The organism is Pseudoalteromonas sp. PS1M3, from assembly GCF_016865405.1.
Taxonomy (GTDB): Bacteria; Pseudomonadota; Gammaproteobacteria; order Enterobacterales; family Alteromonadaceae; genus Pseudoalteromonas; species Pseudoalteromonas marina.
In genome coordinates this window covers 1614801-1672471 of sequence record NZ_AP022624.1, presented here as the reverse complement: position 1 = coordinate 1672471, position 57671 = coordinate 1614801, and the positions used below count along the sequence as shown (strand labels likewise).

Genomic DNA, 57671 nt, shown 5'->3' with positions numbered 1-57671 from the left:
TTTAAACCTTGGGGATAGCCAGAACCATCATAATATTCATGATGATGTCGAACTATTTCTGCTAAATCTTTATAGATAGATACTTTAGAGAGAATTTCATAACTGGTTGTTACATGGTTTTTAATAATTTTATATTCTAAATCACTCAACTTCCCCGGCTTTAATAAAATAGAGTCTGGCGTAGATATTTTACCTATGTCATGTAGCATCGATGCTCTGTAAAGTAGCTCTTTTTTAATACTCGAAACATTTAGCTCTTCAGCAAGTAACATCGCATATTTTGCAACTCTTCGGGTGTGACCAGCGGTATAGCTATCTCGTTTCTCTATTATATCGACTAAATTAAAAACGCTTTCTTCATAATTTCTTAGTTTTTTACTTACTGCACTACTGGTTTTTTTATAGCCGTAAATGATTGCAGCTATACCTAATACCCAAATTATTCCTATGCTTCGAATCATACTCCATGCGTGTAAATACGCTTCTGAAAGGTATCGACTCATATTCACCGAAACAAAAACACCTCCGAAGTAACCATCTTTTTTCTCAAGTCCTACTAGCCTGCAAATTTGACAGTCTTGATCTACAGCTCTTGGCTCTACAGCTCTTAAAAAAGAGCTTTGACCTTTCTCATCAATAAAATAAGTTGTCTCGTTTCTATCGATTAAGACACCGACTAGTTTTTTTTGCCATTCATCTAAAAAGGTATTTTGGTTACTAACATTTGAATTTTCTTGTACAAAGACTAGAGAAACTTTTGGTTTCTCTATACCAAGTTCAATAGATACGACGCCACTATTAGATTCAAGTCCTTTTAAATCTAATTGTCTTGATAAGCTCATATTGTTAATTTGGTAGTCATTTATTAATAGTTTTATGGTCGCATCAATGTGATCAATTGCAGAAAAAGCATCATCTTTAGCATTTTTAACCGCACTTTTTTTTGATGATATGATTAAGTTTGCAGTTAACGTTGTAACAATAATTGTCCAGATCACCACAACGGTAAGTGCAACTTTCTTTAACGGTTTCATTTTAATAATCATGCTGCAACATCCAGTTCCAATAGCTTTAAGTAACCAAAGATAATGAATATTTGTGGACGCAAACAATTCCGTCATATGAACTAACAACTAGTAAATATTCATCTTCATATATAACCTCTCCTGCTTCATAAAGATGAACGCACTCCACGGCTTCTATATGTTTGGCATTCCAAAAAAGATTATTTAATTTAAGAATTAAACCGAAAAAACCAAAACTGCGAAGTTTGCTGTTAATGTCTAATGTTCGTTGCTTCCAATCTAGTATCCGCTCTCCTATATCTATTCGTGGAAAATATGAATAATCAGTTTGAGGTTTAGCATTTTTATAATGACATTCTACATCCGAAAGAAAGGTCTTGATCAAATTGACAGCTTCAATATGCATTTTGACCATTACAGTTGTGATAGATTCATTCTTTTGAATGGGAACACCAGATTGAAGAATCACATCCCCCCCATCTAACACATTAGTTAATTTATGAATTGATACGCCTGAATGTTCTGGATACTTTAATAAGTACGGCAGTGGAGTTGGCCCCCTGCCTTTTGGCAACATTGATGGGTGTATGTTAATCGCATATTTAACACCTGTTTCAGGTAATATATGCAGATACTCAGCTACTATGAACATTTCTACACCCATAGAAATCAAATGTTCAAGCTCTTCACTCATAGGCTTATTTTTGAATAAGGGAATTTGATGTGTTTCGCACAATTTTGATATAGCCGAAGACGTAAAATCGGGCGAGTTAATGTAAACTCTTTCAATTTCAAAGCCGTCCTTAATTAAATATTTTAAGCACGAAGAAAACATATTATTGCCAAAGTAAACTATTCTCATAATCCGAACCTCAACTCAAAAAAAAACGGTGTGATAATTATCAATAGGACCTAAAGTGACGTTAAACTCGTAAAAACCTGAGTACTTTTTCTTCTCTGTTTTTTTCACTTAAAAGTCCTATTCCATTCATTTAAAGGCTTAAACTAACCAGTCATCATGCCGTGTAGTTTTAAACAATTATCACTTATTATCTCTACTAGACGAGTGGGTATGCACAACCTTCCAGTTACCATTTATTTTGCGAAATAAGAATGTTTGAAATCCTTTTTTGTCGAATGTTTTGCCACTTTTATTCACTTTGCCCTTTATACGTGTGTCAGCAATTGCCCACGCAAAAGATTTATCATCGCCCTCAAAGTTAACTTCTATTTCACTAAAACTCAATTTTAAGTATTCCAAAGCATCCTTTTCAGGTTCAACATGATGTTCAACTAATGAGTTCAATCCTGCATTTTGCCCGCCACCTTCTATATATCGAGCACCTTTATAATCAAGAAAGTTCTTTCTAAATGGTGCTCCGTCTCCATTTTCCCAACCATACTTAATACTCGAAATGATATCGATTATTGCCTGTTTATCTTTGTTTATATGTTTTCCTCCCCCATGAGCAAAGCTAACAAAACTTGTGATAACTAAAATAGCTGCTGCAATATATTTGATCATTTTTTATCCTTTATTATTATTTTTTTAAGCTAGTGTGACCAATGGATATGGACTATTTTCCATTTTCCATTTTTTTTCATAAGTATCATACTTTCCATACCTTCACTTTTCACGTCTTTTCCTTGAAACTCTCCGGTTAACTTTGTTTTGGATATTGAGTAAGCTGTTTCCCCCATCTCCCTGACTTCATGTTCAAGTATTTCTACTTTAAGTTGAGCCAAATATTTCATGTCAGCCAGCATATGATGATTTGCATAATCATCTGCTGAGCGCTCTACTCTACCGCCCTCATATATAATGACATCATCAGCTAAAAAGCCGCGTGCTTTGCTCTTATCGCCACCCTGTATGGCTTGGTGAAATTGCATAACGACTTTACCTGCATCACTTGTTAATACGGGCAATTCACCACGTTTACTTGTATTATTTTTTTCGCTTGCATGAGCTATTGTAACATTGCTCATGGTTAAGAAAATTAACAAAGCCGCTGTTACTATTATTTGAATTATTTTCATTTTTATTCCTATCTTTAATAATTAATCTATTGCCGTTAGCACTTGATATTGCTCGGGTGTTAATGTAGGTAATCGTTTAATAAAAGCAACCATTGCCCATATTCTTTCATCACTGTGAGTTTTACCCCAAGCTGGCATCCCTGAAGCTTTTATGCCATGTTTAATCACCCAAAAATTCTTCCTTGCAAGCTCTTCATCAGTACCGTGTTGATGAGTTTCATGCGAAATACTTAAATTAGGTGGTTGAGGATACAGCCCAATGCTCATATCACTTTCTTCTAATCCAGGTTTTAGATGACAGCTTGAGCACATATATTCATAATCTGCTCCTCCCATTAACAACAACTCAGGACTTTCCAAATCAGGTACTTTGATATGTTGAGCCGATTTCTTTATGGATGCCTCCCTAGTTTCTTCAAGAAGCCAATAAACAATATCACTGTGAGGTTCATCAGCGGCTACATTCACTATCCCTGAATACATGACAGTAGCGGCACTAGCTCCTCCCAATAGCAATAATGTCAATAGAATTTTAAGAGCTTTCATAACAATTCCTTACTTATAAAGCCACTTAATTTGAGCTTCAACTAAGTGGCTTTTAATATTTAATTAATGGTTCTGGTGGTCATCACTATTAGCTTTTTTATTTTTCTTTTTTTCCATTTTACTGTGATCCATTTCTTTCATTTTGCTGTGATCCATTTCTTTCATTTTGCTGTGATCCATTTTCTCCATTGAAGATTTTGATTGCTTCATACACTTTTTCATCATTGCAACTGCAACAGGGTCTTTCATATCCATCTTGCTATGATCCATTTTGCTACAATCAGCTTTTTCTGCTTTTTTTGCATGCATTTTCGGATCATGAGCGGATGCATTCATTGATAAAGTAATTGCTGGTACTAATATCAAAGCGATTTTGCCTACAGTTTTAATAAAGTTAGTTTTCATGGTTTTCTCCTACGTTAGTGATTAAGGTTAATTTAAGTAAATTCATCGAATGCAATATTAGTTGCATCAACATTCTTAGTTTTCAAAAGATTTATCGTTGCTGACATCATATTCGGTGGGCCGCATAGATAAAATTCAACACCATCAATTTGACAAATTTTGTTAATATTTGATGTGAGTAAATCTTGAACATACCCCTTTGCTCCTGACCAGTTCTTATGCGGCCTAGACAAAACAGGGTAGTAAAAAAAGTTTGGATATTTTCTAGAAAGCCTGTAAAGCTCATCTTTATATAACAAGTCCTCCTCAGTTCTAGCACCATAGAAAAAATAGATACCTCTAGTTTCCTTTCTTTCTTTTTGGTAGAAGCACAATTGCTCTTCAATTAATGATTTCAATGGTGCCATTCCAGAGCCTGCTCCGATGAGCATCATTGTTTTATTACTTGAAGGTTTTGCATGAAAATCTTCAAATGGGCCAGCCGCTTCTATTGTTTGCCCTAGCCCCAAATTACATATATAGCTAGAACCTACACCGGGATATATACTTTTATTTGGAGCATTTTGAATTTTGACGGTAAACTTTAACTCGTTAGTACCAGCTTCAATCTGCCCATCACCATTAGCTAGAGAATAGCTTCGACTACAAGCTTGATGCTCATACTCTAAATACTCAATATCACGCCAATGGTATTTGAAAGCGTCAGGAAGACGCGCTGGTATAGATATTCCTTTAGCTGGTGGTATATAGAAACGAAGATGAGCACCTGCTTTGAATTTTAATTTCTCACCACCAAGCACTTTAAAACGCAACTCTTTTATATAGGGACTAATAAACTCACTATGCGTTAATTCAAGAAGGTATTTTTTGGCTTTAGTAACGTCAATTAATGTTAACCTCTTAGTTTCTGTTGCATCATGTTGACAAGCCAATCTGTAACCTTGTTGCAATTGTTCCTTTGTTAAAAGTACATGCTCTGCTGAAGTGACTTTAACACTGCTATCAAGACGTACTTTACATTGGCCACAAGTCCCGCCACCGCCACAGGTTGATGACAAAGCAATATCATGATCAATTAAACCATCAAGTAAGTTGGTATTAGTAGCTAAATCGAATTCCCCGATAGGCTCCAGATCTTTATCAAATAACGCCAAAGTTCGACTTTTTCTGCCAAAACGAATTTTGTATTGACCATTAAAGAGCAGCTCAATAGTCCAAATGAAGCCAGTTAAGGAAAAGAAAAGCGTGAAAAGAGAAAATAAAATGATTTGAACATTATTGAAGCTTCCTTCAGTGCCATAATCCATAAAGTGAAGCATAAAGAAAATATCAACAAACCGTTTATCATCATTACTATGTTTAATTATTCGACCAGAACCAGCATCAATATAAACGCTAGTTTGAATATAATCAGCATAGTTAACTTGCCACACTTCATTTTGCTCACGAGGTATATCTTCATATGGAGGTGATAATTTAACTGCATTTTTAATCACACCTTTACCATTGTAGGAAGATTGGGCCAGTTTTCTAACCATAGTTTCATCAATAACGACTGGCTCAGCGGTGTACGCATCAACCAAAGAGTAGTCATTGTCAAAATGGCTATATAAACCTTTATTATGAGTTAACAAATAGTAAGGGTGCTCTAATAGTGATATTTGTTTTAACGATACGACTTGTTTTGATTGAGATAAGACAAGCTGTGGTTCAACTAACCTATTAATATCAACTTGGGCAACAACGGGAGTTTGTTTATATTGATTTCCTGAAGCCTTTTGATGATCCATCAAATTAAAATATAAGCCTGTTCCTAACCATACTAGTAGTTGTAGGCCAACCAACAAGGATAGCCACTTATGTAGCTTTTTAAGGAACAACATTATCTAGCTACTCCCATACTTTTATCTAATGTATTTTTTGCTCTGTTTTTGAAAATAACAAAGTAACTCAATACACCACCAGTAATTGCCGCAAAAATAGAAAAAAGTGTGAACCAAAAAAGTAGTTTATTACTTGGATCTTCTTCTTCGTAATCCATGACATGCAAACTAAACATCAAATCAAAGATTCGCCAAAATTCATGTCGCTTACTGACAAGCTTTCCTGTTTGAGCTGAAACATATATCGACGGACTGCCAAAATCATCAAAGTTAACCCGCCAAGCAGGTAATGCTCGACGGCTTAATTCAAACGGTGGATTTTCTGTAATCAATTCAGACTCAAGGACCGCACCATCACCACTATAATAGTGTTTTGCAGCGCTAATAGCTACGACTTTGTTTAAGGGAGAAATCTTCTCCCCATTACTAGCATTTACAACATATTTTTCGTCATGCTCTGTAAAACGATAAACGGCTTGGTCTATAAAAACTTCTACGGCAATGTTTTTTGCGTCAGGATATTGCTTAGCTAATGCAGATAATGGGTAAGTAATTTCATCCACATTAACTTTAGCTTGGTGATTAACCGCCAAACTATCACCATGAATATAGTCAATATCAAAAATAACCATATAGGCACCTGATATCGACCAAATCAAAAACTGCAAGCCTAAAAACAACATCAACCACCGATGAAGTTTCCGGCTAACCTTCAACGTTTTCATGCTCTATGCCTTGCTCGAAACATTTTTAATCGATGACGAACGCCACAAATAAAATAATGCAGGTAGAACAAGTAAAGTTAAAATCACCGCACTTAGCATTCCACCAACCATAGGTGCTGCAATACGACTCATCACTTCAGAACCAGTACCTGTGCCATATAATATTGGCAATAAGCCAACGATTATAGCTGCTGCGGTCATCATGACAGGACGTACACGTAAGCCTGCACCATGTAACACCGCTTGAAGCACATCAGCCTTCGTTGTTGAAATATCCTTTGACTGATGATCATTAATCATTTCGTGATAAGCCTGATTCAAATAAACCAACATAATCACACCTATCTCAACAGCAACCCCCGCTAGCGCGATAAAACCAACACCTACAGCGACAGAGAAGTTGTAGCCTTGGATATACATCAACCAAATACTACCCACCATAGCCAAAGGTAGAGTTCCCATGATCATTGCCACTTCAATAACATTTCTGAAGTTCAGATAAAGTAGAATAATAATAATGAACAAGGTTAACGGCACTACATAAGTCAATTTAGCTTTGGCACGTTGCATATACTCATATTGACCAGCCCACGCAATTGAGTAGCCAGCAGGAAGTTTTAGCTTATCTTCAACAACCTTTTGTGCATCAACAACGTAACTACCAACATCCACACCTTCAATGTCTACAAATGCCCAACCATTTAATCTTGCATTTTCTGACTTTATTCCCGGAGGGCCGTCTTCAACGAGCACATTCGCAACATCGCCTAATGAGATCCTTTGCCCATTTGGTGTCACTATTGGTAGCAAAGATAATGTTTCAGGCGAATCACGATAGTCTTGTGGGTAACGTAAACTCACTGGATAGCGCTCTAAGCCTTCAACAGTTTTGGTGACATTCATACCACCAATGGCCGTAGCAACAACCTGCTGAATTTCGCTAATATTTAAACCATAACGGGCTGCTTTAGCGCGTTGTATATCAACTTTAACGTAACGCCCACCAGCTACACGCTCTGAATATACTGATGCTGTTCCAGGTACATCTTTCAAAATAACTTCTAATTGTTTACCGATGTCCTGAATTACCGATAAGTCAGGTCCTGCGACTTTAATACCAACAGGTGTCTTAATACCCGTAGCTAACATATCAATACGTGTTTTTATTGGCATCACCCACGCATTAGTTACCCCAGGGAGCTTAACTAAACCATCTAGCTCTTTTTTCAAACTCTCAGTAGTAACACCTTCTCGCCACTCTGAACGAGGCTTTAATTGAATAAAAGTTTCAATCATTGTTAAAGGCGCTGGATCAGTAGCAGTTTCCGCTCTACCTACTTTACCAAACACAGTTTTAACTTCTGGAACTGTTTTAATCAGCTTATCCGTTTGTTGTAACAGTTGACGTGCTTGCCCTATCGAAATACCAGGATAAGTTGTAGGCATATACATTAAGTCACCTTCATCAAGTGGAGGGATAAATTCACTACCAATCTTGTCAAGTGGATATATACCAATAGCAAGAACTGCCAATGCTGCTACTAAAGTTGTCTTTGGAAAACGTAATACCGTTTTTAGAGCAGGCATATAGATAAAGGTTAAAAAGCGATTCACCGGGTTTTTATGCTCAGGTAAAACCTTACCCCTTATAAAATACCCCATCAGTACAGGGACTAATGTAATCGCTAATGCCGCTGATGCTGCCATTGCATACGTTTTAGTAAAGGCAAGTGGAGCAAACATTCGCCCTTCTTGAGCTTCCAAGGTAAAAACAGGAACAAAACTCACCGTAATAATTAACAAGCTAAAGAATAGAGCAGGACCAACTTCACTGGCCGACTCCACTACTATTTTCCAGCGGTTTTCATTAGTTAACGGTGTTTTTTCCATGTGCTTGTGCATATTTTCTATCATTACAATAGCACCGTCGATCATGGCACCAATCGCAATTGCAATCCCTCCTAGCGACATAATATTCGCATTAAGACCTTGCATATGCATAACGATAAATGCCGTCAATATCCCTACAGGTAAACTCACAATGGCGACTAGTGACGAGCGGACATGAAATAAGAAAATGATACAAACTAGCGCCACAACGCCAAATTCTTCTAATAGCTTATAAGCTAAGTTATCAACAGCCCTTTCAATTAATGCAGAGCGATCATAAACAGGAACAATTTCAACCCCTTCAGGTAAACCTTTCTTCAGTTGCTCTAGCTTTTCTTTAACACCATTAATGACTTGCTGAGCATTTTCTCCAAAGCGCATAACAACGATACCACCAACAGTTTCTCCTTCACCGTTAAGCTCAGCGATACCTCGACGCATTTGTGGGCCAGTCCCAATATCTGCAACATCTTTTAGTAATAGAGGTGTGCCATTTTCATTTACTCCTAAAGGTATATTCTCTAAATCTTCAACACTTTTGAGATAACCAGTTGCTCTAACCATGTACTCGGCTTCTGCCATTTCAACAACAGATGCCCCGATCTCTTGGTTACCTTGCTTAATAGCCATTTGAATATGTGAAAGAGGGATCCCAAATGCTCTTAATTTTTCAGGATTAATTCTTACTTGGTATTGCTTAACCATACCGCCAAGTGCAGTAACTTCTGATACGCCAGGGACAGTTTGCAATTCATATTTTAAAAACCAATCTTGTAAACTGCGCAATTGACTTAAGTCTTGTTGACCCGTTTTATCAACTAAGGCGTATAAATATACCCAACCTACGCCTGTAGCATCAGGTCCTAATTGCGGTCGTGCATTGCTGGGTAAGCTAGGGGCTACTTGACTTAAATATTCAAGTACTCGCGAACGCGCCCAATACAAATCTGTATCTTCATCAAAGATGACATACACGTAAGAGTCACCAAAAAAAGAATAACCTCGAACAGTCACTGCGCCAGGAACTGACAGCATGGCAGTAGTCATCGGATAGGTAACCTGGTCTTCAACAACTTGTGGGGCTTGACCAGGGTAACTTGTTTTAATAATTACTTGCACATCAGATAAATCAGGCAGTGCATCAATAGGCGTTTTATTAACAGAATATAAACCAATGCCTACGAGTAAAAAGGTAGCGAGTAATACAAAAAATCGATTACCAACGGACCAACGTATTATAGAAGCAATCATAATAATCTAACTCCTATATTAGTGGTTTGAATGATCAACAACAGGTGCTTCTAATCTAGAAGTTTCACCCTGTTCATCACCTTGCCCTAGTGGGGCAATTTCAAAAATTACAAAATGTTCACCACGCACTTCAAAAGTAAACTTAACTTCCATCCCCTCAGAAAGTCCTTCAAGGCTAACATTGTGCCCTGTAATGAAATCTAAAGTAGCCGCAGGTCGTCCCCATTTTTCAATAGCAGTTCGACTAATGTTCACCATTCCATGATCGATCATTAACGAGTTAATTGTTCCAGTAACTGTCGCTGACGAGTCATCTGCCACTTCTTCAGTTACTTGGCTTGTATCACTTTCACTCATGTCGTCAGGAACATGGATGTTGCTAATTTTATAATCACCATTATCTTCTTTTGTCACTTCAACATGTAAACTCATCCCTTCACTAAGTAATGAGAAATCGACACTGTCCGATGCGATGAAATCCATCGTCATTTCTGGCCATTCCCATTCAGGTATCGCCTCATGAGCTAAAGTTAACATTTTATGATCTGCCATCATGCTCTCGATACTAGCTTGAACCCAAACAGAAGAAGGCATTGAAGCATCCGCTTCATCAACATCGCTATTCATTCGCTTGAAGTCTGAAGACTTACTCGATTCTGAATCTAATAAGAACTGTGCAGAACTAACAACTTTTTCCCCATCACGCACCCCTTCAAGTATCTCAACACTTTCGCTATCGTATCGACCTACAGATACTGCAACCGATTTAAAACTCCCCTCACCTAAGGCGAGAACAACTCTATCTTGGTTTCCTGTTCTAATAAGTGCTTCTTTAGGGATTAATAAAGCTTGTTCGTCACCTGTTGTGTGAATCGCAATTTGAGCAAACATATTTGGTTTGAATTCGCCTTCTTCATTTTTAAAACGAAGACGTACTTTCACAGTACGAGTTTTTGCATCTAGTGTTGGGTAAATATAATCAACTTTTCCTTGCCATGTTTTTCCTGGTAAGTAATCAAGAGTCATGGTTACTGGGGTGCCTGTTTTGACTTGACCCGCTTGGCGTTCAAAGACTTCAGCTTCAACCCACACTTCCGATAAATCACCAATTGACATTAAAGTAGAGCCAGGCTTAACAAAAAATCCTTCACGTATTTTTAAATTTTCCACCACGCCATTTTGTGGAGAATAAAAAGTAATTGTTTGCTGTACTTTCTTTGTTTTCTTAAGTTTTACTATTGATGATTTTGGAAGTTGTAATGCTGACAATCGATTTTCAGCAGCACTAATTAATCGGCTATTTTTACGATCTAATGCCAATAATAATTCTTCTTGGGCATTAACTAATTCTGGGGAATAAATTTCATAAAGGGGTTGCCCCTTCTTAACAGGATCTCCAATAGCCTTAACATATAGCTTTTCAATCCATCCTTGTACTCGTGGATGGATATGAACTAACTTATCTTCATCATAAGCAACATAACCGACTGTATTTATTTCAGTGTGCAATGATTTATAACTAACTATTGCTGTTCTTACACCGAGGTTATTTACAACATCAGGAGAGATACGAATTGTTCCGGGACCTTCATCAGGTCCTTTACCACCATCGTCGTAAACAGGTACTAAATCCATACCCATTGGTGACTTCCCTGGCTTATCTCTTTTGTAGTTCGCGTCCATTGGAGCTACCCAATAAAGCGGCTTCTTTTCAGCCGTTACAACAGAGCTTGCTTCCCCACTATTTGTCGGGGCCATAAAACTATAAACCCCAAATGTTAAAAAGCCACCGATAACCATGCCAATTACTATTGGCTTAATATTGTTGTTCATTATTCTTCTCCCGAAATAACAGTGAAACCACTATTATTTGATAAATTCATATTATTGTTACTAACGACAGGATCTATGCTGCCTATAAAAAGGTAATTAAGTTCTAGTAATAATTTCTGCTCTTCGACATTAAGCGTTAACTCATCTATTTCCGCATTTAATACAGCGATTCGTGAGCGAACTACTTCGGCAAAGTCACCATCATCATTGGTGTAGGCTGTTAGCGAAGCTTCAGCTTGATCATGGATTTGAGGCAGTAGCTTGTCTTTGTATAAGTTCTGTCTATCTTTCAATCGAAGTAAGCGCCCTTTTGCACTGGAGTATGATGCGAGCAATTTCCTCATCAATAATAATTTTTCAGTTTTTATAGCTTCTGTTTTTGAAATAGCTGACTTAACTTCTTTGTCCTGTCTATTGTCTGTAAAAAGCGGCAAGTCAAAAGTAACCCCTACAGAGAACAAGTCCGCTCGACTATTTCCCATTGGATCATCATCACGGTAACCATAACTAGCATTAACTCCCCACTCAGGTTTGTATTTTTGCTTTGCCAATTTAATTCCAGTTTTTGTTGATTTAATTTTCTTTTCAACTGCGACAAGTGAAGGGTGGTTAGCAATATACTTTGCCAGTTCACTAGGGCGTAACCAGCTATCTGTAAGAACTATATTGCTATTTACTAGGTCAATTTGAGGTAATTGCTTAGTCAAAACGATATTATGAAGGTTAAAATCATCGTCTACATAAGTTTCACTTTGAGAACTTTTCTCTATAGAAAACTCTGTTAACCATTGAGACAACATACCTTCAAAGCGGTTTTGTTGTTGTCCTAAGACATCTAAACGATCTTCTAATCTTGTAAGCTCCAATTGCGCTCTTACAATATCTTGCTGCCTTGTTTTACCTAAAGTAGACGAATAACTTGCTTCAGCAACATCCGCTAACTGTTCAAAAAGTGTTCTGTTTTTTTCAATTAAAGCAATACTTTCTTGAACTCTGTATGCATCCAACCAAAGGCTACCAACAGTAACAGCTACTTTGGACTCTCGATCTTTTCGTTGATACGGGAATGATTCACTTTCAATCTTGAGTTGTTCTCGTTTAATCAACAATGTATCCCCACGAGGAAACATTTGAGATATGCCAACTTTCGCTTGTGTCATTCCCTCTTGTCCAAAATCAAAGCCATCTGTAGGTAAATTGGCTAACCCTATAGATACTTTCGGATCTGGTAACGTGCCTACGGCTGTACTCATCGCTTCAATAGCATTTTGCTTATGAACATTTCCCGTTAACCATGGATCATTCTTCTGCGCAGACTTGATAGCTTTCTCAAAAGTTAAGGCTGAACTAGAAGTAATAGTAGGAATATCAGCAGAATTTGCAGTTAGCACTGTAAGAGCTAACATACCCGCACAGTATTTCACGCTTAAACTTCTGATATTTTTAAATTTATTCATTAAAACTGCTCCTCATAAGATTGAACGCTAGCATAGACCTCATAAGCGCCCCCTTTCTTAAGTAATAACACTTTATAAGGTTGAAATTTATCACCTACTTCCATACCGGGAGTTCCCGCTGGCATTGCAGGAACAGATAATCCAATAACATCGTCAGAGTGTTTTTCTTTTAAAAATTTATGAATAAATTTGGCAGGAACATGCCCTTCAAATGCATAACCATCTTTTGATATAGCGGTATGACAAGAACGGTATCGAGGCTCTATTCCTTTCTCTTCTTTAACCGCTGTAAAATTTTGATAATTATGGACTTTTGATTCGAACCCTTGCTCATTTATATGGCTAACCCATTTTTTGCAGCAACCACATGTAGGACTCTTATAAACCTCTAAAAGAATAGGATGAGGTTTAGCATTTTGTGTTTTAGATGAAGTCACTGAAACTTCTTCTTTTGAACAACTTGCAATAGCAATGACTAAAGTAAAGGCTGCAACAGCCTTTAACGTGAATTTTTTGGAAAACATAACCCCCCCAAAGGGATATCAATTAATATTTGAATTGATTAGGTTATTCTTGATTTTGCTTAAAAATACTTAAACGCAGAGATCAAAAAGCCTAATACAGATAATTTTCATATAAGTGAGCCAAATTTTAGGCACAATTATTCTGTATTTAGCTTAGTATTGGAGGTCTATATAGAGATGATGATGATTGACTTTGAGCCAAGTTTGAATATGAGAATATTTTTGATGATAAATCAATAAAGAGACTGTCACCTGTGTCTTTCATTAGTGTAGCGATACTTGAGCAACCCCCAGTAAAACAACTACAACTTTTCACACAACAGTCATCTTCTGCTTCATCTGAATCATCAGATGAATGACTCATCATTGAATGGTCACTATGGTCCATCATTGACATATTTTGCATTTGCTCCTGCCCACTATTTCCCTTCATACTCATCATATGATAAGACATAACAGTAGACGCAACCGCTTGACCAACAAAGGTCAAACAGACTAGCAGTACCATTAATGTTTTAGAGAAATTAGAATTCACAGCTAACCAACAAAATATTTCAATTAATTACATACTCGCATAACAAGCTCTATTTTTCAACAAATTAATTTTAAAAAAGTGAATGACTTGGTAGCCACTTACAAGAAAACATTAATTCTATTAAAGTCTTTAATATCCGATCATAAGACTACGATTATCATAGATATTTGATGCTTCTAAAATATTTCCCTCTCAAAAGTTTACAGATAGTTTTCATTACGTGAACTAATTCATAACCATCAATGCCTGCCAAGTGTAGTCAGCGACTTAAAATATACTTTGAGGTTTATAGCAATCCAATAAATTGAAGCTTAACGTCTAAACATAATAATCTCTGAAAATAATTTCTCTGTGCTCATGTATGTTTTTAATATTACAATTCAAAACTTAGCTTCTGAGTTAACCTGTAGCAATTCACCACTCATCGTCATCAAGAAATAAATTACTTTATTGTTGTCTTTATTAAATGCACTGACTTTGTAGCGATTATCCTGAGCTGCATATAGCTTAAATTCTTCCGTAGTTAGAGCCTTCCAACTTTCATCTAACTTACCAACCTTGTAGCCCAAATCCTTAAAGGTGAGTTTCTGCGTTACTTTGATGGCTACTTGTATCGCGTCTTTTGCACTGATCATTTTGTGATCACCATGCGCAAATGCTATTCCTGTATTTAACATTAAACCGACAAATAGCATTACGATTAAATTTTTCATTTATGACTCCACTAAACTTTCTAAATAAACACTGATAATAAAAGATGATTATTTGAGTCCATGCTCAACATATTCACCATTAACTATTAATTGGACCTTTACAGGAGCATCTGAGGTGTTCTTCCAATACCAACCGTGTGAGCCTTCAAATGGTGCGGTAAAGCTCCCCTTCATTTCATCTGATGTTGCTATGGCATAACTTTCAAAATACCCAGTGGTGTCCCCTTTTGGCTCACCATGTAAATCGAAATACAAAACAGAGCCATCGGTTATCCATTCATAAGTCAACTTTTGATATTGCTCCATCGTAAATTTGTATTCAACGCCTCTTCCCGCAGGAACAACAACCTCAATTGTTTCAGTGGTAGCCTTACTCGTGGTAGTTGATGGCTCAGTTGAAGTCGTTGCTTGTGCATTATTAAATACGGTTAAACCAAGCTTATTACCCATGCCCGTTGGGTCAATATTATATTCTGCTGGCAATATCACTGTGATTAATGTGATAACAGCAAAAACAAAACTAAATATTGTGTATTTAAGTAATTTACTATTGGTCAATGTTACTTCCTGCGTATTTACTGCTTGAGTGTTAGTTTGTTGCATGTTTTTCTCTTCTCTTAATTCTTTATTTTCGTTAATTAACTGACTGTAAAATTTCGTTTAGCTGATAAAGTAGCCTGTTAATTGAAAGCCAATCAACATAAACCCAGCACTCATCAATAAGCAGTTGGTATTGGTCGCAAAGCGATTAAAACTATTGTGCTTTCGCCAGTAGTTTATCAATAATAAAATAAATGCTAATGCACTGAACTGCCCCAATTCAACACCAACATTAAAAGCAATTAAATTGGCAATTAATCCGTCTGACGGTAATTGAAATTCTTGAAGTTTAGTAGCTAAACCAAAACCATGAAATAAGCCAAAAATCAGTACCGCAGTTTTGGGATTAGGCGTAAAACCTATTGTTTTCTTAAAGCCGCCTAAGTTATCAAAACCTTTGTAGACAACAGAAAGTCCAATAATGGCATCGATTAAATAAGCATTTACCTGAATGTCATTAATAACGCCAAAAAGTAATGTTAGGCTGTGCCCTAAGGTAAACATACTGACATAGAGCAAGACATCACGACTCTTATATAAAAAGAACAACACACCGACGAGGAACAATAGGTGGTCATACCCAGTAACCATATGTTTTGCACCTATATATAAAAATGGAATGATCTGCACTCCAGTATTGCTTTGTAAAAAAGCACGCGTTGTTTCATCTACGCCATGAGCAAATGCTCCCACGGGCAACAATATGGAAATTAGAGCGATAAGGCTGATTAAGCCGTATCGCTGGGAATAATTAAACATTAACAGTTTCCTTTGTGTGGGGTGTTTTAGTAAAGATTTCTTTGTGGCTATGTAATAAACGATATAAAGCAGGAAGCACAAATAGCGTTAAAATTGTTGATGATATAATCCCACCAATGACCACTGTAGCAAGTGGGCGTTGCACTTCTGAGCCAATTCCTGTGTTAAGCGCCATTGGTACAAAGCCTAGCGATGCAACCAGCGCTGTAGTTAATACGGGTCGAAGTCTAGTCAGCGCACCATCAATAATGGCGGTATCTAATGCAACACCTTCTCGTCGAAGTTCTCTGATAAAGGACACCATAACTAAACCATTTAATATTGCTATGCCTGACAATGCGATAAAGCCAACGGCTGCCGAAATTGAAAAGGGAATATCCCGTATTAATAAAGCGAAAATACCGCCAGTCAACGCTAAAGGAACCCCCGTAAAGATGATCATTGAATCTTTGAAAGAGCCAAGTGCTAAGAATAATAAGCCAATGATCATGATCAGTGTAATAGGCACGACAATTGATAGCCTTTTAGAAGCAGATTGAAGCTTCTGATAAGTGCCACCATATTCAATCCAGTACCCTGAAGGCACTTCAACTGAACTCTCTATTGAAGCTTGAATATCTTTAACGAAAGAACCTAAATCTCTTCCCCTAACATTGGCGGTAACAACAACTCTACGTTTACCATTTTCCCTATTAACCTGGTTTGCCCCTTCTACTAATTCAAGTTCAGCAACTTCTTGCAAAGGTACATACTGGTCAGCTTGTATTTGTATGGGTAAGTGAGCCAACGAATCAACATCACTTCTAAGGTTTTCAGGAAGACGAACAACAATGTCTGCTCTTCGATCACCTTCATAAAATTTACCAGCGCTTGTTCCACCTAAGGCCGTAGCAAGCTGATCTTGTAGGGTTTTAATGCTAACGCCATATTTTGCTAATTGCTCGTGATTAGGATTGATCGTAAGCATCGGCAAACCTGTTGTTTGTTCAACTTGAACATCAGCAATTCCTTCAACGTTAGCAATGGCCGTGTTAATGCTTTTACCTAATGCCGTTAGTGTTTCAAAGTCATCACCAAATACTTTAATGGCAAGTTCAGCTCTTACACCTGCAAGTAGCTCATTAAAACGCATTTGTATTGGTTGAAGGAACTCATATCTGTTACCGGGAATGGGTTCTACTACTGCTGCTAACTCTTCTACAAATTGGGCTTTAGCTTTTGTAGGTTCAGGCCATTCACTACGTGGTTTTAATATAATAAAATTATCAGCAACACTTGGAGGAACAGCATCAGTGGCAACATCTGCTGTACCAATTTTTGCAAATACACGTTCTACTTCAGGCATCTGCGTAATTTTTTCTTCTAAAACTTTTTGAAGTGCAACGGCTTGTGTTAGTGATGTACCTGGAATACGTAAGGCATGCATAGCAATATCACCTTCATCTAAGTTAGGTACAAACTCACTCCCTAATTTATTTACGGAAAATCCTGCATAACCAACAAGTGCAACAGCTAACATCACGACAAACCAACGAATTTTAAGCGCAAAAGTTAACGTAGGACGATACACCGCAAGTGATGATTTCATGATAATATTTTCTTTTTCTTTCACTGGGCCTTTAAATAAAATAGCGATTGCAGCAGGTACAAAAGTGATAGATAGAAGCATTGCACAACACAAAGCAATCACGACAGTAATGGCCATAGGATGGAACATTTTCCCTTCAACACCTGTAAGTGCAAAAATAGGTAAATACACCGCTGTAATTATGAAGACACCGAATAGTGCTGGACGAATAACTTCCCTAGTCGCATAAAATACCAGTGATAAACGTTCATTTAACTCCATTGAACGCCCATTTGAAGAGGCAGCACTCAGTCGTCTCATGCAATTCTCAACGATAATAATTGCACCATCAACGAGCAAGCCAAAATCAAGTGCTCCTAAACTCATTAGGTTTGCACTCACTCTTGTTTGTACCATGCCAGTGATAGTCATTAACATGGCAAAAGGAATAACAGCAGCCGTAAGTAATGCTGCTCGCATATTACCGAGTAGAAGGAAAAGCACTACAATAACGAGCAATGCGCCTTCTAACAGATTTGTTTTTACCGTATCGAGGGTTTTTTCAACTAACTTAGTTCGATCATAAACAGCAGTAACAGTGATACCTGTCGGTAAACTTCGTTTTATTTCTTCAAGTCTTAACCCAACTGCTTTAGCGACTTTTTGGCTATTTTCCCCGATGAGCATAAAGACCGTGCTCATCACCACTTCTCTACCGTTTTGTGTCGCTGCACCTGTTCTTAACTCTTTCCCTTCTTTTACATTGGCAACGTCAGATATACGGATCACGCTACCGTCAGTCGTTTTAACAGGGATTGTAGATAGATCACTTATCGTTTTTGCTTGCCCTGGAATACGAAGCAGCCACTGAGCACCATTTTTTTCTATAAAACCAGCACCTTTATTATCATTATTATTTTCAATTGCTTGGATAACATCTTGTTGAGTAACACCAAAAGCTAATAATTTTTTAGGCTCAAAAGCGATCAATATTTCACGCTTAAAACCACCAATAGGGTTAACTTCAACTACGCCTTGCACTTGCATTAACTGAGGGCGAATAATCCAGTCATGTACAGTTCTTAGGTCCGTAGCCGTGATTCGTTCACCTTTATCATTAAGTGCCTCAGGCTCAGCATCAACAGTAAACATGAATATCTCACCTAACCCGGTTGCAATTGGGCCAAGTTCAGGCTCTAAACCAGTCGGCAAATCAGATTTAGCTGAAACTAATCGTTCATTTACAAGCTGTCTTGCAAAATAAATATCCGTGTCATCGCTAAAGATTGCTGTCACTTGTGACAGCCCATAACGTGAGACTGATCTTGTACTCACTAAGTTAGGTATGCCAGCTAACGCAGTCTCCAACGGATAAGTAACCCGTTGCTCAACTTCAAGTGGCGTATAGCCTGGAGCTTCCGTATTGATCATGACTTGCACATTAGTTATGTCAGGTACAGCATCAATAGGTAACTTGGTAAAATTCCAAATACCCAAACCTGCTAACGCAAGCACGGCTAGCATAATGATTGAGTTTCTACGGATAGAAAATCTAAGTAAATATTCGAGCATAATCAATCCTTAATGGTCGTGTGAAGCGCCAGACTTTTCAACATCAGCTTTGAGGATGTAACTATTTTCAGTCACGTATTCAGTGCCTAAGGAAATACCACTTAGCACTTCAATTTCTTCACCTACAGCTCGACCTAACTCAAGCATTCTTACCTCATATTCATCTCCGACTTTGGCATATACAACAGTAAAATCGCGGAAGCTTTGTAATCCACTGCGCTTTACTGCCATAGGTACATCGTATGAACCAATTTCAATCGCGGCACTAACAAATGCTCCTTCTGACAACGCAGAATCAGCATTATTAACGACTACACGAAATAGCTTCGCCTGATCATCTCTGACTTTTAGAATACGGCTCTCAACCGTACTCACCTGCTTTTCTTCAACACCATTAATCGTTATCGTGGTTTTTGCACCAAGACGCACGGTTGGTAAGTCTTTTGGAAAAACAGCTAACTGGGCAATTAATGTTTCATCATTGGTAATTTGTAGCAGGGAGCGGCCTTTAGATTGTTCGCCTGAGGTAACGTTAACGGTACTAACAATTCCATTTTGAGCAGAAAAGACTTTGTACGACTGAAGACTTTCATTACTTTCAACCGTGAGTAGTAATTGACCTTTCTTAACTGACTCTCCTAGCTTTACATGAACTTTTTTAACTAACCCGTCAAAGCGAGCATAAACATTACTCGTTGCATCAGCAGGTAGAACTAATTTGCCATAGACTTGAACTGTTTCATGAAGCGTTGATGGACCAACAAATTCAGTCGAGATTTCCATTGCTTTTGCTACATCTTCAGCAATTTTTGTCCGACCTTCAAAGTTGTCATACTGCCAGTTGAAGGTTTTACCCTGATATTTTGCAGTGAGTGAAACCATAAATGAGTGCGGTTCATAGATAACCATGTCACCTCGAAGATATTCGCCTTCTTGGTAAAAATTTATATCGTCTATGCCATCACCCAATCGAGTCAACTTTACATTAAGGTCAACCTTTGACGGATCAATTGCTTTTCCGTCTGTTGATGCCCATACACGAAATTCAGGAGGGACGCCTGTTTCAAAGATTGAGAGTTCAATGGCAAAATCACCATCACGCAACATTCGTCCACGGTTGGGACCTTTTTCAGGCTCTGCTTCTTCTACCTTCGGCTCTGAAACCGCAAAGCTTGGGAAGCTTGTACTTATGCTAACAAGCCAGACGGTGCTTATTAAGGCTAATATTTGAAATGTTGGTCTCATGGTTATTTCTCTTTCTTATCTTTATTAATGGTTAAAATGGACGTTCCAGTTAAACGTTCAATTTCAATATTGTTTAAATGCGCATTTTGATATGCAGCTATCAAATCAGATTGAGCATTTAGTAGGGCTTGCTGAGTGTTCATCCATTCGGTATAGCTATATTTACCAACGTTATATGCTTTTTCTGCCTCGTTAAAAGCTTGCTCCAAAACAGGAATAATATTGTCGGATACCGCATGAATGACATGTTGGCTATGCTTCAATTGCTCGATAAGAACGTATAACTGTGTATTGAGTTTATGAACTAACGCTAGCGACTCTGTTTCTAGTTGATTTTGAGAGGCTCGTAGGGCTTTAATTTTTCCTTCATTTTGATTCGCATCACCAAAAGGGACGGAAATTCCAGCAACTAAGCCAAAATCATCGGTTGTTTCATATCGACGTAAGCCTGTTGAGAACTGCCATAAAGGTTTGGTTTCAATGCGTGCAAGCTCTATTTCAGACTGAGCAATTCGTTGTTTTGTTGCAAAAAGGCTCACTGAAGGTGTTTGTCTAAGTTTTGTAAATAAAGAATCATAATCGGATACATTTGGTAAAGATAACAATGAACCCATTACCTTACTTTTCTTATGCCAATCATTTTGATTTTCTCCTTTAACTTTCTCACCCCATTGTGCAAATAATTGGTACTTACTTGCATCAACTTCGTGAGTTAAATCCTCAACAACCAATTCTCGCTTAGCTACCTCAGCCTGAGAGTTTAATTTATCTACTAGAGATGACTTCCCCGCTTTTACACGTTTATCTATTGCTTCAAATGAATTATTCGCTTGCTTAAGACTAAATTGAGCTAACTTCAATCGCTCTTTATTTACTAGAACTTGTATAAAGTAACGTGCCGTTTGTGCAGCTAAATCCAAAGCTTTAACTTCACGCTCTAAAGCGACTGTAGAGCCATATTGCTTAGCTGTTTTCACTTTACTCTGAACCAATTCATCATCTAATAGCCAAGTAATAGAAAGTGTTGATTGGGCACTCTTAAAGCCGCTGTGCTCACCTGTACCTAAAGCATCTTCAATGGTAAAACCAATTTGTGGTCTAGATTGAACCCCTGCCTGTTGAGCATAGCCAGAATACATCTTGGCTTGAATGGCAAATGATTTTAGCTCAGGATGCATATCTATTGTCTGTGCAATAGCTGAACGCAAATCAACCGTTTGCAAAGGTACTTCTTGGGCATATGCAATAGTTGGTATGAATGGTATCAGCAACAATAAAACATTCCGACGAATCCTTACGAAAAACCGACCGCCAGTCGGTTTTTCGTAAGAGCGTGCATTAAAATAAAGATTCATTATCAGTACCTTAGAGTAAGATTTTAATTAGCAGTTAATGAGTAAAAAGCGTTTCAATAACGTGATGTAGGCTATCTACAGACGTTGTTGAAATTAAAGCTAAGAGGAATGTTGCAATCACAACACCTCCCAGAGGAAATGGCCTGAACTGTTTATCATTGAGCAAATGAAGCACTCTTTGTTCAATAGAGTGACGACAGAAATGAACAAATAATTCACTATTATATTGTGGATGAATAGAGTAGCTCGCAGCCAATTTAGTAAACTTTACTAAGGTACTTGCAACGTTATGTGATTGTTGTTGATTTTCGACATAAAAAGAATCTGCGGCTTGCTCCATAGATAGCGACATCATGGAAATCAATATCTGTTTAACATTGTTAGCAAAATAAGCAGAGAAAAATGAGAAAAGCCATTTCTTTAATGGATCAAAATAATGAACATGAGCTAACTCATGCTGAATAATTATTTTGATGTCATCAGCAGTTGTTTGTTCAACAAGGCTCGTAGATATAAAACATGATGGCCTAAATACACCACCAGTGAATGCTGTCGGTATAGATGATTCAATGAAATAGACTTGCTTACTCTTTTCAATCCCTAATACACGTAACAAATTAATTTGATGATGATTACGATAAAGAAGAGTTATTTTTCGTATAAAAATGTACAGAGTAAAACTGGTAAAAATAAGTAAACTAGCACTATGCCAGCTCATAAAATAGAAAATATCAGGATGGTGCCAATGAGCAAGGTCTGTCAACCAAACAAATATTGAACCGTTTTGAAATAGTGGACTAAAAAAGAGTGTGGCACATAAAGATATCAGCCACGGAGCAAGCACGAATAGCCATAATAATGATTTACGAGTTGATACCGCATAGTGTTGCAACTTATTTTTGACTAACCAAAAAGTAATTGAGACAAATATGTTAGCCACGATAAAGGCTAAAACCCCCACCGTGAGCAAATTAAATACTAATGCCCATTGGCCATAAATCATTTTTCAGAATTCTTCTGTATTTTTTGACGTTGTTGTTCAATCATTGCTTCCAATTTATCTAGCTGCTTTTCATCTAGATCTGATGAAATAGAAGAGAAAGCAGCAACAACACTATTTTCATCTTCAGTAACAAAATCATGAGTAATACTTTTAATCAACTGACCTATCAGCTCTTGCCTTGCAACTTTTGGAAAGTATTGATAAGCGTGGCCGTTTTTTACCCTACTTAACAAATCTTTTTTAAACAAGCGTTCTAGCGTACTTTGAATGGTATTTAGAGATCCGCCTCGGTCTTTTTCAAAATAGCTATGCACCTGCTTGGCATCAGCAGGTTGATTTTTCCATAGATATTCTAAAACTTGTTTTTCTAATTCACCGAGTAACATAAATTTCAATCGCCATTTTTTAAGTAATAGGATAGTGCCACACAAAAAACCGAGAGGCAATCGGTTTTTCGATTTGTTTCATTAAGAGTTCTATTTTAAGTAGCTTTTAAGAATGGAAATAACATCTTCTACCTCCTCTAATCGTTCCTCTTTTGTCATATCCTCTGCACCTAAATGTTCCCTCAAATGACCTTCTAATACTTCCTTCATCAGCCCATTAACCGCACCTTTAATCGCAGCTACCTGTTGTAAAACAGCCATACAATTAGGCTCTCCTTCTAAAGCAGTTTCTAAAGCGAGTGATTGACCTTTTATTCGTCTAACACGACTGAGGAGCTTTTTTTTCCCTGCGATTGTATGTGACATAAATTTCCTTTACTTGATAAGTAGTATACTAGGGTATAGTATATTTCAAAGTGTAAATAGATGCTATTCATAAACAGCATGAAGCAATATTTTAGGATATTTAATGAAAAACGATAGTCGTATTCAGTGGGAACATTCTCATAATTTTGGTATTGACAGTAAGCTCCATGAAAACAAAGTAAAGCTCGTTTTTTGGTTAACAACCGTCATTATGGTACTTGAAATTACCGCTGGAACTTGGTCAGGCTCTATGTGCGTATTCCGGTGATGGTGAACACCGATTCCGGTTTTATCGTGAACACTTAAATTCCACGCATTGGGTTCATGACATTTTTAACCTAAGTGTTCACGATGGTCAATTTTAGATTGAATTTTTCTCATAGACTCCCCCTTTAATTTTATCCGATGAGCATTGTGCATTAGTCGATCTAAAATGGCATCGGCTAAGGTATTATCGCCGATGGATTGATGCCATTCTTCGGTGGGTAATTGACTGATGATGGCGGTTGATGAACTGCCGTGCCTATCATCCATGATCTCCATTAAGTCATTTCGTTGTGCCGCTTTAAGTGGCTCAAGCCCCCAATCATCTAAAACGAGTAAGTCGATCTTAGCGAGTGACTGTAACATTCGACTGTAAGTGCCATCTGCTTTGGCTTGTGTCAGCGCAAGCATCAACCTTGAGAGTCGGTAATATTTAACGCTGTAGCCTTTCATGCATCCTGTATGCGCAAGCGCACAAGTGATATAGGTTTTACCGCTACCGCAAGGGCCTGTGATCAGTAAGTTTTGTGATTTATTCAGCCAATCACATTGCAGTAGCGATGCCATCATCGATTGATTGAGACCTCGCGGGTGATGATAATCTATGTCTCTGGCGTTAGCGGCTAATTTAAGTTTTGCCGCTTTAAGTAAGCGTTGTTGTTTTCGGCTCTCTCGGTCTTGGGCTTCACTGTCTGCTAGCAGTTGTAGTCGCTCATCGAAGGACAACCCTTCATAAGTACTTGGTTGTTCCATTTGGCTCACTAAGGCGTTGGCCATACCACTGAGTTTGAGTTGACGAAGCTGAGTTATCGTTTGTTCTAACATAGAATTTCCTTACCTTAATGGAAGCTTTTAGGACCACGGATATTTTCATGGGATTGTGGCAATAACGTCGACGGCTCTTCTTGCGTTCGCGGCAATTTATCTTGGTTGCTACTGAGTATGTCTTTGATATGTTTTAACCGATATAAACTGTATTGATTGGCTATCGCACAGGCGTTATTGAGCCGATCGGCGGGATAGCTTCTTGATAGGTTGAGTAAGCCTAAGCACACACGATACGCTTGTTCTTCATGTTGTTTCTGTGCCAATTGTGCTTTCACCCAGAGCAAAACGTCATCTCCAATATCTTTCGCCCAATTCATTAAACGCCCTGGTGACCATTTATGATGCTTCTCATGCTTTACAGGCATGTGCTCGGATGTGGTGGTCATGCCCGGATGATATTTTCTCGGGTGACTGGTGATGCGTTTATGCTTGAAATAAGCCTCAATCAAGTTGTCTTTGGCATGAAGTTCAAGCTTTTCACCCACCAAGTGATGGGGTACCGAGTAAAGATGGTTATCATACTGAACGTGATAATCAATATTCACTTTGACGTGTTTAATATCCGTGAATTGATAAGCTAGTTTGGGCATAGGCGCGAGGGCGGGTTTGTCGATTGACTCGAACCATGATTGTCGTGTCCCACTCAGTTGCTTAAAGGGCTTATTATTGACCTCAAGCAGTAAGGCTTTGATGCAATGGTTTAGCTCAGCTAATGAGAAAAAGGTTTGGTGTCGTAACTTGGCGAGTATCCAGCGTTCAATGATTTGCACGCCCACTTCGGCCTTGGCTTTATCTTGTGGTTTTCTGGGACGAGCAGGCACAATCACGGTGCCATAATGCGCGGCCAATTGCTGATAACTCGGGTTAACATCAGGGTCGTAGCGACACGCTTTACTGACACCACTGCGTAAATTATCGGGGATAACCATGTCAGGTATACCGCCGATAAATTCAAATGCTCGCACGTGACTGCCGATCCAGTCGGGTAGACTTTGGCTCCAGGTTGCTTCACAAAATGTATAATTTGATGCGCCCATCACCGCCACGAATATCTGGGCGAACTTCACTTCACCCGTCGCATTACAAACAATGGGCATCGTTTGACCCGCATAATCGACAAAGAGTTTTTCTCCTGCTTTATGCACTTGTCGCATCGAACGTTTTTGCTTTTTAAGCCAGGTCATATAGCGATCGCAGAACTGAGAATAGCTGTAACAACGATTCGGATATTGCTGAGTATATTCTTCCCAGAGTAAGTTCTTGGTGACGCCTTTGCCCGTTAATTCTTTTCGAATGGCTGGCCAATCTGGCACTTCAAATCGCTGGGATGGCCGAGTGTCGGCGCGAGGATAGAACTGACTAGCAAGCACAGAATCATCAAGCTCGTCGGGCAGTGGCCAACTTAACGATAAAGCTCTGGCTTTAGTGAGTAGTTTTTGAATACCACCGACACTGATCTTAGTGCTGGCACTTATTTTTCTGACACTGAGTTGGGCAGCAAAATGTAGCCTCAACACTTCTCGAATTTTACGCATTGTGATCCTCTTAGTCGCCATATCCCTTCCTCAGTAATACAAAAAGGAAATAGCTTAACAAAGTAATTAATAATCAATGCGTTGAAATTGTACTGGTTTGGTGTGAACACCGATTCCGGAAAATCAGTCAAAAGTGTTCACGATAAAACCGGAATGAGCGTTCACGCTAAAACCAGAACGGGTGTTCACGATGGGCCGGAATCACTGTTCACGATGCTCCGGAATATGCACTATGGCCCTGCTTGCTGATGGATGGCATATGGGAACTCACTCTGCGGCATTTCTCATTGCTATTTTTGCATACTCTTACGCTAAAAAGCATGCGAACAATAAGGACTTTAGCTTTGGAACAGGCAAGGTAAACTCTTTAGGTGGCTTTGCCAGTGCTATTGCCTTAGCAATTGTTGCATTGATGATGATAATAGAATCTGTTCAACGATTAATAGAACCACAATCAATTCATTTTAATGAAGCAATTGTTGTTGCGATTATAGGTTTAGTCGTCAATGTCGCCTCTGTTTTTATCCTACATGATGATCATCATCACCATGGAGAACCCCACCACCATCATGATCACGACCATAATATGAAAGCAGCCTACTTTCACGTACTGGCCGACACGCTAACCTCTTTATTAGCCATTGTTGCTTTATTAGTAGGAAAATATATTGGCTTATTATGGATGGACCCATTAATGGGGATTGTTGGGGCAATAGTCATTTTCCGTTGGTCTTATGGCTTAGTTAAGGAATCCAGTGAAGTTCTTTTAGATAAGTCTGTGAAAAAGCCAACTCTCGATAAGATTTCAGATGCATTAAGCAAAAAGAACACTGTGATCAACGATATTCATGTATGGAAAATAGCGACAGGTCACCAGGCTGCAATTCTTAAAGTGACATCAGGTGAACCTCTAAAGTCAGAAGAATATGAAATTATTTTAAAAAGTTTCTTACCTCAGCTCTCACATATCTCTATTGAAATACGTAGTTAACGTTTTTTCAAATGTGACTTTGATTAATTAGCTTTCTCTTTACTTTGGTTTTTTGGCAGCTTCAATGATAATAAAGTTGCCATAGCCACAAATATACTTGATATCCATAAACAGGCTTCTAGGCCATAATTTTGATATACCCAACCTGAAAGCACTGTACCAATTAATCTCCCCATAGCATTAGCCATATAGTAAAAACCAACATCAAGCGATACACCGTCACTACCTGCATAACTGACGATGAGATAGCTATGTAAAGAAGAGTTAATAGCGAAAACAGCCCCAAAAATCAGTAGTCCTATAATGATTGAAGCTTGAATATGAAAATTAAAATGCAAGGCCAAAGCAATCACAGCAGGTATTAATGTTAAGTAGCTTGCCCATAAAAATGCTGACCTACCCGTTGGCACATTACCTTGCTTTTCCCTCGTGCCTTTTCCGGTAATAATAGGCGCAACAGACTGAACTATGCCATAGCCAATGACCCAACTTGCCATAAAACCTCCAACCCACCAATGATCCCAATTAAAGGTCACAGCTAAAAAAACGGGTAACGCTACGACAAACCAAACATCTCTTGCACCAAATAAAAACATTCGAGCAGCAGAAAGAATGTTTATTGACGAACTCTTAGAGAAAATATCATTAAATTTAGGTTTATTTGTCGCCTTGCCCAAATCATCTTTTAAGGCGATTAAACTAAATACCCACACTATGGCTAATAGTGAAGCCATTAAGATGATTGCACCTTTAAATTCAAGCAAGGTTAGTAACAAACCTCCAAGAAAGAACCCTACACCTTTTAGCGCATTTTTAGACCCTGTAAGTATAGCAACCCACTGATAAAGCTTACCTTCAGCGCCTACTGGAACAAGTAACTTTATCGAGCTTTTCGCACTCATTTTATTTAAATCTTTAGCGATACCTGATAAAGCTTGTGCCGCCATTACATAGATAACTGTTAGCATTTCAGCAGGAACAACAAGCATACCAAGCGCAATTATTTGTATGGCTAAGCCAATGTTCATGGTTTTGTTCAAACCAAGTCGTGCACCTAGCCAACCACCAACAAGATTCGTAATAACACCAAATATTTCATAAAATAAAAACAGCATGGCAATATTTAAAGGGCTATATCCTAACTGATGAAAATATAGCACTACGAGCATGCGTAGTGCACCATCGGTTAAAGTAAACGCCCAGTAATTACCTGTTATCACCAAATATTGTTTAATTTGCGGTGATAACGCTTTGAGTGATAAAAGCCCCATGATTAACCTTTGTCCGCCAAACCAACCATACGTGCTAGCTCAGCCGTTCTATTGGCATAGCCCCATTCATTGTCATACCAAACATAAAGTTTTACTTGTGTACCATTTACTACCATCGTTGATAATGCATCAATGATGCTAGAACGTGGATCAGTTTTATAATCAATAGACACTAGTGGTCGTTCTTCATATCCCATGATGTTTTTCAATTCACCTTGTGCTGCTTGTTTAAGTACTTTATTTACTTCTTCAACAGTTGTAGCTCGTTCAACTTCAAAAACACAATCTGTAATTGATGCATTAGTTAAAGGAACTCGTATTGCATGACCATTTAACTTCCCTTTTAGTTCAGGAAAAATATGCGTAATTGCCGTAGCCGAGCCAGTTGTTGTCGGAATTAAGCTCATGCCACATGCTCGTGCTCTACGTAAATCCTTATGGGGGGCATCTAATATGGTTTGCGTATTAGTAATGTCATGGATAGTGGTCATTGAACCATGCTTAATACCTATTTTTTCATGAATAACTTTGACCACTGGCGCTAGGCAATTAGTGGTACATGAAGCTGCTGTTACGATAGGATGAATAGCTTTGTCGTATAAATTTTCATTTACTCCCATAACGATATTCAATACACCATCTTCTTTTACAGGAGCTGTAACCACAACACGCTTTACACCTTGATCTAAATAGGCTTGTAACAGCGCTTTCGTTTTTATTTTTCCTGATGCCTCAATTACTACATCACACTTAGACCAGTCAGTGTCTTGAGTCGCTTTGTTTTGCGTGCAAGGAATAGCCTTGTTATTGATAATTATTGAATCGCCTTCATGATTCGCCTCATGATGCCAACGACCATGTACTGAATCAAACGTCATTAAATGTCCAAGTGTTTCAGCATTTCCCGCAGGATCATTGATTTGAATAATCTCTATATCATCCCAATCAAATGCTGCACGCATTGATAAACGTCCCATACGGCCAAAACCGTTAATACCGATTTTAATTGTCATAAATCTGTCCTGAATGTTGTTAAAAATTATAAATAAGTATTGAAATAATCAAGCTGTACTGGGTGTTTTAGCGCTTTAGGCCGTATTTCCTGTACTGCTTCAATTACCTTTTCACCTGACCACCCAAAAGCTAAAAGTATAAGTCCAATCACTAATCCTGTTCTGCCAGAGCCACCTTTGCAGTGAACAGCAATGGTGCCCTTGTTATTTATCACCTCTAAAATGTTAGCCTTTTGAGCATCCCACTGAGATTCAAAGGCTTGGCTTGGGGCAGCATCATCTAAAATGGGTAATTGAACCCACTCAATTCCTTGCTTTTCACATTCAGTTGGTAAAGAGAGTGCATTGTTTTTTTCCATTTCTTCGTCAAACATCAACGTAATAAGCATGTTAGTACCTGCTTGTTTAAGTGTTGATATAGACTCAACTAAAATAGAATCTTTCGTGCCTGGGCACGGGGTAAATATAAGTTGGCTACCGTTTTCAAGTGCCAAAATATCAAAAGGATGTGACATTATTTTTCCTATCGTTAATTATCTGTGCAATGTATTGATTTACAGTTATTTGCATAAGGTTTACTTTCTATTTGAATGGTGACGTGAGAAACATTAAATTCATGTTGGATAGTAGATGTTATCTCTTCGAGTAAATTTCCATCATTTAAACAGTTAACTTTTGCTATTGCTGTAACCATAATTCAATCTCTTGACGGTGGGGAATAGAGCCACTATGCACATTAACTTCATCAATAATTACAGCAGGAGTACTCATTACGCCATACCCCATAATTACTTCAGGATCAGTTTCTTTGATTACGTGTACATCTACATTTAATTCAGTAGCTATTTTTGCAATAACTTCAATGGTTTTTGTACATTTTGCACAACCAGTACCTAATACTTTTATTTCTTTCATGATTTTTCCTTAAATAAAGGGGGTCAGATAATTAAAAATCCAACCAATTAACGTAAATGCAACGAGTAGAAGTGCAAAAAGTACTACTAGTAATCGCCACTGCATTACTTGTTTTAATAAAATAAATTCAGGAAAACTTGCTGCCACAGTACTCATACAAAAGGCGAGTGTTGTTCCAATAGGAAGTCCTTGTTTAATTAAACTTTCCATCACAGGAATTACACCTGTGGCATTGGAATATAAAGGTATACCTAATAATACGGCAGATGGAACTGACCACCATTGACCATTACCTAAATGCTCTTCAATCCAGCCATCAGGAACAAAACCATGTAACGCAGAGCCTAGCCCAACACCAATGATCACCCATTTCCATACTCGGCCAAAAATCTCTAACATTTCCTCTTTGGCAAAGGTATGTCGCTCTTTTAAAGACAAGCTTTCAACCTGTTTGGATTGAACTGTAGAGGAAGCCTTTTGACCACGCTCTAAAGCTTTCGCAGCAAAGGATTGCAACCAGCGCTCAGCCCTAATAGCATCAAGGAAAATACCGCCTAAAATCCCAACAGACATACCAACAACCACATACAGTAACGTGAATTTCCATCCTAATAAGCTTAGTAACAGCAAGACCGCAACTTCATTGATTAGCGGAGAGGTAATGAGAAATGACATAGTGATGCCAACAGGAATACCTGCTGACGTAAAACCTAAAAATACAGGAATACTTGAACAGGAACAAAAAGGGGTTATTGCGCCAAAACTAGAGCCTAATATGTAACCGACACCTTTATGTTTATCGGCTAAATAATCACGAACACGCTCTACATTTATTGATGCTCTTATCAATGCAATGACGTAAATCATCACTAGTAATAAAAAGAAAATTTTGGTGGTGTCTTCAATAAAAAAATGAAGTGCATCGCCTAATTTTGTTGCTTTCGACAATCCAAAAACATCAACGACTAACCATGTGGCTAAGTCAGTAAATACCTCAAACATGGCTTTCCCCAAACCAGCCTTGTGTACGGTTAATAATATAAACTAATGACAACATAACAGGCACTTCAACCAATACCCCAACAACGGTCGCCAAAGCTGCTCCAGAATGTAAACCAAAAAGGGATATAGCCACCGCAACCGCTAATTCAAAGAAGTTAGATGTACCTATCAAACATGCTGGAGCCGCTATGTTATGTGGTAGTCTCATCCATTTTGCTGCTAAGTACGCGATAATGAAAATACCGTATGTTTGGATCATTAGAGGAATGGCAATTAAGCCAATGGTTTCAGGTTCAGAAATGATGGTATTTGCTTGAAATCCAAATAATAACACCACTGTTGCTAACAGGCCGATAACCGACCAAGGCTTTAATGTTGATAACAATTCATTTAATGATTGTTCACCATTACCATTATTCAGGATTTTACGAGTCACTACTCCTGCAATTAAAGGCAGCAAAACATAAAGCACTACAGAAATCATCAACGTTTCCCAAGGAACTTGAATATCACTTACACCAAGTAAAAATGCCGAGATAGGTGCGAAAGCAAAGATCATGATCACATCATTTACTGATACTTGAACCAATGTATAGTTCGGATCACCTTTCGTTAACTGTGACCATACAAATACCATTGCAGTACAAGGGGCTACGCCCAATAAAATCATGCCAGCGATGTATTCTTGTGCAGATGCAGGATCAACTAAATCAGCAAAAAGGAAAGTAAAGAAAAACCAACCTAAACCAGCCATGGTGAAAGGTTTAACCAACCAGTTTATGACAATAGTTAACACAAGCCCTTTAGGGTTTTTACCCACATCTTTTATCGCTGAAAAATCAATTTGAACCATCATGGGATAAATCATCACCCAGATGAAAACAGCGACTACAATGTTAACGTGTGCAATCTCAAAGTTGGCAATCACTTGAAAAGCATCAGGTTGCCATAAGCCTAATACCACACCAAGCACAATGCTTAAGCCAACCCAAACCGATAAATAACGCTCAAAAATACCCATTATTCAATCCTTTACTCATTCTTTATAGAAAATTTATTTACAGAAATTTGCTCGATTAGGTCTATTTTGCATATTAGCTAAACGCTGAAGTTCGTTACTAACCAGAGGAACATTATTCTCTGTTGTTTGTGCAATCACAGATTTAGCCCATAACGGTAAGTCAGGATTGATACGATAAAACACCCACTGACCGTGCTTTCTATCAGTTATCACTTTAGCTTTTTTCAAAACAGCTAAATTACGTGATACTTTGGGCTGGCTATCTTCTTCCATCGCTTCCATTAACTCACAAACGCAAAGCTCACCATGATAATGCGTCAACATTAACGTTTTCAGTCGGATATCATCAGTTAGGCTTTTATAAAAGGAGATGGGGTCAAATTCGTCACTTTTGACATCAATTGAGGTTTTTGTATCACCACAACTGATCTTAGCGTCCTTTTCTTCAACCAAAATAAACATAGATAGACGGTTGTTAAGCTCGTTTAATGTTGTAGAAAAAGGGTTACTACCAGAACGCTCTTTTGGATCGGGAAAATCCCAAGCTAACTGCTTAACGGCATTAGGGTAGCTGCGACATTCATTATTAGCTTTATCGCATAGTGTAATGACGTAATCAAATTATCTAGCGTCAATTAACTTGGCCGGTTCCGCGTCAATTATCTTGGCCGGTTGATACCGAATTTTATTTACTCTTATTGAGCGCTGTTTTGCGTCGGTAGCTGTCACCTTCACAATGAATAATCGTGGCATGATGAACCAAACGATCGATTGCCGCGACTGTCATCGTTGAATCTTCAAATAGTTCATCCCATTGCTCAAATGATTTGTTTGATGTGATGATCATGCTGTGTCGCTCATAGCGATGGGCTATCAATTCAAACAGCACGCTCGTTTCCTGTTCAGTTTTTCGAACGTAACCAACGTCATCAACGATTAATAAGCTGTATTTATCGAGCTTTACAAGTTCGTCTTGCAAGCGTAAATGTCGCTTTGCTTGCTGGAGTTGTTGAACAATCGCTGACGCGGCAACGAACTTAACTTTATGGCCCTGCTCGATAAGGCCATAACCGATGCTACTGGCGATATGCGTTTTACCAAGACCACTGGCGCCAAATAACAATATATTGCCACCGTGCTTCAACCAATCCGGCTGATTTATTAAATCAGCAACAAGGGGCTTACTAACCCCATCAACAAGGGTAAAGTCGAAGCTGCTAAGGTGTTTACCCATTGGCAATTTTGCATCTTTTAAAAGCCGCTGAAGGCGTTTGTCATCGCGTGTCGCAAGTTCAACATGGCACAGCTCAGACAAGTATTGCTGCGGGCTCCATTGTTCTTCCATCGCTTTTTTTCCCAGGGTATTCCACTGTTGAAGCATGGTGCTAAGCTTTAATTGTTTCAGCATTAAAGGTAACGAGGCCGTGAAGTTATCCATGTAGACCTCCCGGTATCATGCTGCTATAAGCGCTCAAGCTGTGTTGCTTTATTTTTATTGTGGGTATGTTTGATGCAATCACTAAAAATTGCGCTTCACATTCTCGGATGGCCGGTAATTGTCGCTGAGTAATTGACACTGCTACAAATCGTCCTAATTGACGTTCACACCCACTTTGTTTTGCTAAATGGAGCAGTTTTACCATGTAATAGCTCGCTTCATCCGCTAAAAGATGAGTATTAACGTATTCCCAAATAGCTTTGTAATTGTCGCTTGGGAGTAAGTCGTCACGTAGTTGTGAGTAGCGAAATGCCAATGGTTTTTTAACCAATGCGTCAATAACATGCAAGTAACTAATATTGCGTGCACGGCACCCTTTAGAAGCATAGACACGCGCTAACGTTTGAACTAAATCGCTGCCATAGCGCAGCTCTAAGCGGTTGTCATATAAACGAACAAGTAATCGGCTACCAATAAGGCGTGACGGGACGCTATAGGTAACACGTTTCAATGAAATAGTACTCGTACGTGACACCGTTAGATAATGCTCGGTGTAATTGACGCTCATCGTCCGTGGTAAAGCGTGTAATTGTCGCTGCTCTACTGCGTACTTATCACTTACACGGCGATTACGGCGAGCAACAATGTCTGCAACAAACGATTCATAGACTTCTCTTGTCTGAAAGTCATAACTACCACGGATTTTTAATGCTTGCTCCAGTTGCGATTTAAGATGCCCATGAGGGCTCTCAATAGCCCCATTTTCATGCGCAATACCGCGGTTATTACGGGTCGCTTTAAAGCCATAATGGATAACTAGCTCATTAAAGCGCTCTGTAAAATCATTATCATTAGTATGATTACGATAGGCGGCACTGAGACTGTCTGTACGCACTTCTTTAGGCACACCGCCGGCTGCTTTAAATGCGTTTTGCACACCATCAGAAAAAGCAGCAAAGCTTTCACCGCCGTAAATCACTTGGGCGTAAGCCCAGCCACTGGCGGGCATACGATAATGAAACAACATATGCTTAAGGGGTTCACTAGCAATGGTAACGGGTGACTTCACATGTGTGAAATCACATATACCTAATAGGCCATACTCGTGTGTTTGCAGGAATACGACCTCTTTGCTTGAGCCATACAGTGCCCGCCATTTATGAATTCGACGCTCTAATGTACGCCGTGAGCTCGGGTTAAATTTGTCGGTGTGAAACTCGCAAAGATGATCAAAAATTCCCACTGGAGTTAACGTAGCATCACCTTGAAGTAGAGGGACAACAATACTGTCCCAGATAGATTCAAGTGGATCTATACGTGTTCGCCATTGGCGTTTATTAGACAATGGCTGCTCATCCAGTTTATCAATGCGCCTTGCTGAACGTTCAGAAATACCTGCTTTCGCAGCCGCGATAACTTGGCTATTACGCTTTCTATGTTTCATATAAATAGTGACCTGCTGATCAGTGATTCGTGTTCCCGGCACAGTGAACTCCTCCGTTCTGCTGTACCGAACCTTATCAGATCAACCGGCCAAGATAATTGTCGCTAGACCGGCCACCGTAATTGTCGCTTAATAATCAAATACTTGACCTTCAAAGACATTCACACTTTTAGACACTAAATCGTTAGTATCTAAGCCAAACTTTTCTAAAGCATCAATCGCACGAACATCAACGGCATCAGGTTTAGTACCTGCACTAAAAACATTAAATATGTCTCCCGCTTTATGCCGCAATAACGCTTCAGCCATTTGAGATCTAGCCGAGTTTGCAGTGCAAAGGAAAAGGATTTTTTTATTTTTTAGGCTTTTCATATGAAACCTTAGTTATTTGCATGTGAATTATTATATATATGAAAAATCACATATACAAGCATTGGCATATAAAAAGATTTAAATCTGAAGCATGATTTAAATTTTATAAACGAACTTTTCGTACAAATAGATTCTTAGTGATTTCGAGGGGATGAGCACAAAACCCCTTTTAGATAAATCAGTAGATATTTCAACTTTAGAGGAAATATCTACTGCAATTAGTGCTCAATAAACTGTTATTAATGATATCAATGTTTGGAACATAGCCAATTAGAACAAACGCTATTCTTTCAGTTTCATCAAAAGAGCCATTAGTTAAAGAGGAATATCAAAAAATCCTAATGAATTCTTCACCTCAACTTTCTCATGGGTCTATTGAAATACATAATAGGTAAATTGATTTCATTTTCGAGAATATTTTAAATAATTCTCGTTTTAATATTACGATTACTTAGGTAATCGTAATATTAAAACGTTCTTTAGAAGCATCTCATTCATATAGAATTCTCCAAGTAATCCATATCACAAAATGGTCGAATACTTGCGGAGAAATATGATTGATGAAGAATGATTGGGAGTTTTCGTGCGTCTTTATGGTTTAGCAGTGTTTCTTTAATGCCATTACTAAATTCACAATAATTGATCATAGACATAGCGGGTGATTCAACATGAATACATTCGAATATCAGCCTTTGCTGCTCAAAATAAAATATAAAAACCTGCTTCTCTGGAATATCTCTAATTGATATTTTAAGTGTTGGTAAATTACTGTTGATTTCTTCTGTTAAACTTGGGGATAAAGGAAAACCATATACCGCGTACCTTTTTCCTTCAATGTGAAATACATAAGGAACTTCATCATCACAAAATGAATCAAAATTGGTAAAAAAGTTAACTGTATTTAAAAACCAGCTTTTATGCTCGTCTATAAATGGACTTTCAGCTATGGCAATTTCCGAATCTTCATTATCCTGTTCAAGATTTTTGACTAATGATTCATCAAAATTATTTTCTCTAAAATTTTTCGGATAAAAAGTAGTCGCAATTAGTCGATATGCAATTTGATTAATTTTGAAATCACAATAAAGAATTGCTTCGTTATTGTTCAACGTTTTAAAATAAGGTTTCCAGTCAAGACTAAACTCACTTGGCGCTTCAATAATGTATTTCGATTCATTTCCTAAACCGAATAGCTCATAAAGAATAGAAATTAATCGAACCTTGCTTACATTAATGACTACCATTCCTTCAAGGCGTTTTGCCATAAACTCAATGCTTTTATGTAGATCATCAATAAGCAATTGATCCTCACATTCACAGATCAGAAGGTACTTTAACCAGTGATGTTGAATTGTCCCAAAAATTTTCGCACCACACATCTCTTTAAAGAGTAGTTCAGTTAAAGAATCATAATTAGGAGTACAATATATTGCCCTGGCTAATAAATCCTTTCCATGATCTTGAGGTAGATTGAGTGAGTTAGCGAGAAATTTCGATTGAAGTCTCAATTTGTGACTTAAGGTAAGAGCTGAAATCATCTAGTTATCCATAAATTAAAACAAACAACAGCCTACTAACGCCAGTTTGTTAATTATGAAAACCAAATTTTTACGGATGCTCCGCTTCATCGTTCATACTTAAATATAAATTAAATATGTGTAGGCATAGGCTGTCCGTTCAGCCTTTTTTGCTAATATAAATGAGTAAAATGTTGTTGTAAACAGGGCGCAATTATACATATCTGTATAATTTAAAAGGATTTTATTCTACTTTTCTTTTAAAATCAGTTAGTTCAATACCGAAAATTTCAACAACAGTATTTTCATTTATTTTTATATTTTCAACCCTTATTAAAAGCGAGACAAAGTATTATTCATATCAGTGTTGAGAAATTTTAGAAGGCAGTCTTCTGCTTTTGAGAGTAAAACTGCTAATATCAGGTTTAGATTTTCAAGGAGGTCAGACTTCAATAGAGAAATTAACTGTCTATAGTTCTCACAGCCACAAAAGTATAGAACTACATTTATTGGGCTTGCCCAAGCGGAATAGATAAATTTTCGAAAGCCTTTTTGCTTGCCTTTTAACATTGTTAAGCAAGTCTTCATTTTTAAGCGACATGTATTCACCAATACAAAAATACGCAACAAAAAGCCCACGCTCTTTTTGTCGAGTAAATTTTATTGGTACACATTCGCTACGCGAATTTACTATCTATTCAAAGTATATCCGTTTCTTCATATTAGTGTGAGCTGGACTCTTTGATGCGGCCTAACATCACATGCTCTAGCACACAAAGCCTTGCCTATTATTACAATAAATTTCACTTTTGATAATATGAAAAGCAGTTTATAGTACGTTTACTACCTAATACCTTTTCAATTCTGCACTATAAATACAAACTAATTTAAAGGCAGTATAAATGACTAAAAACAATCCGCCATTAACCATTGGCCGACTCGCAAAAGCTGCTAATGTTAATATTGAGACAATAAGGCATTATCAGCGCAAAGGTTTGATAATCGAGCCTGAAAAGCCTCTAGGCGGTTTTCGTCATTACCCAGATACAAGTGTAGATCGAATTCGATTTATAAAACGTGCTCAGCAACTTGGCTTTTCATTAGAGGAAATAAAACAGTTGCTAATCTTGGGTGATCAACATTGTCGTGATGTTCAAAGCTTAGCAAAAGAAAAACGGAATGAAATCCAACAGAAAATCGCTGGCTTACTCACTATTCAAACAGCATTGGACGACTTAATATCATCTTGTCATACTGATGATACTAGTCACTGTGGCTTCATCGATGGATTATCTCAAAAAGGCTTTTTAGAAAAATAACACTTCTACCTTTCTCATAAAATTATTTATTAAGCTCTTGACTCTGTGCCATACCCCAGAGTGTAAACTATCTTATATTAACCTTATATGAGATTTAATTATGTCGAGTTCTTCAACTCCAAATCGTTCTTTACTATTAGCAATTGTCGCTGGTTTAGGCGCGTCTGCATGCTGTATTGGACCTCTGTTATTGCTATCACTTGGCTTGGGTGGTGCTTGGGTAGGTAACCTCACTGCAATGGAACCTTATAGCGGGTACTTTACCGCGATTACCCTTATTGTTTTAGGCGTAGTTTTTTATAAATTATATATAGTTCCTCAAAAATGTGAGGAAGGTTCAGTTTGCGAAAACCCTAAAGTATTGAAGAATCAGCGCATTATATTTTGGCTTGTAAGCATAATTCTTATCGTGATGATGAGCTTTCCCTATTACGCAGATTACATTATTACTTAATAGAAAAGTGATTAACAAAAACTGACTGATGAGAATACGATTTAACAAATCCAGTTAATTTTAAACAGATATTAAAAAGAGGCACAACAATGAAAAAACTAGTTAACGTTTCAATACTATTAAGCTCAATATTTATGTTTGGCAACACGCTAGCCATGCAACATTCTGAAGTAACCAGTAATGTTGCTACTCAAGAGGTAACTACTAAAGTTTTCTCGATTGAGAAAATGACCTGCAAGATGTGTCATATAACTGTGCGTAAGGCGATGGAGAAAGTAGATGGCGTTGTAAAAGCTACAGTTGATTATGATGCAAAAACAGCAACAGTTTTATTTGATCCGAACAAGACCAGCATTGAAACGATTGCATTAGCGTCTACAAATATTGGCTACCCAGCAAAAGTAAGAACTACCAAGTAAGATTTGGCATAAGACTGCTTGTTAATACATTTAGCCAAAACAAAGGCACTGAATTTCAATAGCAGTAAAAAAATTAAGGAATTATTATGTCTTCGGATCAATGCTCAACAAGTTGTTGCTCTAAGAGTGAAAGCGACCAGCTACATGTTGCAATTATTGGTAGCGGCTCTGGTGCCTTTGCTTGTGCGATAAAAGCCGCAGAAAATGGTGCTAGAGTCACAATTATTGAAGGATCAGATGTTATTGGCGGCTGCTGTGTCAACGTAGGATGCGTTCCATCAAAAATTTTAATTCGTGCTGCACAATTAGCGCACCAACAACGAAGAAACCCTTTTGATGGGCTTGAGAATAATAATCCTCAAATAAGCCGTGCTCTGCTAGCCCATCAACAAAAGTCTCGTGTTGAAGAGCTACGCGAAGCTAAATATGAAAGTATTCTAAAGAAAAACTCGGCATTATCTTTGATTAAAGGCTATGCAAGTTTTAAAAACGAAAATACATTGACCATCCAAAAATCAGATGGCTCTAATGAAGAACTACTTGCCGATCGGATATTGATAGCCACTGGCTCAACTCCGTCAATTCCGCCAATTAAGGGATTGGAAGATACCCCTTACTGGACATCAACAGAAGCACTATTTGAACAAGAGTTACCCGAAAGCTTAATAGTCATCGGTTCTTCAGTTGTTGCGCTAGAAATAGCTCAAGCCTATGCTCGTTTAGGGACCTGTGTAACTGTATTAGCACGACATACATTATTGTATTCAGAAGATCCGCTATTAGGTGAAAAGCTTAAAGAGTGCTTTGAAAATGAAGGTATCAAAATCCTAGATAATACGCAGGCTAATAATGTAAGCCATGATGGAAGTCTATTCTCATTAGGTACTAATGAGGGAACATTAACAGCCAGAAAATTACTAATATCCACAGGTCGCTTTGCTAATACAGGTAAACTTGGCTTGGACAGTATTGGTGTTGAAACAGAAATGAATGGAGCGATCAAAGTCAATAAACGCATGGAGACATCAATAGCGAATATCTATGCAGCAGGTGATTGCTCTAACATGCCTCAATTTGTTTATGTAGCAGCGGCAGCAGGAAGTAGAGCAGGAATAAATATGACAGGTGGTGATGCTATACTTGATTTATCTACCATGCCTGCTGTGATTTTCACTGACCCACAAGTTGCAACTGTAGGTTTATCAGAAGAGCAAGCTATATCTAAAGGGCTTGATGTTATTAGTCGAGTTTTGGATATGGAAAACGTGCCAAGGGCATTAGCTAACTTTGAAACTGATGGCTTTATTAAGTTAGTTGCTGAGAGTAAAAGTGAGCGTATTATTGGGGCACAGATATTAGCGCATGAAGGTGGAGAGTTAATACAAAGTGCTGCATTAGCTATTAGCAATCGAATGACCGTTACAGATTTGGCAAACCAATTGTTTCCATACCTAACTATGGTTGAAGGGTTAAAGCTGTGTGCTCAAACCTTTAATAAAGATGTATCTGAGCTTTCATGCTGTGCTGGTTAATCAAAACAATATGGAAGAAGTTCGCCCTCTACTATTACCTAATATACACAAATAATGAGCTTAAAGCTGAAGTGCCCATTAAAAGCTTGTTCTTCCCTGATCACAAGTGTTGTTATCTCATACAGAAAATGGCGATTTCCCAAACTAGGTACTTTAATTGGACACTAGGGGAAATGCGTAATGTTGATTATGAACCCATTGACTATCAATACAGATATAGCGAATGTTAATTTCGCTAGTAGTGTTCTGCCGTTTTTAAATACCGTAACGAAATCAAATCTTAACGTACTTACTAGTGATTCGGTCAATATCTCTCGTTTTGGTATTGAACGCTTGCATAAAGATAATGGAGCAAAAACCACAAAAGATATCGAACAAACCTCTAACGAGGCTGTAAGTGTCACTTAAACTATTGGTCAAAATAAGTCAGCAAATAATTTAAATCACGCACAAGCTAAAGAGCTGAATAATAAAATAGCTTCTTTACTATAGCAGTTATTCAAACCATCTATTTTTCCTGCAAGACAATGACCCATCTCTTACCACGTAACATTATAAAATTATTCCGCATCAGCTACGTACCTAATACGGAATAATCTAAGTTAGGCTATCTTAGTTAACGAGACAACTCCTCAATTTTTTTCCTTGAAAACCAGCGATATAAAACAGGTAATACAAACAGTGTTAACAGCGTGGCCGTTACCAAGCCACCTACAATAACACTGGCAAGTGGGCGCTGGATTTCAGCACCTACACCATTTGACATTAGCATTGGGATTAATCCTAATGCAGATGTAATTGCTGTCATAAGTACAGGTCTTAATCTTGACGTTGCTCCTTCAAAAACTGCCTTGGAAGCCTCTAAACCATCTTTTATTCGTTGGTTGATGCTTTCTACCATTACAACACCATTTAATACCGCTACACCGAATAACGTAATAAAACCAACGGAGCTAGGCACTGACAAATACTGATCTGTTAGATACAAAGAAAATACACCACCAATAACGGCAAGTGGCACATTCACTAAAATCAGCATAGCTTGACCAACAGAGCCAAAAGCAAAGTAAAGTAACAATGCAATTAGCGCTAAAGATAGAGGTACTACGATAGCTAGTCTGTTTTGAGCACGCTGCTGGCTTTCGAATTGGCCACCTATTGCTACCGAGTAGCCTGAAGGTAGGTCAACTTTCTCAGCAATAACTTTTCTGATGTCGGCTACTACACTGCCCATATCTCTATTCTGAACGTTTGCTTGAATAACGACACGCCTTTGAACATCATCGCGCCTTACTTGAGGAGGACCTGATTCAAATGAAACAGTTGCAACATCACCTAAGCGTACCCAGGCGCCTGTTGGTGACTGAATTCGAATATCTGAAATAGCTTCCTTATTTTGTCGGTACTCTTCTTCAATACGCACGTAAATATCATAACGTTCATTGCCTTTGATGATTTGTCCAGCTTCAACCCCTCCAATACCATCTCGCACAACTTCCATTATATCAACTACTGAAAGTCCAAAGCGCGATAGCTCTTGCCTATTAGGTTTTACGACAAGTTGCGCTTCACCTGCAATTTGCTCAAGAGCAACATCTCTTGCACCATCAACACTCTTTATAGCCGCTTCGATCTCTTGTCCTTTAGCTGCTAAAACGTCTAACTCAGGGCCAAATAACTTTATCGCCAACTGAGCTTTTACGCCAGATAGTAACTCATCAACACGAGTCGCAATAGGTTGAGAAAAGTTTAGTAGTAAGCCAGGAAACTCCTCTAAAGATCTCTCCATTTTCCCTTGAAGTTCATATCGATTAGATGCACTGGTCCACTCAGAAACAGGCTTCAACCCTATGTAAATTTCTATGTTATTCACAGGCTCTGGATCTCCACCTATTTCGGCTCGACCAATTCGGCTTAATGCATAGGTTACTTCAGGAAAAGCCATTAGTTTTTCTTCTAGAATTGGTGCCACAGTGAGCGCGGTATCTAAACTGGAAGAAGGTGCCAGCGTTGCTCTTAAGTTTATCGTCCCTTCTTCTAACTCAGGTACAAATTCAGTACCAATTAATGGAACTAATGCAAAGGCAGAGAAAACTAATATAAGTGCGGCTGAAATGACTAACTTGGTGCGTTTTAGTGCGAATGTAAGCCCTTTTCTGTAGAGTTTATCTAATGGTTTAAGAACAAAGCTTTCCCTCTCTTTCACACCAGATTTAAATAGATAAGTTGCCAGTGCTGGCACGATAAACAACGCAACCACAATCGCAGATACAACGGCTAAGATGATGCTTATTGCCATAGGTTGGAATAACTTTGCTTCAACCCCTTCAAAGCTGAACAATGGCGCAAATACGACTAAAATAATCGAGGCAGCAAAAAATACCGGACGAGCCACTTCTTTACCTGCATTTTGCAGACGTAATTTAATGCCGTGCTCATCGTGTTCTACATCGTGCGGATCTGCGTCAGAAGTTGGAACACGTTCCTTTACCGATTTCGAATGTGTCGCGTCAGGTCTATTTAAATGTTTAAACATATTTTCAACCATAACCACTGAGCCATCTACAAGCATACCAATAGCGACCGCTATGCCACCCAGTGACATAAGGTTTGCAGAAATGCCCCACCAAGCCATGATCATTAACGCGATACCAATTGAAATTGGAATAGATATTAATACCAAGAAGGTTGCACGTAAATTCATTAAAAATAGTGCTAATACAATACAGATGAAAATAAATGCTAGTAATAGTGCATCAACCACTGTATTTACCGCTTTTTCAATCAAATCAGCCTGATCATAAAAAGGCTCAAAGCGAACACCTTTTGGCAATGCTTGATTAATTAATGGAATTCTTGCATTGATACCATCAATGGTGGCTTTAGTATTTGAACCCATGCGTTTTAAGACAATGCCAGAGACAACTTCGCCTAAATTTTCGACTTTACCGTCTTCGGTTTTGCGCGTCATGGTGACAGCACCTTGACGAATTTCACTGCCCATTTCAACTTTAGCAATATCTGAAACCGTAACAACCGTACCATCTACTGTTTTAACGGGAACTTGTTTGATATTACTGATGCCAGCCTCACCACTCTCAAACCAGCCTGTGCCTCTAATCACAAGCTGCTCTTGCCCACGGTTCATGTACCATCCGCCAACATTCGCATTGTTGTTATCTAGGGCACCAACAACGTCTTCTTGCGTTAGTTCATATGCTAAGAGCTTAGATGGATCGACATTGACTTGGTATTGCCTAACATTACCACCAAAAGATAATACATCAGTGACTCCATCGACAGGCATAACGAGTAACTTAACAATCCAATCGTTAAGGCTTCGAAGCGCCATAGCATCATAACCTGCACCTTTATCTGAAATAAGAAGATACTGAAATACTTGGCCCAGCCCAGAGGTGTTTGGTCCCATTTCGGGTGTGCCGACACCTTCTGGTATCAGTTCTTTTGCGGCTTGAAGACGCTCAAATACGAGTTGTCTTGCAAAGTAAATGTCGGTGCCTTCTTTGAAAACAACCGTAACGCCAGACAAGCCTGTTTTAGAAATTGAGCGCACTTGTTCTACATCAGGTAGGGCATACATTACCGCTTCAATGGGGTACGTAATGAGTTGTTCAACTTCTTCAGCAGCCAGTCCTGGCGCTTCAGTATTTACAGCAACTTGAACATTAGTAACATCAGGAAAGGCATCCAAATTTAATTTTGGGATCACCATAACTGCACCAACCATAGTGGCAAACAGCGCAATCAAAATCAGGAGTCTATTATTAACAGACCAATCTATTATTTTATTAAACATAGTCTTGCTCCCTAGTGGTTGTGCGGATCAAATCCGCCTTTAGCGATTTCAGACGCAACAAAAAATGCGCCTTTAGTTACAATTCGCGTTCCACTATCAAGGCCAATGATTTCTCTAAAACCACCTAAGGCTCGGCCTAGTTCTATTTCTACAGCTTTAAATTCTCCAGGGTGGTCTTCGACAAATACTGTCCAATCACCATCTGCGCTGCGGATCAATGCTTCTTCTGGCACAGCCATCACTTTCTGCTTTGTGGCAAACTGAAAGTAAACTTTTACAAACATGCCTGAATGAAGATTATCATCCGAATTATCTACTCCTAACCTAATAATTCGAGTACGAGTAATAGGGTCAATTGTATGGGCTTCTTGGATAACTTTGGCATTGTAACTCTGGCCTTCTAATTTAAGTACCGCAGGAGAGTCAATTGATAAATTCAGCTTTTTATTTGGAGAAACTTTTGCTTCAACCCATAGTTGTTTTTCATCTGCTAACAACATTACTGAATCCCCAGCATCAACACGTTGCCCTTGGATAAAGTCGTCTTGAAGCACGACACCTTCACGGTGCGCCGTTAATGCATATTGTCCAAATGCTTTAATGTCTTTGTTAGAAATACCATTTATTGCTTTTTCAGTTAACCCTAAAGCAATGAGCTTGCCATAGCTCGCATTGTATGTTGTTTCAGCTTGTAATAATCGACTTTCACTCACCGTCTTATTACCCAGCTTTTTTACACGTTGCCATTCGGTTGAAGCGATTAAATAGTCAGCTTGTGCTTGTGCCATTGCTTCACTAAATAATGTAACTAACTTCTGACCTATTTCTACATACTCGCCAAGCGCTGCATGGCGACTGATAATGACTGACTCTGTACGTGGTGATACCACATAACTTTTATAGCCATTAGCTTTTATTTCGCCAGGTGCATATACGGAGCTAAATTGATATTCAGGCTTAACACTTTCCACTTTAATGTTAGCAAGCGACATCTTCTTTGGATCAATAGTGATACCTTCTTCATGTTCTTCTTCTCCCTCTCTATTACCACCTTCATGGCCGTGCTCGTCATGGTCACCTTTATCTTCTTCATGTCCCTTTTCGTGTTCATGCTCATCTTGATGTTCTTTTTCTTCTTGTTTCGAAACGTTTGTGACAGAACCAGTTCCATCTGACGACTGTGCAAAAGCGTCATGATTTGTAGTAAACCCAACTAACAGGCTGCTAATTACTACGGCTAATAATTTTTTACTAAATATTGTATTCATTTTTTTAACCTATATTTTTGATAAATTTAAGATTTCGTTTTTCGCTACTGAAAAAATAAAGCGTTCAAATCTCAAATTTTGATAACTGACCCATACTTAAAACGAAGGATATTTCTGCAAGCTTGAATTGATTTTCCAAACGTATTCCTGCATGAAGCCCTTCCGCGCGTTGATTTAATGCAAGTAGGTAGTCAGACGTATTAATGTCACCAGCTTCCCAGCGCTTATTTAATAAATTCGCACTGCTATCTAATCTGCCTTGTGTGAGTTTTCGCCATTGCTCATAGTATTTTTTACTGATATTAAGCGATTCATATTTAGCTTTTGCTTCAAAAGACTGCTTTCGATATACCGATCGAAAGTTAGCTTCTGCTGCAATGGCTTCTGAATAAGCGGCTTTAACCGTATCTGAATAGTTATTCCTGATGTTTAAAGGAATTGATAAAGTCACACCAACCAAGTCTTCATCTCCATTTTTCCCTGCGCTAACGCCAATGGTTGGATTAGCTTTAGATTCCATAGTGGTTAGTTGAGCTTTAGATTGTTTTATCTTCCATTGCGCTCTAGCGAGTTTAACTTTTGGATGTTCCTCAACCCACTGAGAGTTAAATGAATAGTTTGTTGCTCCAAAAGTAAATGAAAACAAATTGGTAGTATTAGGCGTCCAATCAGGCAATAACTCCTGAACATTTACCTCTGCATTTTTCAAAGCAATTTGCGACTCAGATATTTCACTGAAAATTTGGGACAAGTTTAAATAGACCAATTCAGCGTCAAGTGGCTCTAAAAGTCCGGCTTTTCGCTTATCTTCAACAATGCCAAAGAGCGTTTGCAATTGCTCTTCTCTTTCTGAAAGTAACTGAGCAGCTTCTTTTGCTGCTTGCCAATTAACTAATGCAGTTAAAGCGTTAGCCTTTTTAGAATCGAGTAAAGATAACAATTGTTGCTGGTTTACATAGACATCAATTTCACCAATGCTTTTATTTGCTGATTGCTTATCCCAGAAATCAATTGTTTGGCTGATACCAATGGAGTAATTATCAAAATCACCTTCTTTTTCATAACTAGCTTCTAGCTCTGGGTTATAAACGGCTTGAGTTAAACCTTTGGCTCTATGACTACTTGCATTAAGTAACTCTTTAGCCGCAACAACTTCGGGATCTTTATTTATTTGACTATCTAGCCATGAAATACTTTTCTGTTTGGCATAAGTGGCAACTGAAAAACTCACAGCCATACATAAAGACAGGACTAAACCTACATTTTTTAAATATATATACATAAAAATTCTTAATTTTAAAATTAATAAACACGAAACCTTTATCCATTATTAAAGGATAAATAGGTCATTAAAAATTAATCTAATTAAGAAATAGGCGGACGAAGTATCGCTTCAAGAAAGGTACTTGTTTGATCAATTTGATAAGGCGTTTTATTGATAATGTTTAGTTTGCCCGTGGTATTTGAATTACTGACTAAAATCCAAGATAAGTGGCTGCCACTGCAATGACCGCAGTGATGACAATCTTTTTCATTATGCTGCTCATCACCTACATTATCATTTGAGACATTTCGGTCATCGGCATGATCATGTTGAGTTTGAAGGTGCTCTATATCTATTTGGTGATTCTCAGATGTTGAGGATGCTACAGCAGTTAACGATTGTAAAACAATCGAAATAACCAAGAGCATTTTTAGTACAACATTTAGATTCAAAATATACACCTATAAAAACTTGAGTAATCAATATAACAGAGCAAAGCTTTATCGACCAGCCATTTACCTAATTTTCATTCTCATCACGACAAGTTTCTTGAGGAAACTCAAACTCTATCGTCGTATGCGATAAATGATAGGAAGATAATTTAGCTGCAACGTCATGTTTAAGCCTAATTAAGTCCTCAACTTCAAAGTCATCTTTTAGCTCAAGATGCGCTGTTAAAACATGACTTTCACCATCCAGTGACCAAAAGTGCATATGGTGGATACCGTTAACTTCGGGAAATTCAATTAGTGCTTGTTTAATACGATCTTGAGTATCTTTATCGGGTGCGGCTTGTAGAAACAAGACGAGTGTTGATTTCAGGTTTCTAAAGACATTAAACAAGATGAATAACGTAAAACCAATCGACAAAAGTGGATCTAATATTGGTAACTCTATGAACATCAAAACTATTGAGACAATAAGTACAGCAACCCAGCCAAGAACATCTTCAAGAAGGTGCCATGTCAGCACTTTTTCATTAAGTGTTTCACCCGCTTTTAATTTGAAAACCGCATAACCATTTACTGCAACACCGAGTATGGCCAGCCCTAACATCCCCTCGACCACTGGCATTTCTGGATTGGACAGCCTTGGTATGGCTTCAAATAAAACCCAAATTGAGCCAATAACCAAAACAATACCATTTACCAGTGCGCCAAAGAGTGTAAGTCTACGATAGCCATAACTAAACTTATCTGACGCTTCTTTCTCTGAAAAACGACTTAATATCCAAGCAAAGCCTATAGATAGACTATCCCCTAAGTCATGCACTGCATCAGCCATAATAGCTGTACTGTTGGTAAGCCACCCACCAATAAATTCGATGATCGTGAATGTAACATTCAGAAAAAACGCCCATCCAATGCGGTCGTCTTTTCCATGATGGTGACTGTGGCTATGATTGTGCATTTTGCACCTCTAGTACTTTTTGTTTTCTTAGCTTTGATACATTCATATTTATCAAATGACGGATCACATGTTGATATAACCATCGTTTTACTCCAGATAAATTTGTGCCTTTTTCTCTATAGAATTCATCAGGGGAATCATAAAGCCCAAAGTCATCATGAATTCCTTCTTTTTGAATATAGGTATCTGTTCCTCGCCAATCCGTATCAGGTGAAGAGAAGCACTTTGTTGCGACTCCATAACCACAAAAATCATCTTTTTCTTGGTTAAACTTCTGCTGTAGTGAGGTTAAGTATTGGCTATCTAATATAAAGCCCTCTAAGTTAATCCAACGCCCATCGAAATAAACTTCAACCCAGCTATGGATAATATATTTAGGTGCTAGCCAAAATACATAGCTGGGTATGGCACCTTTTTGCAATTGCTGATCGATGGTGAAACCGTGAAATCGACATTGAATGCCTAACCCTCTCAACAAGGCCATCAGCAAGTTGCCTTTGGTATTACATTGGCCGTAACCATCAGCTAAAACACTGCTTGCTGAAATATCATCGCTTTCATTGTAGCCAAATATCATTTCATCTTTAACGAATTGGTAGGCTGCACCAATTTTGTTGAAGTCATCAAGTTCTTGCCATTTACGCTCAGTAATTAATGATTGAATTGCAGAGTGTTCAAAATTAACTATCTTAGTATTTTCTATATATTTCTTATTCATAGCATTTCCCTTACTTGGAGCAACAAGAGGTCGATTGTTTATCTTCACTTGGTGTATCGCATGGTTTTTCAGCAGCGGCTAACTCTTGTTTAGCATCACTTAATATTCGGTAAGCACCTCGAAGAATCAAAATCGAAATGATGCTACCAATAACGATGTCAGGCCAACGTTGTTCAAGCATCATCACTAGTACTCCAGCGGTAACGACACCAAGATTTGCAATCACATCATTAGCTGAAAATATCCAACTGGCCCTCATATGCACCTCACCATTGCTGTGCTTACGAATAAGGATAAGACAAATCACATTTGCGACTAACGCAACCATGCCTACGCCAATCATAAACCAAGATTGAGGCTCACTTTCACCATATAGCCTTCTAGTAATATCCAACAGGATTAACATACCTAATCCCAGTTGGAAATACCCACTCACTAAGGCAGCATTAGCCTTATGTTGGATTGACTTTCCCACCGCGTATAGCGCAATTGCATAGACTATTGCATCCGCTAGCATATCTAACGAATCTGCAATTAATGCCGTTGATTCTGACAACCAACCAAAGCCTATTTCAAAAACAAACATCGTGGCATTGATAGCTAAAAGCCAATAAAGCACCGTTTTTTGCTGGTTATCTTTTAGTTCAACTTCACATCCACAACCGCTCATTTTTTATCTCCGATTAACTTGTATGCTTTAACTATAAAACCTATAGTAACTATATAGTCAAGTTTATTGGGAAATATTATGAAAATAGGTGAGTTATCGAAATCCTCTGGCTGTTCGGTACAGACCATTCGATATTATGAGAGGGAAGGATTGCTTTCAGATCCTGAGCGCTCTGAAGGTAATTTCAGATTGTATTCTGATAAGGCACTTAAAGAGCTGGAATTCGTAAAGCACTGCCGAAGCCTTGATATATCACTCAATGATACTAAACGCCTATTAGAGTTAAAAAATAAGCCAGAAGAAAGCTGCTCTAGCGTTAATGCATTAATTGATCAGCAACTCGCATTAGTGAATAAGCGTATGAAAGAATTAAGAGCGCTTAAAGCAGAGTTACAACAGATGGCAAGTGCTTGTGGCTCAAACAATACTATTGAAGCATGTGGGATCATTAAGTCACTAGATAGTTAATCTTTTTAAGGCTATGCAAGCAGAATATAAATCGTTAATACCTACTACTGTTAACACCACTTTGTTAAGATTTACCAACAGTAATTGCACGCTCCGACATAAAATCATCTGATGCAGCATAAACTGTTCCAAAATATGAATCCCAGCTTTTCCCTTCAAAAGCAGTAATCAAGTCAACTAGTTGATGAAACTCACCTCCAGATTCTGAAAGGTGTTGAGCATCCCACAGTTTATCAAGCCGCTTTAACGCAGACGTTAACTCTTCCTGATTACTTATTTTGTTTGCTGACAAAATATCTTTTACATCAATTCGTGAACAACTATCATGCTTTTCTTCATTAGGCTCAATAACAGTTAAACTATCACCGCACATATCAGCAAAGCACTTCTGGCAGAGATCAATACTGATTTGATTGCCATCACCGTGAATACTTCCATAGCCACATTTATGATCAATACTTATAAACTCATGAAATTCGTAGTCATCTTGAGTTGCTTGTTCGCCACAACCATCACAAGTAAGTTTAGAGATCACTTTAACAACTTCATCTTCAAAATTTTTCATGATTACTCTAAATTTTTTGTTGGCTCTTTAATAGCGTTAACTCTTCAGGGTTCTTGTTTATAGACAATAAAACAAGGCTATGCTCGCTTAATAAAATGCATCGTTTTAACGGATGATGATCATCATCTAACCGCCTCAATATTGAGTTTAGCTCGCGTTTAAGCTTAGCTGGCCTAAGCACCTTACAGCTTAAGTTGGCAATTTCTAGGCTGGAACTACCCAGGCTTTTGAATTCAATCAAATCACCGACTTCAAAATAGTCACTGAATTTATCTTTTGGCAGTGAAAATAATACACTGCTATCTGAATCATCTTCAAATGCAGTTGGGCACCTATTTACTTTGACTTCAAAATTTTCATTGAGATGATCGACTGAGGTTATTATTGCTCTATGCTTATTGTTCATTTGACCAATTCTCAATGTAATTTTTTTGCATCTTCACGCTCTAATTTCTCTCTTGCTTCAATTACTTCAGCAGGTGAAAGCAACAAATGTCTCATGACTACAAATTCAGATAATCTCAACTCAAAACTTTCGGGTTTATCATCAGTGACATAATAATTCTCACTTTTTGTAATAAATTCAAAATTATTTTGTGATTGAATTAGTGATGTTATTACCCTTTGCCCTTTCTCAAATAGATACGTTTGATCTGAATGAACAATACCGAATAACATTTCCCCAAGAAAAATTTTCTCATCATTATGGAAATCAAAAACACTCAATACTGTTGCTTCTTTTAAGAATGTTTTTATCATAACGCATTCACCAGCCAATCCACGTGAGCAAAAGGTCGCAAGATCATTAAGTAATAGGAGTTATTGAAAACAATTCGAAATTTACATGCATCTTTACGAGATAAAAGTGAATCATTAATCCATTGGTTTTTCGATGAATAGCACTTTTCACCGTCCTCGATTTTGTTCAGAAAAATGCACTCAAGAGTTAATCTTTCATTTCCTAAATTTAAAATAAACACCTGCTTTTCTTCAGTATCTTTTATCCGAATATTAATATTGGAGGCGTGTCCAATGTCAGTGATTGACAAATGCGGTGATAATGGGAAACCATATACCAGATAATTTTGATTATTTATTTTAAAATAAGAAGGATTGCGGTCAGGAGTATCTGATTCAAAATTTGATAAGCAGTCACAGCTATCACCTACCCATTTTATATGTTCATCTATTTTTATTCTTTCTTCGTTTGTTTTAGCAGTTGAGTCATCTGATTGTGTAAGATTCGTATGAAGTGAATGCTTTACGTTATCAACAGAGAACTCATCAAATGAAACTTTTGTTGCTAGAAAACGGAATGGTATTTCATTGATTAACAGATCAGTGCTTAAAACAGCTTGATGATCTTGCAATGATTCGAAAATTGGTTGCCACTTTAATTCGAGATGTTCGGTATCTATTATAAATTTTGACTCATTTTCGAGACCAAATAATTTATATAAATTTGAAATCAAATCAATATTAGAAATATTTATTACTGCCTTCGATTCTAGTCGAATCGCCATTTGTTCTATTTCTAAATGAAGATCTTCAATTAATTCTTTATCTTCCACTTCACATATCAATAGATATTTTAGCTTTTGAAATTCAGATAAAGCCCCAAAACTTGATGCATAATTAAATTCAGCTATTGAGTCGCATAAATCTTCAAAGTCTATATGTTGGTAGACACTTGTTGCTAATAAATCATAACCAAATGATTCAGGTAAATTTAGAGATTTTGCAAGAAGTTTAGCTTGGAGTTTTAACTTTAAGGTTAATGTGTCTGATGTGATCATTTAGTTATCCATAAATTAAAACAAACAACAGCCTACTAACGCCAGTTTGTTAATTATGAAAACCAAATTTTTACGGATGCTCTGCTTCATCGTTCATATTTAAATATCAGCTAAATATGTGTAGGCATAGGCTGTCCGTTCAGCCTTTTTTGCTAATATATATGAGAGTAAAACGATTGTAAATAGAACAGAATTATACATATCTGTATAATTTAAAAGGATTTTATTTTATTTTACTTTTAAAATCAGTTGGTTCAATACCGAAAATTTCAACAACGCTATTTTCGTTTATTTTTATTTTTTCAACCCTTTCATTAAAACGAGACAAAATATTATTCATATCAGTATTGAGAAATTTCAGAAGGAAGTCTTCTGCTTTAGGGTGTAAAGCCGCTAATATCAAATTTTTATTTTCAAAGGAGTCAGACTTCAGCAATGAAATTAACTGTCCATAACTATCACAGCCATAAACAACATAGGACAACATTTCTTGGGCTTGCCCAAGCGGAATAGATAATTTTTTCGAAAGCCTTTTTGCTTGCCTTTTAACATTGTTAAGCAAGTCTTCATTATTAAGCGACATGTTTTCACCAATACAAAAATACGCAACAAAAAGCCCACGCTCTTTTTGTCGAGTAAATTTTATTGGTACACATTCGCTACGCGAATTAACTAACTACTCAAAGTAAATCCATTTCGTCCGCTAATGTGGGAACTGGCCTCTTTGATACGGCCTTACTTCATATGATAACACATACAAAGTCATGCCTATTATTACACTAAATTTCACTTTTAGTAATATGAAAAACAGTTTGTAGTGCATTGTTCATGTCTTTCAAGTTATTTACTTATGAAGGGTCAATAGCAGCCAGTGAATATTAATATCAACTGGCTTCTGTACAAAAACAGGTAAATTTGGTTTTAAAATAGAAGTTTATTGAGCCTGTCTCAAGGGGTTTATTAATTCAAAAAAGGCCAGAGCAATAGGACCTAACTACTATAATAAATCCTTCAGGCTGTTGTACTGACGAGGGTTTAGCAATATAACTCCCGTTGATTTAGAAACCAAACGAACCATTTCATCATCCCCCTGAATTTCAAGCTCTTCGCTAGCATATTCCGGTAAATCAAATAACAAAACTCTTAAGGATTTCTTCTGTTCAGTAGTCAATACCCCTTGCGCTACAACCGTATTAGCATGATCAGATTCAAAACCATGTGATTTTATCGTATCGGTCAACGATACAACTTCTGTCCTTAGCGATTTACCATCAATTTCTTTTTGCACTTTCTCTAATAGATTATTTCGTTGTTCTAATTGGCTGATATACGCCTTCACTCCTATCGGCAATTCTGAAAGCTCATCCTCATCATCTTTGCGATCAACTTTAATCAAAGATTTGTAAAAGCCTATTAGAACTTTATATTTTTTACTGCTGTCGCTACCATTGCCAAATGCTCCTTTTCCTGGCGTTTTGAAATTTTCAACACAATAGTCACCAATTTCTTCATAAGTAAGCTTCTTATTATTGAGGAGCAAGGCTCGACAGGCTTTAGATACATTTGTTAAACCTTTCTTTAACCTTTTATCTTTAGCCTCTTCGATCATTTTTTCTGCTTCACTGTCTGCAAATAAAAAGTCCATTATTTCTTCTCCTCTATTTTTAATAAATCAGCTTTGTAGTGGTACAGTGATTTTGGCCACCCATTAAGAAAGAAATGTTATGCTAATAAGCATACAAATTTGGGTGAAAAAATGACGAAATTAAAACGCGCAACGTATTCTGCGGCAATCAAATTAGAAACAGCTCAGCTTGTAGTTGACCAAAGTTATACTCAAGAAGAAGCAGCCAAAGCGATGGGGGTGGGTAAATCAACCGTCAGTAAGTGGGTTACTCAATTAAAGCAAGAGCGGAGTGGCCAGACACCATCTGCTTCACCAATGACGCCCGAACAAATTGAAATCCGCGAACTTAAAAAGCAAATCCAACGCATTAAATTAGAAAAGGATATATTAAAAAAGGCTACCGCTCTCTTGATGTCCGACTCCCTGAACAATTCTCGTTAATTGAGAAACTAAATCAACGAGAGCGTTACCCAATTAGCGTGCTGTGTAACGTATTCAATGTGCATCGTAGCAGCTATAAATATTGGGCTATACGGGATACAACGCCGACGCCAGAGCAAATAAGGCTAGAAGCTGAAGTTAAAGCCATACATGCAATGAGCGGCGGCTCAGCTGGGGCGCGGACAATCGCGGCAATAGCAACGAACAATGATTTTGAATTGAGTCGTTATCGTGCTGCTAAGCTAATGGTTAAATTAAAGCTTGAAAGCTGCCAAGTACCTCAACATTCATATAAACGCGGTGGTAATGAGCACCTTGAAATTCCAAATCTGCTTGATAGACAATTTGATGTTGTTGAGCCAGATACCGTGTGGTGCGGTGATGTGACGTATATTTGGACAGGCAATCGCTGGGCCTATTTAGCGGTCGTTGTTGATTTGTTTGCACGTAAAGTCGTTGGTTGGGCAATGTCGTTGTCGCCAGATACTAACTTAACGCTAAAAGCGCTTGAACTCGCGTATGAAAGCAGAGGTAAGCCAAGTGGACTGATGTTTCATTCAGACCAAGGTAGTCATTATACAAGTTTAAAATATCGTCAACGTTTATGGCGCTATAAAATTACACAAAGTATGAGCAGGCGCGGAAATTGTTGGGATAATGCGCCAATGGAGCGATTTTTTAGAAGCTTTAAAACGGAGTGGATGCCAAAGGTTGGATACGAAAACTTTAAAGATGCTAAATATAGTGTGAGTGATTATATCAACGGGTATTACAACAACGTTAGGCCACATCATTATAATGCCGGTTTAGCGCCAAATGAATCTGAGGTTAGATACCAAGATTCTAAAGCTGTGGCCAAATTTTATTGACCACTACAAAGTTACAGTATGATTTAGGTAACCTACAACTAACGTTAACTGGCACACATTACTTCGATCAAAATGATATCACTGCGTTTGAAAGCCAAACGGATGGTTATACGTTATTTGATGCTCAAGCTAACTACCAATTAGGGTTAGGTGCTGTTGATGCTCAATTTTATATAAATGTTGATAACCTGACTGATGAGCTTGGGTTTGTTCATACCTCATTTATAAAAGATAAAGCCCCTCTTCCAGGTAGAAATATTCGCTTGGGTGTTCGCGGCTACTTTTAATCATTAAAAGCTATGCTTTGAGATTAAAGTGTTTAATTAATAACTCCCTTTTGAAACCGCATTTTTAAATGCGGTTTTTTTTAATGACTTGCTTTGTAATTGGCGTTTGGCGTTTGGCGTTTGGCGTTTGGCGTTTGGCGTTTGGCGTTTGGCGTTTGGCGTTTGGCGTTTGGCGTTAATCATTTTAAAAGTGACTATGCGTATTGCCTGACAATAATTAAAGGTAATTTTTATAGGCACAAAAAAACCGCGCTAATAATAAGCGCGGTTTTTTAACTAACTTAATAACGACTATTAAGAAAGGATTTCGTGTAGCTCAACATCAAATACAAGCGTTGAGAAAGGTGCAATTGCAGCACCTGCACCACGTTCACCATAAGCTAGCTCATGAGGAACGTAAATACGCCATTTAGTGCCTACTGGCATCATTTGTAAAGCTTCAGTCCAACCTTTGATCACGCCACCTACTGGGAATTCAGCTGGTTGACCGCGCTCGTAAGAGCTATCAAATACTGTACCGTTAATTAATGTACCGTGGTAATCAACACGTACTGTAGACTCAGCAGTTGGCTTTTCGCCTTCACCTGTTGCTAATACTTCATATTGAAGACCAGACTCAGTAACAGTGATTTCAGGACGTTTTGCGTTTTCTTCTAAGAATGCAATACCTTCAGCAGAAAGTACTTTTGACTCTTCTTCACGACGAGCTTGAATCTCTTCGTTAACTTTTTCAAATGCAGCTTGGATCTCTGGGATCTCAACTTGAAAAGCGCTACCTGCGTACGCATCTTTCATGCCTTCAAACACTGAATTTAGGTTTAAGCCTTCAAAAGGATTAGACTTAAGTTGCTCACCCATTTGTAAGCCAATACCGTAACTTGCTTTTTCAGCATCTGTAGTAAAATTATCTGACATAATGTGTTTTTCACGTTTTGTTAGTTAAAAGACATGAGTATGCTATCACAAAATAACGCACGTTTGGTGCTAGTTTTTATTGAGTTTTACCTTTAACAGACCAACAATAAAGCAACTAAGTATCAAACTGAATAAAAATCCGGCAAGCAATGAAAAAGTTAATAAACTATCGGTGCCGCCAATAATAATTGGTACAGCGACTAATCCAACTACACCAATAAAAACTGAGGCAACTAGGGGCCATTTTGTATCGTACTTAGTAATTAAGTGGGCCACTAAAATATTAAAACCTACACCATATGCAAACGCTGTAATTAATGGGTGTTCTGGTTGTGCATCGGCTGCCATTTTAATTAGTACGCTCATGCCGCTTTGGTAACAGTAACCAAACACGATCCATAAAAGAATGTGTTTTAAAAGCTGTGCACTCATAGGAATAGTTGCTTTGTCTGTCATTTATCAAACCCCAGATAGCAAAAAACCGCCATAAGGCGGTTTTTTAAATAATGGTGGAGAGATAGGGATTTGAACCCTAGATAGG

59 protein-coding genes, 1 tRNA gene and 2 pseudogenes (2 of these 62 cut by a window edge) are annotated in these 57671 nt (G+C 37.9%); 10 read left to right on the top strand and 52 right to left on the bottom strand.

What is annotated here, in order from left to right; genetic code table 11:
- The 22 genes from PS1M3_RS20040 to PS1M3_RS07585 all read right to left on the bottom strand — a co-directional run.
- A protein-coding gene (locus PS1M3_RS20040) for an HD-GYP domain-containing protein (RefSeq protein ID WP_239104491.1) crosses the window boundary here: on the bottom strand, positions 1–1046 show its 5' portion. The gene continues 415 nt to the left of window position 1, outside the view; only the first 1046 of its 1461 coding nucleotides appear in the window; the start codon lies at positions 1044–1046; its stop codon lies beyond the left edge, outside the window.
- Positions 1047–1071: 25 nt separating this feature from the next.
- Positions 1072–1887, bottom strand: a complete 816-nt coding sequence (locus PS1M3_RS07685) for a methionyl-tRNA formyltransferase (RefSeq protein WP_203987105.1) — start codon at positions 1885–1887, stop codon at positions 1072–1074.
- Between the two features lie 180 nt (positions 1888–2067).
- Entirely contained in the window at positions 2068–2550 is a 483-nt protein-coding gene (locus PS1M3_RS07680) for a nuclear transport factor 2 family protein (protein ID WP_203987103.1), read from the bottom strand.
- Positions 2551–2579: 29 nt separating this feature from the next.
- The gene (locus PS1M3_RS07675) at positions 2580–3065 is read right to left on the bottom strand and encodes a DUF4440 domain-containing protein (RefSeq protein ID WP_203987100.1); all 486 of its coding nucleotides are present in this window, start codon (positions 3063–3065) and stop codon (positions 2580–2582) included.
- A 21-nt stretch (positions 3066–3086) separates the two neighbouring features.
- The gene (locus tag PS1M3_RS07670; protein ID WP_203987098.1) at positions 3087–3611 is read right to left on the bottom strand and encodes a cytochrome c; all 525 of its coding nucleotides are present in this window, start codon (positions 3609–3611) and stop codon (positions 3087–3089) included.
- 63 nt (positions 3612–3674) lie between these two features.
- Positions 3675–4016, bottom strand: coding sequence for a hypothetical protein (locus tag PS1M3_RS07665; RefSeq protein ID WP_203987096.1), 342 nt, complete (start codon positions 4014–4016; stop codon positions 3675–3677).
- Between the two features lie 32 nt (positions 4017–4048).
- The gene (locus PS1M3_RS07660) at positions 4049–5899 is read right to left on the bottom strand and encodes a 2Fe-2S iron-sulfur cluster-binding protein (RefSeq protein ID WP_203987094.1); all 1851 of its coding nucleotides are present in this window, start codon (positions 5897–5899) and stop codon (positions 4049–4051) included.
- Positions 5899–6531: a hypothetical protein gene (locus tag PS1M3_RS07655; RefSeq protein WP_008113907.1), complete on the bottom strand. Its 633-nt coding sequence runs from the start codon at positions 6529–6531 to the stop codon at positions 5899–5901. The genes PS1M3_RS07660 and PS1M3_RS07655 overlap by 1 nt, the downstream gene beginning before the upstream one ends.
- Before the next feature lie 96 nt (positions 6532–6627).
- Complete coding sequence (locus tag PS1M3_RS07650; RefSeq protein ID WP_008128603.1) at positions 6628–9765, bottom strand: efflux RND transporter permease subunit; 3138 nt, start codon at positions 9763–9765, stop codon at positions 6628–6630.
- 18 nt (positions 9766–9783) lie between these two features.
- Positions 9784–11598 (bottom strand): efflux RND transporter periplasmic adaptor subunit, encoded by a 1815-nt coding sequence (locus PS1M3_RS07645; protein WP_008128605.1) that lies wholly within the window; start codon positions 11596–11598, stop codon positions 9784–9786.
- Positions 11598–13055, bottom strand: a complete 1458-nt coding sequence (locus PS1M3_RS07640) for a TolC family protein (RefSeq protein WP_008113913.1) — start codon at positions 13053–13055, stop codon at positions 11598–11600. The genes PS1M3_RS07645 and PS1M3_RS07640 overlap by 1 nt, the downstream gene beginning before the upstream one ends.
- Positions 13055–13579, bottom strand: coding sequence for a DUF411 domain-containing protein (locus PS1M3_RS07635; protein WP_085301222.1), 525 nt, complete (start codon positions 13577–13579; stop codon positions 13055–13057). The genes PS1M3_RS07640 and PS1M3_RS07635 overlap by 1 nt, the downstream gene beginning before the upstream one ends.
- 148 nt (positions 13580–13727) lie before the next feature.
- Positions 13728–14114 carry a CopL family metal-binding regulatory protein gene (locus PS1M3_RS07630; protein ID WP_239104490.1) on the bottom strand — a complete coding sequence of 129 codons (387 nt, stop codon included), beginning with the start codon at positions 14112–14114 and terminating at the stop codon, positions 13728–13730.
- Between the two features lie 380 nt (positions 14115–14494).
- Entirely contained in the window at positions 14495–14827 is a 333-nt protein-coding gene (locus PS1M3_RS07625) for a DUF6488 family protein (RefSeq protein WP_008109964.1), read from the bottom strand.
- A 48-nt stretch (positions 14828–14875) separates the two neighbouring features.
- Positions 14876–15430, bottom strand: a complete 555-nt coding sequence (locus PS1M3_RS07620; RefSeq protein ID WP_008109960.1) for a hypothetical protein — start codon at positions 15428–15430, stop codon at positions 14876–14878.
- A gap of 57 nt (positions 15431–15487) precedes the next feature.
- Positions 15488–16186 carry a HupE/UreJ family protein gene (locus PS1M3_RS07615; RefSeq protein ID WP_008128610.1) on the bottom strand — a complete coding sequence of 233 codons (699 nt, stop codon included), beginning with the start codon at positions 16184–16186 and terminating at the stop codon, positions 15488–15490.
- Positions 16179–19325, bottom strand: a complete 3147-nt coding sequence (locus PS1M3_RS07610; RefSeq protein WP_024600845.1) for an efflux RND transporter permease subunit — start codon at positions 19323–19325, stop codon at positions 16179–16181. Before PS1M3_RS07610 ends, PS1M3_RS07615 begins: the two co-directional genes overlap by 8 nt.
- 9 nt (positions 19326–19334) lie before the next feature.
- Positions 19335–20570, bottom strand: coding sequence for an efflux RND transporter periplasmic adaptor subunit (locus tag PS1M3_RS07605; protein ID WP_203987092.1), 1236 nt, complete (start codon positions 20568–20570; stop codon positions 19335–19337).
- Between the two features lie 2 nt (positions 20571–20572).
- On the bottom strand, positions 20573–21925 hold the full coding sequence (locus tag PS1M3_RS07600; protein ID WP_239104489.1) for a TolC family protein: 1353 nt from the start codon (positions 21923–21925) through the stop codon (positions 20573–20575).
- Positions 21926–21959: 34 nt separating this feature from the next.
- Positions 21960–22928 carry a M56 family metallopeptidase gene (locus PS1M3_RS07595; RefSeq protein WP_203987090.1) on the bottom strand — a complete coding sequence of 323 codons (969 nt, stop codon included), beginning with the start codon at positions 22926–22928 and terminating at the stop codon, positions 21960–21962.
- Positions 22925–23314, bottom strand: a complete 390-nt coding sequence (locus PS1M3_RS07590; protein ID WP_008109165.1) for a BlaI/MecI/CopY family transcriptional regulator — start codon at positions 23312–23314, stop codon at positions 22925–22927. Before PS1M3_RS07590 ends, PS1M3_RS07595 begins: the two co-directional genes overlap by 4 nt.
- A 90-nt stretch (positions 23315–23404) precedes the next feature.
- On the bottom strand, positions 23405–23680 hold the full coding sequence (locus tag PS1M3_RS07585; protein WP_024600843.1) for a metal/formaldehyde-sensitive transcriptional repressor: 276 nt from the start codon (positions 23678–23680) through the stop codon (positions 23405–23407).
- 103 nt (positions 23681–23783) lie between these two features.
- Between PS1M3_RS07585 and PS1M3_RS07580 the strand changes: the two genes are divergently transcribed.
- Positions 23784–23948: a hypothetical protein gene (locus PS1M3_RS07580; RefSeq protein WP_239104488.1), complete on the top strand. Its 165-nt coding sequence runs from the start codon at positions 23784–23786 to the stop codon at positions 23946–23948.
- Positions 23949–24013: 65 nt separating this feature from the next.
- Here PS1M3_RS07580 and istB (PS1M3_RS07575) read toward each other — a convergent pair whose 3' ends face one another.
- Both istB (PS1M3_RS07575) and istA (PS1M3_RS07570) read right to left on the bottom strand, forming a co-directional pair.
- Entirely contained in the window at positions 24014–24769 is a 756-nt protein-coding gene (gene istB, locus PS1M3_RS07575; protein ID WP_008108839.1) for an IS21-like element helper ATPase IstB, read from the bottom strand.
- A 14-nt stretch (positions 24770–24783) separates the two neighbouring features.
- Positions 24784–26328 carry an IS21 family transposase gene (istA, locus tag PS1M3_RS07570; RefSeq protein WP_024600838.1) on the bottom strand — a complete coding sequence of 515 codons (1545 nt, stop codon included), beginning with the start codon at positions 26326–26328 and terminating at the stop codon, positions 24784–24786.
- A gap of 211 nt (positions 26329–26539) precedes the next feature.
- Here istA (PS1M3_RS07570) and dmeF point away from each other — a divergent pair, with 211 nt between their 5' ends.
- On the top strand, positions 26540–27298 hold the full coding sequence (gene dmeF, locus PS1M3_RS07565) for a CDF family Co(II)/Ni(II) efflux transporter DmeF (RefSeq protein WP_239104487.1): 759 nt from the start codon (positions 26540–26542) through the stop codon (positions 27296–27298).
- Positions 27299–27321: 23 nt separating this feature from the next.
- On the opposite strand, the gene arsJ is transcribed toward dmeF, so the two are convergent.
- The 11 genes and pseudogenes from arsJ to PS1M3_RS07510 form a co-directional block, all read right to left on the bottom strand.
- Positions 27322–28569 (bottom strand): organoarsenical effux MFS transporter ArsJ, encoded by a 1248-nt coding sequence (gene arsJ, locus PS1M3_RS07560; protein ID WP_008113571.1) that lies wholly within the window; start codon positions 28567–28569, stop codon positions 27322–27324.
- A 2-nt stretch (positions 28570–28571) separates the two neighbouring features.
- Complete coding sequence (locus PS1M3_RS07555; protein ID WP_008113569.1) at positions 28572–29582, bottom strand: ArsJ-associated glyceraldehyde-3-phosphate dehydrogenase; 1011 nt, start codon at positions 29580–29582, stop codon at positions 28572–28574.
- A 26-nt stretch (positions 29583–29608) separates the two neighbouring features.
- Positions 29609–30097: a dual specificity protein phosphatase family protein gene (locus PS1M3_RS07550; RefSeq protein ID WP_008113568.1), complete on the bottom strand. Its 489-nt coding sequence runs from the start codon at positions 30095–30097 to the stop codon at positions 29609–29611.
- A gap of 163 nt (positions 30098–30260) precedes the next feature.
- Positions 30261–30497, bottom strand: a complete 237-nt coding sequence (locus PS1M3_RS07545) for a thioredoxin family protein (protein ID WP_008113564.1) — start codon at positions 30495–30497, stop codon at positions 30261–30263.
- Between the two features lie 9 nt (positions 30498–30506).
- Positions 30507–31499, bottom strand: coding sequence for a permease (locus PS1M3_RS07540; protein ID WP_008113562.1), 993 nt, complete (start codon positions 31497–31499; stop codon positions 30507–30509).
- A complete protein-coding gene (gene arsB / locus PS1M3_RS07535) occupies positions 31492–32520 on the bottom strand; it encodes an ACR3 family arsenite efflux transporter (protein ID WP_008113560.1) in 1029 nt (342 codons plus the stop codon). Before arsB ends, PS1M3_RS07540 begins: the two co-directional genes overlap by 8 nt.
- Positions 32521–32553: 33 nt before the next feature.
- Positions 32554–33141 (bottom strand): annotated as a pseudogene (locus PS1M3_RS07530) (metalloregulator ArsR/SmtB family transcription factor); the annotation flags it as partial.
- A gap of 64 nt (positions 33142–33205) precedes the next feature.
- The gene (gene istB / locus PS1M3_RS07525) at positions 33206–33958 is read right to left on the bottom strand and encodes an IS21-like element helper ATPase IstB (RefSeq protein WP_008108712.1); all 753 of its coding nucleotides are present in this window, start codon (positions 33956–33958) and stop codon (positions 33206–33208) included.
- On the bottom strand, positions 33951–35444 hold the full coding sequence (gene istA, locus PS1M3_RS07520) for an IS21 family transposase (RefSeq protein WP_203984280.1): 1494 nt from the start codon (positions 35442–35444) through the stop codon (positions 33951–33953). The genes istB (PS1M3_RS07525) and istA (PS1M3_RS07520) overlap by 8 nt, the downstream gene beginning before the upstream one ends.
- Before the next feature lie 87 nt (positions 35445–35531).
- Positions 35532–35774, bottom strand: coding sequence for a hypothetical protein (locus tag PS1M3_RS07515; protein WP_239104485.1), 243 nt, complete (start codon positions 35772–35774; stop codon positions 35532–35534).
- A 494-nt stretch (positions 35775–36268) separates the two neighbouring features.
- Positions 36269–37312 carry a hypothetical protein gene (locus PS1M3_RS07510; protein WP_008113551.1) on the bottom strand — a complete coding sequence of 348 codons (1044 nt, stop codon included), beginning with the start codon at positions 37310–37312 and terminating at the stop codon, positions 36269–36271.
- Between the two features lie 881 nt (positions 37313–38193).
- Between PS1M3_RS07510 and merR the strand changes: the two genes are divergently transcribed.
- From merR to PS1M3_RS07485, 5 genes are all read left to right on the top strand, one after another.
- Positions 38194–38610, top strand: coding sequence for an Hg(II)-responsive transcriptional regulator (gene merR, locus PS1M3_RS07505; RefSeq protein WP_203987088.1), 417 nt, complete (start codon positions 38194–38196; stop codon positions 38608–38610).
- Positions 38611–38710: 100 nt separating this feature from the next.
- The gene (locus PS1M3_RS07500) at positions 38711–39064 is read left to right on the top strand and encodes a mercuric transporter MerT family protein (protein ID WP_008131225.1); all 354 of its coding nucleotides are present in this window, start codon (positions 38711–38713) and stop codon (positions 39062–39064) included.
- Between the two features lie 89 nt (positions 39065–39153).
- Positions 39154–39483, top strand: coding sequence for a heavy-metal-associated domain-containing protein (locus PS1M3_RS07495; protein ID WP_203987086.1), 330 nt, complete (start codon positions 39154–39156; stop codon positions 39481–39483).
- Positions 39484–39569: 86 nt separating this feature from the next.
- Complete coding sequence (gene merA / locus PS1M3_RS07490) at positions 39570–41015, top strand: mercury(II) reductase (RefSeq protein WP_203987084.1); 1446 nt, start codon at positions 39570–39572, stop codon at positions 41013–41015.
- A 180-nt stretch (positions 41016–41195) separates the two neighbouring features.
- Positions 41196–41423, top strand: coding sequence for a hypothetical protein (locus PS1M3_RS07485; protein WP_008131218.1), 228 nt, complete (start codon positions 41196–41198; stop codon positions 41421–41423).
- 208 nt (positions 41424–41631) lie between these two features.
- Here the strand turns inward: PS1M3_RS07485 and PS1M3_RS07480 are convergent, their stop codons facing one another.
- The 7 genes from PS1M3_RS07480 to PS1M3_RS07450 all read right to left on the bottom strand — a co-directional run bounded on the left by PS1M3_RS07480 (position 41632) and on the right by PS1M3_RS07450 (position 50162).
- On the bottom strand, positions 41632–44832 hold the full coding sequence (locus PS1M3_RS07480) for an efflux RND transporter permease subunit (protein ID WP_008131216.1): 3201 nt from the start codon (positions 44830–44832) through the stop codon (positions 41632–41634).
- An 11-nt stretch (positions 44833–44843) separates the two neighbouring features.
- Entirely contained in the window at positions 44844–46100 is a 1257-nt protein-coding gene (locus PS1M3_RS07475) for an efflux RND transporter periplasmic adaptor subunit (protein WP_138765490.1), read from the bottom strand.
- A 64-nt stretch (positions 46101–46164) separates the two neighbouring features.
- Complete coding sequence (locus PS1M3_RS07470; RefSeq protein ID WP_203987082.1) at positions 46165–47382, bottom strand: TolC family protein; 1218 nt, start codon at positions 47380–47382, stop codon at positions 46165–46167.
- A gap of 83 nt (positions 47383–47465) precedes the next feature.
- Positions 47466–47825, bottom strand: coding sequence for a hypothetical protein (locus PS1M3_RS07465; protein WP_239104484.1), 360 nt, complete (start codon positions 47823–47825; stop codon positions 47466–47468).
- A gap of 58 nt (positions 47826–47883) precedes the next feature.
- Positions 47884–48774: a cation diffusion facilitator family transporter gene (locus tag PS1M3_RS07460; RefSeq protein ID WP_203987080.1), complete on the bottom strand. Its 891-nt coding sequence runs from the start codon at positions 48772–48774 to the stop codon at positions 47884–47886.
- On the bottom strand, positions 48761–49492 hold the full coding sequence (locus PS1M3_RS07455) for a transglutaminase family protein (protein WP_203987078.1): 732 nt from the start codon (positions 49490–49492) through the stop codon (positions 48761–48763). The genes PS1M3_RS07460 and PS1M3_RS07455 overlap by 14 nt, the downstream gene beginning before the upstream one ends.
- A gap of 10 nt (positions 49493–49502) precedes the next feature.
- Positions 49503–50162, bottom strand: coding sequence for a cation transporter (locus tag PS1M3_RS07450; protein ID WP_203987076.1), 660 nt, complete (start codon positions 50160–50162; stop codon positions 49503–49505).
- A 78-nt stretch (positions 50163–50240) separates the two neighbouring features.
- Between PS1M3_RS07450 and cadR the strand changes: the two genes are divergently transcribed.
- Complete coding sequence (gene cadR, locus PS1M3_RS07445) at positions 50241–50630, top strand: Cd(II)/Pb(II)-responsive transcriptional regulator (RefSeq protein ID WP_203987073.1); 390 nt, start codon at positions 50241–50243, stop codon at positions 50628–50630.
- A 64-nt stretch (positions 50631–50694) separates the two neighbouring features.
- Here the strand turns inward: cadR and PS1M3_RS07440 are convergent, their stop codons facing one another.
- From PS1M3_RS07440 to PS1M3_RS07415, 6 genes are all read right to left on the bottom strand, one after another.
- The gene (locus PS1M3_RS07440; RefSeq protein ID WP_008131204.1) at positions 50695–51195 is read right to left on the bottom strand and encodes a hypothetical protein; all 501 of its coding nucleotides are present in this window, start codon (positions 51193–51195) and stop codon (positions 50695–50697) included.
- Between the two features lie 7 nt (positions 51196–51202).
- Complete coding sequence (locus tag PS1M3_RS07435) at positions 51203–51601, bottom strand: hypothetical protein (protein ID WP_008131203.1); 399 nt, start codon at positions 51599–51601, stop codon at positions 51203–51205.
- A gap of 11 nt (positions 51602–51612) precedes the next feature.
- Positions 51613–51954 (bottom strand): hypothetical protein, encoded by a 342-nt coding sequence (locus PS1M3_RS07430; RefSeq protein WP_138741174.1) that lies wholly within the window; start codon positions 51952–51954, stop codon positions 51613–51615.
- The gene (locus PS1M3_RS07425; protein ID WP_203987069.1) at positions 51951–52991 is read right to left on the bottom strand and encodes a hypothetical protein; all 1041 of its coding nucleotides are present in this window, start codon (positions 52989–52991) and stop codon (positions 51951–51953) included. The genes PS1M3_RS07430 and PS1M3_RS07425 overlap by 4 nt, the downstream gene beginning before the upstream one ends.
- 223 nt (positions 52992–53214) lie before the next feature.
- The gene (locus PS1M3_RS07420; protein WP_203987067.1) at positions 53215–53574 is read right to left on the bottom strand and encodes a hypothetical protein; all 360 of its coding nucleotides are present in this window, start codon (positions 53572–53574) and stop codon (positions 53215–53217) included.
- Between the two features lie 414 nt (positions 53575–53988).
- Positions 53989–54636, bottom strand: coding sequence for a hypothetical protein (locus tag PS1M3_RS07415; protein ID WP_203987064.1), 648 nt, complete (start codon positions 54634–54636; stop codon positions 53989–53991).
- A gap of 111 nt (positions 54637–54747) precedes the next feature.
- Between PS1M3_RS07415 and PS1M3_RS07410 the strand changes: the two genes are divergently transcribed.
- Both PS1M3_RS07410 and PS1M3_RS07405 read left to right on the top strand, forming a co-directional pair.
- A protein-coding gene (locus PS1M3_RS07410; RefSeq protein ID WP_086007400.1) for an IS3 family transposase occupies positions 54748–55928 on the top strand; the annotation gives its coding sequence in 2 pieces (ribosomal slippage) (positions 54748–55006 and positions 55006–55928; 1182 coding nt in all).
- A 5-nt stretch (positions 55929–55933) separates the two neighbouring features.
- Positions 55934–56215 (top strand): annotated as a pseudogene (locus PS1M3_RS07405) (TonB-dependent receptor); the annotation flags it as partial.
- Positions 56216–56251: 36 nt separating this feature from the next.
- On the opposite strand, the gene PS1M3_RS07400 reads toward PS1M3_RS07405, so the two are convergent.
- From PS1M3_RS07400 to PS1M3_RS07385, 4 genes are all read right to left on the bottom strand, one after another.
- The gene (locus PS1M3_RS07400) at positions 56252–56455 is read right to left on the bottom strand and encodes a hypothetical protein (RefSeq protein WP_203987062.1); all 204 of its coding nucleotides are present in this window, start codon (positions 56453–56455) and stop codon (positions 56252–56254) included.
- A gap of 54 nt (positions 56456–56509) precedes the next feature.
- Complete coding sequence (locus tag PS1M3_RS07395; protein ID WP_006794455.1) at positions 56510–57130, bottom strand: FKBP-type peptidyl-prolyl cis-trans isomerase; 621 nt, start codon at positions 57128–57130, stop codon at positions 56510–56512.
- Between the two features lie 69 nt (positions 57131–57199).
- On the bottom strand, positions 57200–57586 hold the full coding sequence (locus PS1M3_RS07390) for a hypothetical protein (RefSeq protein ID WP_008132468.1): 387 nt from the start codon (positions 57584–57586) through the stop codon (positions 57200–57202).
- A gap of 51 nt (positions 57587–57637) precedes the next feature.
- Positions 57638–57671: transfer RNA gene (locus tag PS1M3_RS07385), tRNA-Ser, on the bottom strand; it runs 57 nt beyond the window's last position.

Excerpts from the sequence above, each read along its gene's own strand:
- PS1M3_RS07455 (WP_203987078.1), bottom strand. The coding sequence starts at position 49,492 with ATGAATAAGAAATATATAGAAAATACTAAGATAGTTAATTTTGAACAC.
- PS1M3_RS07680 (WP_203987103.1), bottom strand. The coding sequence starts at position 2,550 with ATGATCAAATATATTGCAGCAGCTATTTTAGTTATCACAAGTTTTGTT.
- PS1M3_RS07620 (WP_008109960.1), bottom strand. The coding sequence starts at position 15,430 with ATGCAACAAACTAACACTCAAGCAGTAAATACGCAGGAAGTAACATTG.
- PS1M3_RS07545 (WP_008113564.1), bottom strand. The coding sequence starts at position 30,497 with ATGAAAGAAATAAAAGTATTAGGTACTGGTTGTGCAAAATGTACAAAA.
- PS1M3_RS07420 (WP_203987067.1), bottom strand. The coding sequence starts at position 53,574 with ATGTCGCTTAATAATGAAGACTTGCTTAACAATGTTAAAAGGCAAGCA.
- PS1M3_RS07670 (WP_203987098.1), bottom strand. The coding sequence starts at position 3,611 with ATGAAAGCTCTTAAAATTCTATTGACATTATTGCTATTGGGAGGAGCT.
- PS1M3_RS07510 (WP_008113551.1), bottom strand. The coding sequence starts at position 37,312 with ATGATTTCAGCTCTTACCTTAAGTCACAAATTGAGACTTCAATCGAAA.
- PS1M3_RS07435 (WP_008131203.1), bottom strand. The coding sequence starts at position 51,601 with ATGAACAATAAGCATAGAGCAATAATAACCTCAGTCGATCATCTCAAT.
- PS1M3_RS07660 (WP_203987094.1), bottom strand. The coding sequence starts at position 5,899 with ATGTTGTTCCTTAAAAAGCTACATAAGTGGCTATCCTTGTTGGTTGGC.
- merA (WP_203987084.1), top strand. The coding sequence starts at position 39,570 with ATGTCTTCGGATCAATGCTCAACAAGTTGTTGCTCTAAGAGTGAAAGC.
- PS1M3_RS07470 (WP_203987082.1), bottom strand. The coding sequence starts at position 47,382 with ATGTATATATATTTAAAAAATGTAGGTTTAGTCCTGTCTTTATGTATG.
- PS1M3_RS07675 (WP_203987100.1), bottom strand. The coding sequence starts at position 3,065 with ATGAAAATAATTCAAATAATAGTAACAGCGGCTTTGTTAATTTTCTTA.
- PS1M3_RS07580 (WP_239104488.1), top strand. The coding sequence starts at position 23,784 with ATGAAAAACGATAGTCGTATTCAGTGGGAACATTCTCATAATTTTGGT.
- PS1M3_RS07635 (WP_085301222.1), bottom strand. The coding sequence starts at position 13,579 with ATGTTTTCCAAAAAATTCACGTTAAAGGCTGTTGCAGCCTTTACTTTA.
- PS1M3_RS07430 (WP_138741174.1), bottom strand. The coding sequence starts at position 51,954 with ATGATAAAAACATTCTTAAAAGAAGCAACAGTATTGAGTGTTTTTGAT.
- PS1M3_RS07395 (WP_006794455.1), bottom strand. The coding sequence starts at position 57,130 with ATGTCAGATAATTTTACTACAGATGCTGAAAAAGCAAGTTACGGTATT.
- istB (WP_008108839.1), bottom strand. The coding sequence starts at position 24,769 with ATGTTAGAACAAACGATAACTCAGCTTCGTCAACTCAAACTCAGTGGT.
- PS1M3_RS07515 (WP_239104485.1), bottom strand. The coding sequence starts at position 35,774 with ATGAAAAGCCTAAAAAATAAAAAAATCCTTTTCCTTTGCACTGCAAAC.
- PS1M3_RS07550 (WP_008113568.1), bottom strand. The coding sequence starts at position 30,097 with ATGTCACATCCTTTTGATATTTTGGCACTTGAAAACGGTAGCCAACTT.
- PS1M3_RS07590 (WP_008109165.1), bottom strand. The coding sequence starts at position 23,314 with ATGTTACTCGGTGAATTAGAAAAACAAGTTTTAGAATATCTATGGAAA.
- arsJ (WP_008113571.1), bottom strand. The coding sequence starts at position 28,569 with ATGGGGCTTTTATCACTCAAAGCGTTATCACCGCAAATTAAACAATAT.
- PS1M3_RS07610 (WP_024600845.1), bottom strand. The coding sequence starts at position 19,325 with ATGCTCGAATATTTACTTAGATTTTCTATCCGTAGAAACTCAATCATT.
- arsB (WP_008113560.1), bottom strand. The coding sequence starts at position 32,520 with ATGGGTATTTTTGAGCGTTATTTATCGGTTTGGGTTGGCTTAAGCATT.
- PS1M3_RS07640 (WP_008113913.1), bottom strand. The coding sequence starts at position 13,055 with ATGAATAAATTTAAAAATATCAGAAGTTTAAGCGTGAAATACTGTGCG.
- PS1M3_RS07665 (WP_203987096.1), bottom strand. The coding sequence starts at position 4,016 with ATGAAAACTAACTTTATTAAAACTGTAGGCAAAATCGCTTTGATATTA.
- istB (WP_008108712.1), bottom strand. The coding sequence starts at position 33,958 with ATGGATAACTTCACGGCCTCGTTACCTTTAATGCTGAAACAATTAAAG.
- PS1M3_RS07540 (WP_008113562.1), bottom strand. The coding sequence starts at position 31,499 with ATGTTTGAGGTATTTACTGACTTAGCCACATGGTTAGTCGTTGATGTT.
- PS1M3_RS07485 (WP_008131218.1), top strand. The coding sequence starts at position 41,196 with ATGTTGATTATGAACCCATTGACTATCAATACAGATATAGCGAATGTT.
- PS1M3_RS07685 (WP_203987105.1), bottom strand. The coding sequence starts at position 1,887 with ATGAGAATAGTTTACTTTGGCAATAATATGTTTTCTTCGTGCTTAAAA.
- PS1M3_RS07625 (WP_008109964.1), bottom strand. The coding sequence starts at position 14,827 with ATGAAAAATTTAATCGTAATGCTATTTGTCGGTTTAATGTTAAATACA.
- PS1M3_RS07645 (WP_008128605.1), bottom strand. The coding sequence starts at position 11,598 with ATGAACAACAATATTAAGCCAATAGTAATTGGCATGGTTATCGGTGGC.
- PS1M3_RS07460 (WP_203987080.1), bottom strand. The coding sequence starts at position 48,774 with ATGCACAATCATAGCCACAGTCACCATCATGGAAAAGACGACCGCATT.
- dmeF (WP_239104487.1), top strand. The coding sequence starts at position 26,540 with ATGGCCCTGCTTGCTGATGGATGGCATATGGGAACTCACTCTGCGGCA.
- PS1M3_RS07500 (WP_008131225.1), top strand. The coding sequence starts at position 38,711 with ATGTCGAGTTCTTCAACTCCAAATCGTTCTTTACTATTAGCAATTGTC.
- PS1M3_RS07595 (WP_203987090.1), bottom strand. The coding sequence starts at position 22,928 with ATGATTTATGGCCAATGGGCATTAGTATTTAATTTGCTCACGGTGGGG.
- merR (WP_203987088.1), top strand. The coding sequence starts at position 38,194 with ATGACTAAAAACAATCCGCCATTAACCATTGGCCGACTCGCAAAAGCT.
- PS1M3_RS07495 (WP_203987086.1), top strand. The coding sequence starts at position 39,154 with ATGAAAAAACTAGTTAACGTTTCAATACTATTAAGCTCAATATTTATG.
- cadR (WP_203987073.1), top strand. The coding sequence starts at position 50,241 with ATGAAAATAGGTGAGTTATCGAAATCCTCTGGCTGTTCGGTACAGACC.
- istA (WP_024600838.1), bottom strand. The coding sequence starts at position 26,328 with ATGGCGACTAAGAGGATCACAATGCGTAAAATTCGAGAAGTGTTGAGG.
- PS1M3_RS07655 (WP_008113907.1), bottom strand. The coding sequence starts at position 6,531 with ATGGTTATTTTTGATATTGACTATATTCATGGTGATAGTTTGGCGGTT.
- PS1M3_RS07475 (WP_138765490.1), bottom strand. The coding sequence starts at position 46,100 with ATGAATACAATATTTAGTAAAAAATTATTAGCCGTAGTAATTAGCAGC.
- PS1M3_RS07585 (WP_024600843.1), bottom strand. The coding sequence starts at position 23,680 with ATGTCACATACAATCGCAGGGAAAAAAAAGCTCCTCAGTCGTGTTAGA.
- PS1M3_RS07390 (WP_008132468.1), bottom strand. The coding sequence starts at position 57,586 with ATGACAGACAAAGCAACTATTCCTATGAGTGCACAGCTTTTAAAACAC.
- PS1M3_RS07555 (WP_008113569.1), bottom strand. The coding sequence starts at position 29,582 with ATGACAATTAAAATCGGTATTAACGGTTTTGGCCGTATGGGACGTTTA.
- PS1M3_RS07440 (WP_008131204.1), bottom strand. The coding sequence starts at position 51,195 with ATGAAAAATTTTGAAGATGAAGTTGTTAAAGTGATCTCTAAACTTACT.
- PS1M3_RS07480 (WP_008131216.1), bottom strand. The coding sequence starts at position 44,832 with ATGTTTAATAAAATAATAGATTGGTCTGTTAATAATAGACTCCTGATT.
- PS1M3_RS07605 (WP_203987092.1), bottom strand. The coding sequence starts at position 20,570 with ATGAGACCAACATTTCAAATATTAGCCTTAATAAGCACCGTCTGGCTT.
- PS1M3_RS07425 (WP_203987069.1), bottom strand. The coding sequence starts at position 52,991 with ATGATCACATCAGACACATTAACCTTAAAGTTAAAACTCCAAGCTAAA.
- PS1M3_RS07600 (WP_239104489.1), bottom strand. The coding sequence starts at position 21,925 with ATGAATCTTTATTTTAATGCACGCTCTTACGAAAAACCGACTGGCGGT.
- PS1M3_RS07615 (WP_008128610.1), bottom strand. The coding sequence starts at position 16,186 with ATGTTTAATTATTCCCAGCGATACGGCTTAATCAGCCTTATCGCTCTA.
- PS1M3_RS07450 (WP_203987076.1), bottom strand. The coding sequence starts at position 50,162 with ATGAGCGGTTGTGGATGTGAAGTTGAACTAAAAGATAACCAGCAAAAA.
- PS1M3_RS07415 (WP_203987064.1), bottom strand. The coding sequence starts at position 54,636 with ATGGACTTTTTATTTGCAGACAGTGAAGCAGAAAAAATGATCGAAGAG.
- PS1M3_RS07650 (WP_008128603.1), bottom strand. The coding sequence starts at position 9,765 with ATGATTGCTTCTATAATACGTTGGTCCGTTGGTAATCGATTTTTTGTA.